48 protein-coding genes and 2 tRNA genes (2 of these 50 only partly in view) are annotated in these 56,386 nt (G+C 73.6%); 28 read left to right on the top strand and 22 right to left on the bottom strand.

Annotated features, from left to right (window positions below; translation table 11 throughout):
- From ABEB07_RS03280 to ABEB07_RS03265, 4 genes are all read right to left on the bottom strand, one after another.
- Positions 1-799, bottom strand: the 5' portion of a protein-coding gene (locus tag ABEB07_RS03280; RefSeq protein ID WP_345666923.1) for a cation diffusion facilitator family transporter. It extends 197 nt beyond the left edge of the window; 799 of the gene's 996 nt are visible here — the first part of the coding sequence; the start codon lies at positions 797-799; its stop codon lies beyond the left edge, outside the window.
- A gap of 5 nt (positions 800-804) precedes the next feature.
- Positions 805-1,677 carry an acyl-CoA thioesterase II gene (tesB, locus tag ABEB07_RS03275; protein WP_345666922.1) on the bottom strand — a complete coding sequence of 291 codons (873 nt, stop codon included), beginning with the start codon at positions 1,675-1,677 and terminating at the stop codon, positions 805-807.
- A gap of 4 nt (positions 1,678-1,681) precedes the next feature.
- Positions 1,682-2,839 (bottom strand): acyl-CoA dehydrogenase family protein, encoded by a 1,158-nt coding sequence (locus ABEB07_RS03270; RefSeq protein ID WP_164583919.1) that lies wholly within the window; start codon positions 2,837-2,839, stop codon positions 1,682-1,684.
- Positions 2,840-3,211: 372 nt separating this feature from the next.
- The gene (locus tag ABEB07_RS03265) at positions 3,212-3,820 is read right to left on the bottom strand and encodes an SACE_7040 family transcriptional regulator (protein ID WP_345666921.1); all 609 of its coding nucleotides are present in this window, start codon (positions 3,818-3,820) and stop codon (positions 3,212-3,214) included.
- 108 nt (positions 3,821-3,928) lie between these two features.
- On the opposite strand from ABEB07_RS03265, the gene ABEB07_RS03260 reads away from it, so the two are divergent.
- The 5 genes from ABEB07_RS03260 to ABEB07_RS03240 all read left to right on the top strand — a co-directional run bounded on the left by ABEB07_RS03260 (position 3,929) and on the right by ABEB07_RS03240 (position 10,780).
- A complete protein-coding gene (locus ABEB07_RS03260) occupies positions 3,929-5,545 on the top strand; it encodes a carboxyl transferase domain-containing protein (RefSeq protein WP_345666920.1) in 1,617 nt (538 codons plus the stop codon).
- A 16-nt stretch (positions 5,546-5,561) separates the two neighbouring features.
- Positions 5,562-7,511, top strand: coding sequence for an acetyl/propionyl/methylcrotonyl-CoA carboxylase subunit alpha (locus ABEB07_RS03255; protein ID WP_345666936.1), 1,950 nt, complete (start codon positions 5,562-5,564; stop codon positions 7,509-7,511).
- Positions 7,508-8,449, top strand: a complete 942-nt coding sequence (locus tag ABEB07_RS03250) for a hydroxymethylglutaryl-CoA lyase (protein ID WP_176149067.1) — start codon at positions 7,508-7,510, stop codon at positions 8,447-8,449. The genes ABEB07_RS03255 and ABEB07_RS03250 overlap by 4 nt, the downstream gene beginning before the upstream one ends.
- Positions 8,449-9,609, top strand: a complete 1,161-nt coding sequence (locus ABEB07_RS03245) for an acyl-CoA dehydrogenase family protein (protein WP_176149068.1) — start codon at positions 8,449-8,451, stop codon at positions 9,607-9,609. Before ABEB07_RS03250 ends, ABEB07_RS03245 begins: the two co-directional genes overlap by 1 nt.
- 121 nt (positions 9,610-9,730) lie before the next feature.
- A complete protein-coding gene (locus ABEB07_RS03240; RefSeq protein WP_345666918.1) occupies positions 9,731-10,780 on the top strand; it encodes an ABC transporter substrate-binding protein in 1,050 nt (349 codons plus the stop codon).
- A gap of 122 nt (positions 10,781-10,902) precedes the next feature.
- On the opposite strand, the gene ABEB07_RS03235 is transcribed toward ABEB07_RS03240, so the two are convergent.
- Positions 10,903-12,498, bottom strand: coding sequence for a beta-N-acetylhexosaminidase (locus ABEB07_RS03235; RefSeq protein WP_345666935.1), 1,596 nt, complete (start codon positions 12,496-12,498; stop codon positions 10,903-10,905).
- Positions 12,499-12,843: 345 nt separating this feature from the next.
- Positions 12,844-14,415, bottom strand: coding sequence for a purple acid phosphatase family protein (locus ABEB07_RS03230; RefSeq protein ID WP_345666934.1), 1,572 nt, complete (start codon positions 14,413-14,415; stop codon positions 12,844-12,846).
- Positions 14,416-14,580: 165 nt separating this feature from the next.
- Here ABEB07_RS03230 and ABEB07_RS03225 point away from each other — a divergent pair, with 165 nt between their 5' ends.
- Both ABEB07_RS03225 and glmS read left to right on the top strand, forming a co-directional pair.
- Positions 14,581-14,838 (top strand): hypothetical protein, encoded by a 258-nt coding sequence (locus tag ABEB07_RS03225; RefSeq protein WP_190178386.1) that lies wholly within the window; start codon positions 14,581-14,583, stop codon positions 14,836-14,838.
- Between the two features lie 43 nt (positions 14,839-14,881).
- Positions 14,882-16,699, top strand: a complete 1,818-nt coding sequence (glmS, locus tag ABEB07_RS03220; protein ID WP_164583505.1) for a glutamine--fructose-6-phosphate transaminase (isomerizing) — start codon at positions 14,882-14,884, stop codon at positions 16,697-16,699.
- A gap of 71 nt (positions 16,700-16,770) precedes the next feature.
- On the opposite strand, the gene ABEB07_RS03215 is transcribed toward glmS, so the two are convergent.
- Entirely contained in the window at positions 16,771-17,298 is a 528-nt protein-coding gene (locus ABEB07_RS03215) for a universal stress protein (protein WP_164583504.1), read from the bottom strand.
- Positions 17,299-17,818: 520 nt separating this feature from the next.
- Here ABEB07_RS03215 and ABEB07_RS03210 point away from each other — a divergent pair.
- The 4 genes from ABEB07_RS03210 (at position 17,819) to ABEB07_RS03195 (ending at position 20,714) form a co-directional block, all read left to right on the top strand.
- Positions 17,819-18,178 carry a hypothetical protein gene (locus ABEB07_RS03210; protein WP_425588943.1) on the top strand — a complete coding sequence of 120 codons (360 nt, stop codon included), beginning with the start codon at positions 17,819-17,821 and terminating at the stop codon, positions 18,176-18,178.
- A 379-nt stretch (positions 18,179-18,557) separates the two neighbouring features.
- Complete coding sequence (locus ABEB07_RS03205) at positions 18,558-19,805, top strand: helix-turn-helix domain-containing protein (RefSeq protein ID WP_176149071.1); 1,248 nt, start codon at positions 18,558-18,560, stop codon at positions 19,803-19,805.
- 115 nt (positions 19,806-19,920) lie between these two features.
- Positions 19,921-20,529, top strand: a complete 609-nt coding sequence (gene orn / locus ABEB07_RS03200) for an oligoribonuclease (RefSeq protein ID WP_176149072.1) — start codon at positions 19,921-19,923, stop codon at positions 20,527-20,529.
- 112 nt (positions 20,530-20,641) lie between these two features.
- Positions 20,642-20,714 (top strand) — tRNA-His (locus ABEB07_RS03195).
- A gap of 89 nt (positions 20,715-20,803) precedes the next feature.
- Here the strand turns inward: ABEB07_RS03195 and ABEB07_RS03190 are convergent.
- A complete protein-coding gene (locus ABEB07_RS03190; protein WP_345666914.1) occupies positions 20,804-21,394 on the bottom strand; it encodes a flavodoxin family protein in 591 nt (196 codons plus the stop codon).
- A 146-nt stretch (positions 21,395-21,540) separates the two neighbouring features.
- Here ABEB07_RS03190 and ABEB07_RS03185 point away from each other — a divergent pair, with 146 nt between their 5' ends.
- Positions 21,541-22,050, top strand: coding sequence for a GNAT family N-acetyltransferase (locus tag ABEB07_RS03185; RefSeq protein ID WP_345666913.1), 510 nt, complete (start codon positions 21,541-21,543; stop codon positions 22,048-22,050).
- A 13-nt stretch (positions 22,051-22,063) separates the two neighbouring features.
- Here ABEB07_RS03185 and ABEB07_RS03180 read toward each other — a convergent pair whose 3' ends face one another.
- The 5 genes from ABEB07_RS03180 to ABEB07_RS03160 all read right to left on the bottom strand — a co-directional run bounded on the left by ABEB07_RS03180 (position 22,064) and on the right by ABEB07_RS03160 (position 28,720).
- Positions 22,064-23,116 carry a LacI family DNA-binding transcriptional regulator gene (locus tag ABEB07_RS03180; protein ID WP_345666912.1) on the bottom strand — a complete coding sequence of 351 codons (1,053 nt, stop codon included), beginning with the start codon at positions 23,114-23,116 and terminating at the stop codon, positions 22,064-22,066.
- A gap of 184 nt (positions 23,117-23,300) precedes the next feature.
- Positions 23,301-24,776 (bottom strand): GH1 family beta-glucosidase, encoded by a 1,476-nt coding sequence (locus tag ABEB07_RS03175; RefSeq protein WP_164586102.1) that lies wholly within the window; start codon positions 24,774-24,776, stop codon positions 23,301-23,303.
- Between the two features lie 122 nt (positions 24,777-24,898).
- The gene (locus ABEB07_RS03170; RefSeq protein ID WP_176149077.1) at positions 24,899-25,819 is read right to left on the bottom strand and encodes a carbohydrate ABC transporter permease; all 921 of its coding nucleotides are present in this window, start codon (positions 25,817-25,819) and stop codon (positions 24,899-24,901) included.
- Positions 25,820-25,833: 14 nt separating this feature from the next.
- Positions 25,834-26,826, bottom strand: coding sequence for a carbohydrate ABC transporter permease (locus ABEB07_RS03165; RefSeq protein WP_176149078.1), 993 nt, complete (start codon positions 26,824-26,826; stop codon positions 25,834-25,836).
- 571 nt (positions 26,827-27,397) lie between these two features.
- Positions 27,398-28,720, bottom strand: coding sequence for an ABC transporter substrate-binding protein (locus tag ABEB07_RS03160; protein ID WP_176149079.1), 1,323 nt, complete (start codon positions 28,718-28,720; stop codon positions 27,398-27,400).
- Positions 28,721-29,334: 614 nt separating this feature from the next.
- Here ABEB07_RS03160 and ABEB07_RS03155 point away from each other — a divergent pair.
- Both ABEB07_RS03155 and ABEB07_RS03150 read left to right on the top strand, forming a co-directional pair.
- Complete coding sequence (locus tag ABEB07_RS03155; RefSeq protein ID WP_345666930.1) at positions 29,335-30,357, top strand: LacI family DNA-binding transcriptional regulator; 1,023 nt, start codon at positions 29,335-29,337, stop codon at positions 30,355-30,357.
- Positions 30,358-30,591: 234 nt separating this feature from the next.
- Positions 30,592-32,019, top strand: a complete 1,428-nt coding sequence (locus ABEB07_RS03150) for a GH1 family beta-glucosidase (protein WP_176149080.1) — start codon at positions 30,592-30,594, stop codon at positions 32,017-32,019.
- 107 nt (positions 32,020-32,126) lie between these two features.
- Here the strand turns inward: ABEB07_RS03150 and ABEB07_RS03145 are convergent, their stop codons facing one another.
- The 3 genes from ABEB07_RS03145 to ABEB07_RS03135 form a co-directional block, all read right to left on the bottom strand.
- Positions 32,127-33,593, bottom strand: coding sequence for a glycoside hydrolase family 18 protein (locus ABEB07_RS03145; RefSeq protein ID WP_345666911.1), 1,467 nt, complete (start codon positions 33,591-33,593; stop codon positions 32,127-32,129).
- 170 nt (positions 33,594-33,763) lie between these two features.
- Positions 33,764-35,143, bottom strand: coding sequence for a sensor histidine kinase (locus tag ABEB07_RS03140; RefSeq protein ID WP_345666910.1), 1,380 nt, complete (start codon positions 35,141-35,143; stop codon positions 33,764-33,766).
- Entirely contained in the window at positions 35,140-35,844 is a 705-nt protein-coding gene (locus ABEB07_RS03135; RefSeq protein WP_203635123.1) for a response regulator transcription factor, read from the bottom strand. The genes ABEB07_RS03140 and ABEB07_RS03135 overlap by 4 nt, the downstream gene beginning before the upstream one ends.
- A gap of 187 nt (positions 35,845-36,031) precedes the next feature.
- Here ABEB07_RS03135 and ABEB07_RS03130 point away from each other — a divergent pair, with 187 nt between their 5' ends.
- The 3 genes from ABEB07_RS03130 to ABEB07_RS03120 all read left to right on the top strand — a co-directional run bounded on the left by ABEB07_RS03130 (position 36,032) and on the right by ABEB07_RS03120 (position 38,833).
- The gene (locus ABEB07_RS03130; protein ID WP_345666909.1) at positions 36,032-36,571 is read left to right on the top strand and encodes a hypothetical protein; all 540 of its coding nucleotides are present in this window, start codon (positions 36,032-36,034) and stop codon (positions 36,569-36,571) included.
- Positions 36,572-36,677: 106 nt separating this feature from the next.
- The gene (locus ABEB07_RS03125; protein WP_345666908.1) at positions 36,678-38,228 is read left to right on the top strand and encodes an MFS transporter; all 1,551 of its coding nucleotides are present in this window, start codon (positions 36,678-36,680) and stop codon (positions 38,226-38,228) included.
- Positions 38,225-38,833 (top strand): acyl-CoA-like ligand-binding transcription factor, encoded by a 609-nt coding sequence (locus ABEB07_RS03120; RefSeq protein ID WP_176149086.1) that lies wholly within the window; start codon positions 38,225-38,227, stop codon positions 38,831-38,833. Before ABEB07_RS03125 ends, ABEB07_RS03120 begins: the two co-directional genes overlap by 4 nt.
- Positions 38,834-38,892: 59 nt before the next feature.
- Here ABEB07_RS03120 and ABEB07_RS03115 read toward each other — a convergent pair whose 3' ends face one another.
- Positions 38,893-39,762: a spermidine synthase gene (locus ABEB07_RS03115; protein WP_176149087.1), complete on the bottom strand. Its 870-nt coding sequence runs from the start codon at positions 39,760-39,762 to the stop codon at positions 38,893-38,895.
- Between the two features lie 170 nt (positions 39,763-39,932).
- Positions 39,933-40,340, bottom strand: coding sequence for a hypothetical protein (locus ABEB07_RS03110; RefSeq protein WP_176149088.1), 408 nt, complete (start codon positions 40,338-40,340; stop codon positions 39,933-39,935).
- Positions 40,341-40,634: 294 nt separating this feature from the next.
- Between ABEB07_RS03110 and ABEB07_RS03105 the strand changes: the two genes are divergently transcribed.
- Positions 40,635-42,197, top strand: coding sequence for a hypothetical protein (locus tag ABEB07_RS03105; protein WP_345666907.1), 1,563 nt, complete (start codon positions 40,635-40,637; stop codon positions 42,195-42,197).
- A gap of 282 nt (positions 42,198-42,479) precedes the next feature.
- Here ABEB07_RS03105 and ABEB07_RS03100 read toward each other — a convergent pair whose 3' ends face one another.
- Positions 42,480-43,076 (bottom strand): histidine phosphatase family protein, encoded by a 597-nt coding sequence (locus ABEB07_RS03100; protein ID WP_345666906.1) that lies wholly within the window; start codon positions 43,074-43,076, stop codon positions 42,480-42,482.
- 215 nt (positions 43,077-43,291) lie between these two features.
- Here ABEB07_RS03100 and ABEB07_RS03095 point away from each other — a divergent pair, with 215 nt between their 5' ends.
- From ABEB07_RS03095 to ABEB07_RS03055, 9 genes are all read left to right on the top strand, one after another.
- Positions 43,292-44,317: a phosphatase PAP2 family protein gene (locus ABEB07_RS03095; protein ID WP_345666905.1), complete on the top strand. Its 1,026-nt coding sequence runs from the start codon at positions 43,292-43,294 to the stop codon at positions 44,315-44,317.
- Entirely contained in the window at positions 44,235-45,476 is a 1,242-nt protein-coding gene (locus tag ABEB07_RS03090; RefSeq protein WP_425588942.1) for a hypothetical protein, read from the top strand. Before ABEB07_RS03095 ends, ABEB07_RS03090 begins: the two co-directional genes overlap by 83 nt.
- A complete protein-coding gene (locus ABEB07_RS03085; RefSeq protein WP_345666902.1) occupies positions 45,467-47,062 on the top strand; it encodes a hypothetical protein in 1,596 nt (531 codons plus the stop codon). Before ABEB07_RS03090 ends, ABEB07_RS03085 begins: the two co-directional genes overlap by 10 nt.
- Positions 47,059-48,426: an AAA family ATPase gene (locus ABEB07_RS03080; RefSeq protein ID WP_345666901.1), complete on the top strand. Its 1,368-nt coding sequence runs from the start codon at positions 47,059-47,061 to the stop codon at positions 48,424-48,426. Before ABEB07_RS03085 ends, ABEB07_RS03080 begins: the two co-directional genes overlap by 4 nt.
- A complete protein-coding gene (locus tag ABEB07_RS03075; protein WP_345666900.1) occupies positions 48,423-48,569 on the top strand; it encodes a hypothetical protein in 147 nt (48 codons plus the stop codon). The genes ABEB07_RS03080 and ABEB07_RS03075 overlap by 4 nt, the downstream gene beginning before the upstream one ends.
- Entirely contained in the window at positions 48,566-48,712 is a 147-nt protein-coding gene (locus tag ABEB07_RS03070) for a hypothetical protein (protein WP_345666900.1), read from the top strand. Before ABEB07_RS03075 ends, ABEB07_RS03070 begins: the two co-directional genes overlap by 4 nt.
- Before the next feature lie 205 nt (positions 48,713-48,917).
- Positions 48,918-49,292 carry a hypothetical protein gene (locus tag ABEB07_RS03065; protein WP_176149095.1) on the top strand — a complete coding sequence of 125 codons (375 nt, stop codon included), beginning with the start codon at positions 48,918-48,920 and terminating at the stop codon, positions 49,290-49,292.
- A 207-nt stretch (positions 49,293-49,499) separates the two neighbouring features.
- Positions 49,500-50,144, top strand: a complete 645-nt coding sequence (locus ABEB07_RS03060) for a bifunctional DNA primase/polymerase (RefSeq protein WP_345666899.1) — start codon at positions 49,500-49,502, stop codon at positions 50,142-50,144.
- Positions 50,135-50,208: transfer RNA gene (locus tag ABEB07_RS03055), tRNA-Lys, on the top strand. The genes ABEB07_RS03060 and ABEB07_RS03055 overlap by 10 nt, the downstream gene beginning before the upstream one ends.
- A gap of 80 nt (positions 50,209-50,288) precedes the next feature.
- Here the strand turns inward: ABEB07_RS03055 and ABEB07_RS03050 are convergent.
- Positions 50,289-51,692, bottom strand: a complete 1,404-nt coding sequence (locus ABEB07_RS03050; protein ID WP_345666898.1) for a M6 family metalloprotease domain-containing protein — start codon at positions 51,690-51,692, stop codon at positions 50,289-50,291.
- 476 nt (positions 51,693-52,168) lie between these two features.
- On the opposite strand from ABEB07_RS03050, the gene ABEB07_RS03045 reads away from it, so the two are divergent.
- Positions 52,169-54,112 (top strand): putative bifunctional diguanylate cyclase/phosphodiesterase, encoded by a 1,944-nt coding sequence (locus tag ABEB07_RS03045; RefSeq protein WP_425588941.1) that lies wholly within the window; start codon positions 52,169-52,171, stop codon positions 54,110-54,112.
- Positions 54,113-54,139: 27 nt separating this feature from the next.
- Here ABEB07_RS03045 and ABEB07_RS03040 read toward each other — a convergent pair whose 3' ends face one another.
- Complete coding sequence (locus tag ABEB07_RS03040; RefSeq protein ID WP_164583964.1) at positions 54,140-55,225, bottom strand: LLM class flavin-dependent oxidoreductase; 1,086 nt, start codon at positions 55,223-55,225, stop codon at positions 54,140-54,142.
- A 129-nt stretch (positions 55,226-55,354) separates the two neighbouring features.
- A protein-coding gene (locus ABEB07_RS03035) for a glutathione-independent formaldehyde dehydrogenase (protein ID WP_176149099.1) crosses the window boundary here: on the bottom strand, positions 55,355-56,386 show its 3' portion. It continues 123 nt past the right edge of the window; 1,032 of the gene's 1,155 nt are visible here — the last part of the coding sequence; the start codon falls outside the window, past its right edge; its stop codon occupies positions 55,355-55,357.

The following is a 56,386-nucleotide window of genomic DNA, read 5'->3' as shown; positions in this document are numbered from 1 at the left end:
CCAGCGTGGTCAGCTCCAGTACGGCCTCGATGTGCTCCACGTCCACCAGCAGGGCGCGGATGCGTTCGCGGGCGGCGCGCGGCAGCGGGCGGCCGATGAGCAGTTCGGCGTTGGAGCGGCCCAGCACCCAGGCGACGTAGAGCAGGAGCGCGCCGATGCACAGGGAGGCGACGCCGTCGTAGACGCCGGAGCCGGTGAGCCGGCCGCCGAGCAGGCCGCCGGCCGCCAGCAGCAGCCCGACCAGGGCGGCGGAGTCCTCCATCACGACGGCCTTGACGGCGGTGTCGGGGGTGCGCCGGAAGTAGCGCCGGAAGGGCACCCTCAGCCGGGCGGCCGCGCCGCGCGCCTGGCGCAGTCCGGTGCGCAGCGAGAAGCCCTCCAGCAGGAAGGCGACGGCGAGGACGAGGAAGGAGACGAGCGGGTCGCCCAGGTCCTCGCCGCGGACGAGGGTGCGCACGCCGTCGTAGAGGGAGAAGACGGCGCCGCCGACGAAGGTGGCGACGGCGGCGAGCAGCGCCCAGATGTAGCGTTCGGGGCCGTAGCCGAGGGGATGGTCCTCGTCGGCGGGTTTCCCGCTGCGTTTGAGCGCGGTGAGCAGCAGCACCTCGGTGACGGTGTCGGCGACCGAGTGCGCGGCCTCCGACAGCATCGCGCTGGAGCCGCTGATCAGGCCCGCGACGGCCTTGGCCACCGCGATGCCGAGGTTGGCGAGGGCGGCGACGATCACCGTGAAGGTCGATGCGCCGCCGCCGGTGTCCGCCGGCGCCGGGCGGGTGTCCTGTCCGGGTGGGTGGGCCATGCCCCTCAGTGTTCCCGGGGGACGCGGACCACGCCTTCCTGGATCACTGAGATGGCCAGCCGGCCGTCCTGCGTGTGGATACGGGCCTGCCCCAGGCCCCGGCCGCCGTGCGCCGAGGGCGACTCCTGGTCGTACAGGAGCCATTCGTCGGCGCGGAAGGGCCGGTGGAACCACATGGCGTGGTCCAGGGAGGCCCCGACGACGTCCCCGACGGCCCAGCCGCCGCGCCCGTGGGCGAGGAGCACCGAGTCGAGCAGGGTCATGTCGGAGACGTAGGTGGCCAGGACGACGTGCAGGAGCGGGTCGTCGTCCAGTTTGCCGTTGGTGCGGAACCACACCTGGGAGTGCGGCTCGCGCGGCTCGCCGAACCTCCCGTACGGCGGCTCGTCGACGTAGCGCAGGTCGACGGCCTCGCGGGTCTCCAGGAAGCGTTCCACCACCTCGGGCGGGAGGTGGCCGTAGGAGCGCAGCCGTGCGGCGGAGGTGGGCAGGGTCTCCGGGTCCGGGGCGGGCGGCATCGGCGCCTGGTGGTCCAGGCCCTCCTCGTACGTCTGGAAGGACGCGGAGAGGTGGAAGATCGGCTGCCCGTGCTGGACGGCGACCACCCGCCGGGTGGTGAAGGAGCGGCCGTCGCGGATGCGGTCCACGGTGTAGACGATGGGCGCGCCGGGGTCGCCGGGCCGCAGGAAGTAGGCGTGCAGCGAGTGGGCGTGCCGGTCGTCGGGGACCGTGCGCCCGGCGGCGACCAGGGCCTGGGCCGCGACCTGGCCGCCGAACACGCGGGGCACGACGGCGGAGCGGGAGCGCCCGCGGAAGATGTCCCGCTCGATCCGCTCCAGGTCGAGCAGATCGAGCAGGGACTCCAGTGCCGTGCTCACGTGCCTACAGGCCCATGTCCTTGGCGATGATCGACTTCATGATCTCGCTGGTGCCGCCGTAGATCCGGTTGACGCGGTTGTCGGCGTACAGGCGGGCGATCGGGTACTCGTTCATGTACCCGTAGCCGCCGTGCAGCTGGAGGCAGCGGTCGATGACGCGGTGGGCGACCTCGGTGCAGAACAGCTTGGCGGAGGCGGCCTCGGCGGGGGTCAGCTCGCCGGCGTCCAGCGCCTCGGTGGCGCGGTCGGCGACGGCCTCGGCGGCGTCCACTTCGGCCTGGCAGGCGGCCAGCTCGAACTTGGTGTTCTGGAAGTGCGCGACCGGCTTGCCGAAGACGGTGCGGTCCTGGACGTACTGCTTGGCGAACCGGACGGCGGCCTTGGCCTGGGCGTAGGCGCCGAAGGCGATGCCCCAGCGCTCGGAGGCCAGGTTGTGGCCGAGGTAGGAGAAGCCCTTGTTCTCCTCGCCGAGCAGGTCCTCGACCGGGACCTTGACGTCCACGAAGGCCAGTTCGGCGGTGTCGGAGGTGCGCAGGCCCAGCTTGTCCAGCTTGCGGCCGACGGAGTAGCCCTCGGACTTGGTGTCCACGGCGAACAGCGAGATGCCGAAGCGGCGGTCCTCGGCGGTCGGGGCGGAGGTGCGGGCGCAGACGATGACCTTGTCGGCGTGGACGCCGCCGGTGATGAAGGTCTTGGCGCCGTTGAGGACGTAGTGCGTGCCGTCCGCGGAGAGCTTGGCGGTGGTCTTCATGCCCGCGAGGTCGGAGCCGGTGCCCGGCTCGGTCATCGCGATGGCCCACATCTCCTCGCCGGTGACGAACTTCGGCAGGTACCGCTTCTTCTGCTCGTCGGTGGCCAGCATCTTGATGTAGGGCAGGGCGAGCAGCACGTGCACGCCGGAGCCGCCGAACTGGACGCCCGCGCGGGCGGTCTCCTCGTACAGGACGGCCTCGAACTTGTGGCTGTCCATGCCGGCGCCGCCGAACTCCTCGGGGACGTTGATCCCGAAGATGCCCAGCTCGCCCAGCTTGTAGTAGAAGTCGCGCGGGGCCTGGCCGGCGGCGAACCACTCGTCGTACACCGGTACGACCTCGGCCTCGATGAAGGCGCGAAGGGTCTCCCGGAACGCCTCGTGATCCTCGTTGAACACCGTACGGCGCACGCCGCCACCTCCACATGCCTCGGCTGTCTAAGCGCTTGCTCACACAAACGTACCGGCGAGTACGAAGGCAGTAAAGACCAGAACCCGTAACCCTCGTCACGCAACGAGAAACCCCAGAGGGCAGGGGCGAGGACAGGGGGCAGGGCAGGGGCAGGGGCGAGGGCGAAGCCCAGCCCCTGCAAGGGGCGCGGGGAACTGCGCGCCCAGCCACGACGCACCCGCACCCGCCCACGAAGCGACACCCGCCCACCCGAAAGGCGCCCCAGGCGCAGGGCGAAGCCCAGCCCAGGGGCGCGGGGAACTGCGCGCCCGGCCACAACGCACCCGCACCCGCCGAACGAACCGCACCCACCCCCACAGAAGGCGCCCCCCTCAGCCCGCCGCAGGCGACTCCGCCGAGGCGAACGCCCCCCGAGCCATCCGATGCAGCAACTCCGCCGTCGCCCCCCGCCCGGGCAGCACCCCCCGCCGCCCCAGATGCGGAGTGGAGTTCAGCAACCCGAACACCGAGTGCACGGCGGACCGCGCCGCAGGCTCACTCAGCGCCGGATGCACCTCTCGCACCACCTCCACCCACAGCTCCACGTACTGCCGCTGCAACTGCCGCACCAGCTTGCGGTCGCTGTCCCGGAGGCGGTCCAGCTCACGGTCGTGCAAGGTGATGAGGGGCCGGTCGTCGAGCGCGAAGTCGATGTGTCCCTCGATGAACGAGTCGAGGACCGCCCCGGGCCCGGCTCCCGCGTCCGCCTCCGCCAGGCGCCGCTTCGCTCCGGTGAGCAGCCGGCCGCTGATGCCGACCAGCAGCTCCGCGAGCATCGCGTCCTTGCCGGGGAAGTGCCGGTACAGACCGGGTCCGCTGATGCCCACCGCGGCGCCTATCTCGTCGACGCCGACACCGTGGAACCCGCGTTCGGCGAACAGGCGTGCGGCCTCCTTGAGGATCTGCTCGCGGCGGGTGAGGGCGTCGGTTCGCATGGCCATGAGAACAATTCTAGACAGCGACGTTAGCGCTCGTTAACCTGAGGGCGATGGGTTAACGCTCATTAACCAGTGGACCACGTCGACCACACGGGTGAGGGGACCACAGCGATGCACGAGGCACCGGAGCTGACGAGCGCGGGCGACCCCGCGTCGGAGGCCTGGCGGGCCAACGAACAGGCGCACCGGGCGCTCGCCGACGAGCTGCGCGGCAAGCTCGCCGCGGCCCGGCTCGGCGGCGGCGAGAAGGCCCGCGCGCGGCACACCGCGCGCGGCAAGCTGCTGCCCCGCGACCGGGTGGACGCGCTGCTCGATCCGGGCTCGCCGTTCCTGGAGCTGGCGCCGCTGGCCGCCGACGGGATGTACGACGGGCAGGCCCCGGCCGCCGGGGTGATCGCGGGCATCGGCCGGGTCAGCGGCCGCGAGTGCGTGATCGTCGCCAACGACGCCACCGTCAAGGGCGGCACGTACTACCCGATGACGGTCAAGAAGCACCTGCGGGCGCAGGAGGTGGCGCTGGAGAACCGGCTGCCGTGCCTGTACCTGGTGGACTCCGGCGGCGCGTTCCTGCCGATGCAGGACGAGGTGTTCCCCGACCGCGAGCACTTCGGGCGGATCTTCTACAACCAGGCGCGGATGTCCGGCGCCGGCATCCCGCAGATCGCCGCGGTCCTCGGCTCCTGCACGGCGGGCGGCGCGTACGTCCCGGCGATGAGCGACGAGGCGGTGATCGTCCGCAACCAGGGCACGATCTTCCTGGGCGGCCCGCCGCTGGTGAAGGCGGCCACCGGCGAGGTCGTCACGGCGGAGGAACTGGGCGGCGGCGAGGTGCACTCCCGGATCTCCGGCGTCACCGACCACCTCGCCGAGGACGACGCGCACGCGCTGCGCATCGTCCGGAACATCGTCGCCACGCTGCCCGCGCGCGGCCCGCTGCCCTGGGAGGTCACCGCGCCGGCCGAGCCGAAGGCGGACCCGTTCGGGCTGTACGGCGCGGTGCCGGTGGACTCGCGCACCCCCTACGACGTGCGGGAGATCATCGCGCGCGTGGTGGACGGCTCGCGGTTCGCGGAGTTCAAGGCCGAGTTCGGGCAGACCCTGGTCACCGGCTTCGCCCGGATCCACGGCCACCCGGTGGGCATCGTCGGCAACAACGGCATCCTGTTCGCCGAGTCGGCCCAGAAGGGCGCGCACTTCATCGAGCTGTGCGACCAGCGCGGCATCCCGCTGCTGTTCCTCCAGAACATCTCCGGCTTCATGGTGGGCCGGGACTACGAGGCGGGCGGCATCGCCAAGCACGGCGCGAAGATGGTCACCGCCGTCGCCTGCACCCGGGTGCCCAAGCTGACGGTCGTCGTCGGCGGCTCCTACGGCGCGGGCAACTACTCCATGTGCGGCAGGGCGTACTCGCCCCGCTTCCTGTGGATGTGGCCGAACGCCAAGATCTCCGTGATGGGCGGCGAGCAGGCCGCCTCGGTGCTCGCCACCGTCAAGCGCGACCAGATCGAGGCGCGCGGCGAGGAGTGGCCGGCCGACGACGAGGAGTCGTTCAAGGCGCCGATCCGCGCCCAGTACGAGCACCAGGGCAGCGCCTACTACGCCACCGCGCGGCTGTGGGACGACGGCGTGATCGACCCGCTGGAGACCCGCCAGGTGGTGGGCCTGGCCCTGACCGCGTGCGCCAACGCTCCGCTGGGCGATCCCCAGTTCGGCGTCTTCCGGATGTGAGGGGGATCCCATGACGATGTTCGAGACAGTTCTGGTGGCCAACCGCGGCGAGATCGCCGTCCGGGTCATCCGCACCCTGCGCGCCCTCGGGGTGCGCTCGGTGGCCGTCTTCTCCGACGCCGACGCCGACGCCCGGCATGTGCGCGAGGCCGACACGGCGGTGCGGATCGGTCCGCCGCCGGCCGCCGAGAGCTATCTGTCGGTGGAGCGGCTGCTGGCGGCCGCCCGCCTGACCGGCGCCCAGGCCGTACACCCGGGGTACGGGTTCCTGGCGGAGAACGCCGGCTTCGCGCGCGCCTGCGAGGAGGCCGGGCTCGTCTTCATCGGCCCGCCGGCCGACGCGATCGCGCTGATGGGCGACAAGATCCGGGCGAAGGAGTCGGTGCGGGCGGCCGGGGTGCCGGTCGTGCCGGGCTCCAGCGGCTCCGGGCTGAGCGACGCGCAGCTCGCCGGGGCGGCCCGCGAGATCGGCATGCCGGTGCTGCTGAAGCCGTCGGCGGGCGGCGGCGGCAAGGGCATGCGCCTGGTGCGCGAGGCGGACCTGCTGGCCGAGGAGATCGCCGCCGCCCGCCGCGAGGCCCGCGCCTCCTTCGGCGACGACACCCTCCTGGTCGAGCGCTGGGTGGACACCCCGCGGCACATCGAGATCCAGGTCCTGGCCGACGGCCACGGCAACGTCGTCCATCTGGGCGAGCGCGAGTGCTCCCTCCAGCGCCGCCACCAGAAGATCATCGAGGAGGCGCCCAGCGTCCTGCTGGACGAGGCGACGCGCGCCGCGATGGGCGAGGCGGCGGTCCAGGCGGCCCGCTCCTGCGGCTACCGGGGCGCGGGCACGGTGGAGTTCATCGTCCCCGGCGCGGACCCCTCGGCGTACTACTTCATGGAGATGAACACCCGCCTCCAGGTGGAGCACCCGGTCACCGAGCTGGTGACCGGCCTGGACCTGGTGGAGTGGCAGCTGCGGGTGGCGGCCGGCGAGCGGCTGTCCTTCGCGCAGGAGGACGTCGCGCTCACCGGGCACGCGGTGGAGGCCCGGCTGTGCGCGGAGATCCCCGCGCGCGGCTTCCTGCCCTCCGGCGGCACGGTGCTGCGCCTGCGCGAGCCGCAGGGCGACGGCGTGCGCACCGACTCGGGGCTGTGCGAGGGCACCGAGGTCGGCAGCCTGTACGACCCGATGCTGGCCAAGGTGATCGCCTACGGCCCCGACCGGGCCACCGCGCTCAGGAAGCTGCGCGCGGCCCTGGCGCGGACGGTCACCCTGGGCGTGCAGACCAACGCCGCGTTCCTGCGCGCGCTGCTGGCCCACCCCGCGGTGGTGGCGGGCGAGCTGGACACCGGTCTGGTGGAGCGGGTGGTGGACGAGCTGATCTCCGCCGACGTCCCCGAGGAGGTGTACGAGGCGGCGGCCGCCGTACGCCTGGACGCGCTGCGGCCCAAGGCCGACGGGGCCGGCTGGACGGACCCGTTCTCCGTGCCGAGCGGCTGGCGGCTGGGCGGCGAGCCGAAGCCGGCCGCCTTCCACCTGCGGGTCGGCGATCCGGTCCGGTACGTCCCGCGCGGCGTCCACACGGTCGCCGACGACACCGTCTCGGTCACCCTGGACGGGGTGCGGCACACCTTCCACCGCGCCGCCGACTGGCTGGGCCGGGACGGCGACGCCTGGCAGGTGCGCGACCACGACCCGGTCGCCGCCTCCCTCACCCGCGCCGCCCACGCGGGCGCCGACTCGCTCACCGCCCCGATGCCCGGCACGGTGACGGTGGTGAAGGTCGCCGTCGGCGACGAGGTGACGGCGGGCCAGAGCCTGCTGGTGGTCGAGGCGATGAAGATGGAGCACGTCATCTGCGCCCCGCACGCCGGCACGGTCGCCGAGCTGGACGTCTCGCCGGGCACGACGGTCGCCATGGACCAGGTCCTCGCGGTCATCGCGCCGCTCGACGACGAGGAAGGGACGGTGTCCCGATGAGCGCCGACGCGCTGCCCATGGTGGTGCCCGCCCCGGACCTGCCCGCGCGGGTCAGGATCCACGAGGTGGGGCCGCGCGACGGGCTCCAGAACGAGCGGGCGAGCGTGCCGACCGAGGTGAAGGCGGAGTTCATCCGCCGGCTGGCCGACGCGGGCCTGACGACGATCGAGGCGACCAGCTTCGTGCACCCCGCGTGGGTGCCCCAGCTGGCCGACGCCGAGCAGCTGTTCCCGATGGTGCGCGACCTGCCGGTGGACCTGCCGGTGCTGGTGCCCAACGCACGCGGCCTCGATCGGGCGCTGTCGCTCGGCGCGTCCCGGCTCGCCGTCTTCGCCAGCGCCACCGAGTCCTTCGCCAAGGCCAACCTGAACCGGACGGTGGACGAGGCGCTGGCCGTGTTCGCGCCGGTGGTGGCGCGCGCCAAGGAGGCCGGGGCGCATGTGCGCGGCTATCTGTCGATGTGCTTCGGCGACCCGTGGGAAGGCGCCGTCTCCGTGCACCAGGTGGTGCGGGTGTGCCGGGCGCTGCTGGACATGGGCTGCGACGAGCTGAGCCTCGGCGACACGATCGGCGTGGCCACCCCGGGCCACGTCCTGGAACTGCTCTCCGCGCTGAACGAGCAGCGGGTGCCGACCGCCGCGCTCGGCGTGCACTTCCACGACACCTACGGCCAGGCGCTCGCCAACACCCTGGCCGCGCTCCAGCACGGCGTCACCACCGTGGACGCCTCCGCGGGCGGCCTCGGCGGCTGCCCGTACGCCAAGTCCGCCACCGGCAACCTCGCCACCGAGGACCTGGTGTGGATGCTGCGGGGCCTCGGCATCGACACCGGGGTCGACCTCGGCCGCCTCACCGCCACGAGCGAGTGGATGGCCGACCGGCTCGGCCGGCCCAGCCCCTCCCGCACCCTGCGTGCCCTCTCCCACAAGGAGCAGTGATGAACCACCGCCTCACCCCCGAGCTGGAGGAACTCCGCCGCACGGTGGAGGAGTTCGCCCACGACGTCGTCGCGCCGAAGATCGGCGACTTCTACGAGCGGCACGAGTTCCCGTACGAGATCGTGCGGGAGATGGGCCGGATGGGCCTGTTCGGGCTGCCGTTCCCGGAGGAGTACGGCGGCATGGGCGGCGACTACCTGGCGCTCGGCATCGCCCTGGAGGAGCTGGCCCGGGTGGACTCGTCCGTGGCCATCACGCTGGAGGCGGGCGTCTCGCTGGGCGCCATGCCCCTCCATCTGTTCGGCACCGAGGAGCAGAAGCGGCAGTGGCTGCCGAAGCTGTGCTCGGGCGAGGTGCTGGGCGCGTTCGGTCTGACCGAGCCGGACGGCGGCTCGGACGCGGGCGCCACCCGCACCACGGCCCGTCTCGACCCGGAGACCGACGAGTGGGTGATCAACGGCACCAAGTGCTTCATCACCAACTCCGGCACGGACATCACCGGTCTGGTGACGGTCACGGCGGTCACCGACCGCAAGCCCGACGGCCGGCCCGTCATCTCGGCCGTCATCGTCCCCTCCGGCACCCCCGGCTTCACGGTGGCGCCCGCCTACTCCAAGGTCGGCTGGAACGCCTCGGACACCCGTGAGCTGTCCTTCCAGGACGTGCGGGTGCCGGCCGCGAACCTGCTGGGCGAACAGGGCCGCGGCTACGCGCAGTTCCTGCGGATCCTGGACGAGGGGCGGATCGCGATCGCGGCGCTGGCGACCGGGCTGGCGCAGGGCTGTGTGGACGAGTCGGTGAAGTACGCCAAGGAGCGGCACGCCTTCGGCCGGCCGATCGGCGCCAACCAGGCCATCCAGTTCAAGATCGCCGACATGGAGATGAAGGCGCACACCTCCCGGCTGGCCTGGCGGGACGCGGCCTACCGGCTGGTGTCGGGCGAGCCGTTCAAGAAGGAGGCGGCGCTCGCGAAGCTGTACTCGTCGACGATCGCGGTGGACAACGCCCGCGACGCCACGCAGGTCCACGGCGGCTACGGCTTCATGAACGAGTACCCGGTGGCGCGGATGTGGCGCGACTCGAAGATCCTGGAGATCGGCGAGGGCACCAGCGAGGTGCAACGGATGCTGATCGCCCGCGAGTTGGGTCTGGTCGGCTGAGCTACCGCCGGTCGCGGCCGGACGGGCGGGGTGCCCCGGACCTGGACAGAGGATGAGGTTAGGCTAACCTACCCTCGAACCTCACCGGCGTCACCCCGCCCCGTTCGAAAGCAGCACGCCCATGTCCAAGCCCCGCATCTCCCGCCTCTCCCGCCGCGGCGTCCTCGCCGCCGGGGGCGTCATCGGCCTCGGCGCCGCGCTCGCCGCCTGCGGCGACGACAAGAAGGACGGCGGGGCGGACAGCGGCAAGGGGACGGCGGCGAAGTCCGGTCCGTGGTCCTTCAAGGACGATCGCGGGCAGACCGCGAAGGCCGGCAAGGTCCCCTCGGACATCGTCGCCTTCGTCGGCGTGGGCGCCGCGCTCCACGACTACGGCGTCCAGGTCAAGGGCGTCTTCGGCCCCACCACGACCAAGGACGGCAAGGCCGACGTCCAGGCCGGCGACATGGACGTCACCAAGGTGACGGTCCTCGGCAACGAGTGGGGCCAGTTCAACATCGAGAAGTACGCGGCCCTCGCCCCCGACCTGCTCGTCTCCACGATGTTCGACGACGCGGGCACCCTCTGGTACGTCCCGGAGGAGTCGAAGAAGAAGATCCTCGCCGTGGGCGCCCCCACGGTCGGCGTCTCCGTCTACGACCGCCAGCTCACCCAGCCGCTGGAGCGCATGCGCGCGCTGGCGAAGTCGCTCGGCGCCGACGTGGACACCGACAAGGTCAAGCAGGCCAAGAAGCGCTTCGAGGACGCCGCCGCCCGGCTGCGCGCCGCCGCCAAGGCCAAGCCCGGCATCAAGGTGCTCGTCGGCTCCGCCAGCCAGGACCTGTTCTACGTCTCCGGCTCCAACCTCTCCATCGACCTGGAGTACTTCAAGGCGCTCGGCGTGCACATCGTCGAGCCGCCGGAGCAGGCCAAGGCCAAGGGCGGCGGCTGGTACGAGTCGCTGAGCTGGGAGAACGTCGACAAGTACGCGGCCGACATCATCATGATGGACAACCGCACCTCGGCCATCCAGCCCGCCGCCATCACCCAGGCCACCTGGAAGAAGCTGCCCGCGGTCAAGGCCGGGCAGGTCATCGCCCGCAACCCGGAGCCGATCCTGTCCTACGACAAGTGCGCCCCGCTGCTCGAAGACCTCGCCAAGGCCATCGAGACGGCGAAGAAGGTCTCCTGACCCCGGTTCCGGACCCCGGTCACCTGACCACGGGCCAAGGCCCGGTAGCGGACCCCGGTTCCGCCGGGAACGGGCGGGCGCCCCGGAGACGGTCCTCCGGAGCGCCCGCCCTCCCGTTTCGCTCAGCTGCTCGGCCAGGGCACCTGGGGCGAGCGGTAGTAGCCGATGCCCAGCGCGTCCCAGCGCGGCGCCTGCGCGGCGAGCCGGACCTTGTAGGCGTCCCAGTCGTGCGTGGCCGCCGGCGACCAGCCCAGTTCGGCCGCGCCGGGCAGCCGCGGGAAGGCCATGGTGTCCAGCTGGGCGGAGGTGGACAGCGTCTCCGACCACATCGGCGCCTCCACGCCCCGCACCGCGGCGGCGGGCGCGCCCGGCAGATAGGTCGCCGGGTCCCAGTCGTAGGAGCGCCGCACCTCGACGTAGCCGGCCCAGGACAGGCCCAGCGGGGTGTCCTTGGTGTACTTCATGTCGAGGTAGACCCGGTCGGCCGGTGAGAGGATCAGCCCGGTGCCGTTGCGCGCGGCCTGCGCGACCTGCTCCTTCTCGGCGGCGCTGGTGGAGTCCAGCCCCCAGTACTGGGCGAGGGCGCCCTCGGCGGGGGTGGCGCCGGTCAGCTGGTGCCAGCCGATGACCGTCTTGCCGTACTTGGCGACCAGCGGCTGCACCCGGTTCATGACCGTCGTGTAGTCCTCGTGGCTGGTGGAGTGCGCCTCGTCGCCGCCGATGTGCAGATAGCGGCCGGGGGTGAGCGCGGCCAGCTCGCGCAGCACGTCGTCGGCGAACTTGTAGGTGATCTCCTTGCCCGCGCACAGCGAGCTGAAGCCGACGCTGGTGCCGGTGTAGAGCGGGGGCGCGACGCCGTCGCAGTTGAGGTCGGCGTAGGAGGCCAGGGCCGCGTTGGTGTGGCCCGGCATGTCGATCTCGGGGACGACCTCCAGATAGCGGGAGGCGGCGTAGCGCACGATCTCCCGGTAGTCGGCCTTGGTGTAGTGGCCGCCGGCGCCGCCGCCGACCTCGGTGGAGCCGCCGTAGGAGGCCAGCCGCGGCCAGGAGTCGATCGCGATGCGCCAGCCCTGGTCGTCGCTCAGGTGCAGGTGCAGCTCGTTGACCTTGTACAGGGCGAGTTCGTCGATGTAGCGCTTGACCTGGGCGACGGTGAAGAAGTGCCGGGAGACGTCGAGCATGGCGCCCCGGTAGGCGTAGCGCGGGCTGTCGGTGACGGTGCCGCCGGCGATCCGCCAGGGGCCGGGCTGGACGGTCTTCTTCTCCACGGCGGCGGGCAGCAGCTGACGCAGGGTCTGCACGCCGTGGAAGAGGCCGGCCGGCTCGCGGGCGGTGACGGTCACTCCGGCGGGGCCGCTGTCGAGCCGGTAGCCCTCGGCGCCGAACGCGCCCTTGGTCAGGCGCAGTCGGATGCCGGCGCCGGCGTGCGTGGTCAGCGGCAGCCGGTAGCCGGTCGAGGGGCGCAGGACGTCGGCGAGGTACTGGCCGACCGCGCGCACCCGGGGCGAGTCGTCGACGCGGATGCGGGCGCCGGCGGTGAGCCGGTACGGCGCCCCGCCGGCCCGGACCGAGGCCGGAGCGGGGATCACCTGGTCCAGCGGGGTCACGGCCGCGCGGGTGTGCGCCGCGGTCGCCAGCGCGGCGGTGTCCCGTACGGCGCTCTCCGGCGCGGCCGGACCGGCGCCCACGGCGCAGGCGCCGGCCGCGGAGACGAGCAGCAGCGCGCCGAGGGCGCGGGCCGGCCGGAGACCGGCGGACGGCGCGCGCGGTGGGCGCGGTGGGCAGGGGGGGAGGGGTTCGCGGTGCGTGCGGGGAGTCGTTCTGTGGTGCCTTCTCACATGCGCTCCCTTTACGTTCGGACGGGGACCGGGGGCCTGGTGCACGGCCCGAGGCTATTGACCACTGTCCCGCAGGAACGGTCGAACAGCCCCTCCCCCGGCGAAATCATCCGGAAGGGCGGCAGGGGAACTGCATGGGAGCGGTGACGACGGAAGGGCGGCACGGCGAAGGGCGGTCCTCGGTGACGGGCGAGGACCGCCCTCTTGGCCTCGTGGCGGCGGGCGTTACTTCGCCCGGCGGGCCACCGTGAAGTGGTCGACCTGCTCGCCGGTCTCGGCGATGCCGCGCACCGTCAGCGTGGCGTAGCGGCCTCGCGAGGCGGGGGCGACGTCCACGCGCAGGAAGGAGTAGTCGAGGTAGCGCACCCGCGACCAGGTGACCGTCTCGTTCTTCTTGCCGTCCTTGGTGTTGACGAAGGATGCGACCGACTCGACCTCGTGCTCGTTGCCCTCGTAGGAGTCGGGGGCGGTGAAGGCGTACAGGCTGCGGCCCGCGGCGCCGGCGGTGACGTAGACCACGCCCTCGGTCTCGGGGTAGGCGGTGCCGCCGATCGGGAGCTTCTTGGTGACCGCGCCGGCCTTGATGACGTCGGTGCGCTCGTACTGGTGGTTGTGGCCGTTGATGACCAGGTCCACCGAGTACTTCTCGAACAGCGGCACCCACTCCTGGCGCACGCCCCCCTCCGAGGCGTGCGCGGTGGAGGTGCAGTAGGCGCAGTGGTGGAAGAAGATCACGACGAAGTCGACGTCCCGGGAGGCGCGGAACCTCTTCAGCTGGGCTTCCAGCCACGTGGTCTGGGTGCCGCCGGAGATGCCGAGGTTGGCCGGGATCTCGAAGGAGATGTCGTTGGCGTCCAGCGAGATGACGGCGGTGTTGCCGTAGACGAAGGAGTAGACGCCCGGCAGGTTCTCGGGGTCGGGGCCGTTGTCGGGCAGGGTCCAGCGGGCGTCCTCGCCGCCGTAGCCGTTGGGCGAGTACCAGGCCTCCATGTCGTGGTTGCCGTAGGAGGGCATCCACGGGATCTGCTTGGCGACCGACTCGGTCTGGGCGAGGAACTGGTCCCAGGTGCGCGAGTCGAAGCCGGTGTCGGCGGTCTTGCCCGCGCCGGACGGGTCGGCGTAGGCGATGTCGCCGGCGTGCAGGTGGAAGGCCGGGTTCTGGCCGAGCAGCAGGCTGTTGTTGGCCAGGCCGTGGTAGCCGACGCCCTCGTCGCCGAAGGCGGTGAAGGTGAACGGCGCCTTGTGGTCGGGGGCGGTGGTGAAGGTGCCCAGGGTGCCGGCCAGGTGCGCCTGGGCCGGGTCGAAGCCCTGGTGGCCGACGCCGTAGTAGTAGGTGCGGCCCGGGCGCAGGTGGGTGAGCCTGGCGTGCAGGTAGTACTGCGTGTGGTCGCCGCTGGCGCCGACGCCGGCCGGGGTGTAGAGGGTGCGGACCTCGGCCTCGATCTTGCGGGACAGGTCCCAGGGGTGGGCGCCGACGCGGATGAACGGCTTCTTGACGGCGACCGGGACCTGCCAGGAGACGGTGACCTCGGTGCGCGGGTCGTTGCCGAAGGCGAGGTGGCGGCCGAACGGGGCGACGTAGGCGCCGTCGACGCTCTGCGTCGAGGAGGAGGGGGCGGTGCGCTGGGTCGGGACGGCGGCCTGGGCCGAGGTGCCCGTCACGAACGCGCCACCGGCGACGGCGCCGAGGGTGACCGCGCCGCCTCTCATGATCGTGCGGCGCGAGAACTTGGAGCGCAGGTATTCGTGCTGCTCGGCCATGCTCATGCGCTCGGCCAGCTGCTCGGGAACGCCCATGCGAGGTATGTCCATGGCGTCTGAAAATGGTGCACCGGCGCGACGGGACGCGGGCCGCCGGGTGGACAGCGCGCGAACAGGAGTTCACAACACCACCAACAGGGACCTGCCCGATATCGGGCAAGATTCTTGCGAAAGTATCTTCGGTACCCCAGGATCTACCGGGTGCACGACGAACTTGTGGATCATCTGACGCGCTCCACGCCCCTGAGCCGGGGCGAGGCGCTGCGGGTGGTTCAGGACGTGCTCGCCTACTTCGACGAGACGACCGAGGAGTTCGTCCGTCGCCGGCACCGCGAACTCCAGGCGCAGGGCCTGGTGAACGCGGAGATCTTCGAACGGATCGGCGCGGATCTGAAGTACCGCGCGGTGGCGCCGCCGGAGCTGTCCCTGAGGCAGCTGCGCCGCATCGTCTACGGCTGATCCGGCCGGGTCCCCTCTTTCCCTACCTGAGGAATACGTCTTTATGTGCGGAATCGTCGGATACATCGGCAAGCGTGACGTCGCGCCGCTCCTCCTGGAGGGCCTCCAGCGCCTGGAGTACCGCGGCTACGACTCCGCGGGCATCGTCGTCACCTCGCCGAAGACGCCCGGTCTGAAGATGGTCAAGGCCAAGGGCCGGGTCCGCGACCTGGAGGCCAAGGTCCCGGCGCGCTTCAAGGGCACCACCGGCATCGCCCACACCCGCTGGGCCACCCACGGCGCCCCCTCCGACGTGAACGCCCACCCGCACATGTCGGGCGACAACAAGGTCGCCGTCGTGCACAACGGCATCATCGACAACGCCGCCGACCTGCGCCGCAAGCTGGAGGCGGACGGCGTCGAGTTCCTCTCCGAGACCGACACCGAGGTCCTGGTCCACCTCATCGCCCGCTCCGAGGCCGCGACGCTGGAGGAGAAGGTCCGCGCCGCCGTCCGCCTGGTCGAGGGCACCTACGGCATCGCCGTCATGCACGCCGACTTCGCCGACCGCATCGTGGTGGCCCGCAACGGCTCGCCGGTCGTCCTCGGCATCGGCGAGAAGGAGATGTTCGTCGCCTCCGACGTCGCCGCGCTGGTCGCCCACACCCGGCAGATAGTCACCCTGGACGACGGCGAGATGGCCACCCTCAAGGCCGACGACTTCCGCACGTACACCACCGAGGGCACCCGTACGACGGCCGAGCCGACCACCGTGGAGTGGGAGGCCGAGTCGTACGACATGGGCGGCCACGACACGTACATGCACAAGGAGATCCACGAGCAGGCCGAGGCCGTCGACCGGGTGCTGCGCGGCCGGATCGACGACCGGTTCGCCACCGTGCACCTGGGCGGCATCAACCTCGACGCCCGCGAGGCGCGCGCGGTGCGCCGGGTGAAGATCCTCGGCTGCGGCACCTCGTACCACGCGGGCATGATCGGCGCCCAGATGATCGAGGAGCTGGCCCGGATCCCCGCCGACGCCGAGCCGGCCTCCGAGTTCCGCTACCGCAACGCGGTCGTGGACCCCGACACCCTCTACATCGCGGTCTCCCAGTCCGGTGAGACCTACGACGTGCTGGCCGCCGTCCAGGAGCTCAAGCGCAAGGGCGCGCGGGTGCTGGGCGTGGTCAACGTCGTCGGCTCCGCGATCGCCCGCGAGGCGGACGGCGGCATCTACGTGCACGCCGGGCCCGAGGTGTGCGTGGTGTCCACCAAGTGCTTCACCAACACCTGCGTCGCCTTCGCGCTGCTCGCCCTGCACCTCGGCCGCATCCGCGACCTGTCGGTGCGCGACGGCAAGCGGATCATCGAGGGCCTGCGCCGGCTGCCCGAGCAGATCACCGAGATCATGAAGCAGGAGGAGGAGATCAAGCGGCTGGCCGAGGGCTACGCGGACGCCCGCTCGATGCTCTTCATCGGCCGGGTGCGCGGCTACCCGGTGGCCCGCGAGGCCTCCCTGAAGCTCAAGGAGATCTCCTACATCCACGCCGAGGCCTACCCGGCCTCCGAGCTGAAGCACGGCCCGCTGGCCCTGATCGAGCCCGCGCTGCCGACGGTCGCGATCGTGCCGGACGACGACCTGCTGGAGAAGAACCGGGCGGCCCTGGAGGAGATCAAGGCCCGCAGCGGCAAGATCCTCGCCGTCGCCCACCGGGAGCAGGAGAAGGCCGACCAGACGATCGTCGTCCCGAAGAACGAGGACGAGCTGGACCCGATCCTGATGGGCATCCCGCTCCAACTCCTCTCCTACCACGCGGCCCTGACGCTGGGTCGCGACATCGACAAGCCGCGCAACCTGGCCAAGTCGGTGACGGTGGAGTAGCACTCCCCGAAGGGGTGCCCTCGCGCGGCGGGGGCGCCCCTTTCCCGTTCGGCGGAAGGACCGCGCGCGGCCTACGGGATGACGACGACCGGACGCTGCGCGCGCTTGGCGAGCCGCCCGGCCACCGAGCCGAAGATCCGGCCCACGATGCCGTGCGTGGTGCCGACGACGATGGCGTCCGCCGCGTACTCCTTGCCGACCTCTTCCAGCTCGTGGCAGATGTCGCCGCCGCGCTCGACCAGGATCCAGGGCACCTCGGCGAGGTACTCCGCGCACGCCAGCTCCAGACCGAGGACCTCGGTGCGGTGGTCGGGCACGTCGACGAAGACCGGTGGCTCGCAGCCGGCCCACACGGTGGTGGGCAGCCGGTTGGCCACATGAACGATGATCAGACCGGAGCGGGTGCGGTGCGCCATCCCGATCGCGTAGGCGAGGGCGCGCTCGCTGGAGTCGGATCCGTCGAAGCCGACGACGACGCCGTGCTTGAACGCCGGATCGCAGGGGTGGCGTGACTCTGGCACCGCCAGGGGATCGGCCGCCGTGGGGTCGGCGACCGGCCGCTTGCGGTCCGCGGGTTCGAAGAATTCGTGACCGGCCATGGCTGTCTCGGCGAGGTGATCCTTAGTCGGGGACGACAGTCTGCGGCGAAGCTGTGTCCGGGAATCGTCTTCCCGTCCCCATACCCCCAAGGGTACGGCGCCAAGCCTTTCTAGCCCAGATCCCGCGCACTCTCCGTGGTGGTTCGGCGCGGTTCACCGGAGCATGCACGACGCGCGCCCGTAACGCAATGGTTGCTGCCCCGTACAGGCGGTTTGCGCGGTATGAACCGGCCATGGCCGAAGCGCGGATGTCACCACTGGGACCAGGGGGACTGGAGAGGCGCATGTGGGGGAACACGAACGGCCCGGCGGGGCTCGGCGAGACCCGTACGGGCCCGGCGCAGCACCGGCGCGGGGCCGGGGCGCGTGTGGTGCGCGGGCGGCGGAAGGGGTGCGGGAGGCCGCACGGAACCGCGCGCGGGACGGCCGTACGGGTCCCCGTCGGCTCCGGACAGTGACCGGTCGGCCGGACGGCCGTTGAACGTGCGTCGCCGCAGGGAGCACACCGAAGGAGCGCGCCGTGTCCGGACCCCGTACCGTCCCAGGAGCGGCGCCCGGGCCCGAGGACGGCGCGGAGGACGGCGCGGGCGACGGCGTGGCCGACGGCGTGGGCGACGTGCTGCGGTGGGCCGCCTTCAGCTGCGTCCTCGTGCCCGTGGTGCGGCTCTGGTGCGGCGCCTCGCCGGCCGGCGCCGCCGGGACCGCGCTGGGCCTGGCGGCCGTGACCGTGGCCTGCCGGGCGCTGCTGCGCCAGTCGGAGCGGGGCGCGGCCCGGCTGCGCGCCGAGGAACGCGTCGCGCACCGCGGCCGGCGCCGGCGCACCGGTACGGGGGCCCACCGGGGCCACCGGCACCTCGCCGGAGCTCCACCGGTCGACTGACCGGTTTCCGCACCCCGGCCCGTATCTTTTCAGCCAACTTCTGGACGTGGCGCATCCCCGGTCCGAAGTACCCCCCAACCCCCGTTCGACCTGCACGGAAAGGGCCTCGGGGGGTCCGCGCACCCTACGTGGATTGGCCACCGCGACGAGGCGCACTTCCCTGCACGCCGCGCTAGTGCGACGCTTCGTGATCGAATGCTTCACGCCAAGTTGCCATGTCGACAATGTGCCGGGTGGTGAACTGGCCACTGGCGCACGGCAGGACACAGTAGATTCGATCTTGACTGTCTTTACGGCGGGGGACTCGTGCAGGACCGAGGGGAAACGTGCAGGAGCGACACAACCGAGGAGCCGCGACCACCGAGGGGGGCTTAGCAGTATGAGCCACGACTCCACTGCCGCGCCGGACGCCGCGGCCCGGAAGCTTTCCGGGCGACGCCGCAAGGAGATCGTCGCGGTGCTGCTGTTCAGCGGCGGCCCCATCTTCGAGAGTTCCATACCGCTTTCGGTGTTCGGGATCGACCGCCAGGACGCCGGAGTGCCGCGCTACCGCCTGCTCGTGGCGGCCGGCGAGGACGGCCCGCTGCGGACCACAGGGGGCCTGGAACTCACCGCGCCACACGGCCTGGAGGCGATCTCGCGGGCGGGCACGGTCGTCGTGCCGGCCTGGCGTTCGATCACCTCGCCGCCGCCCGCGGAGGCGCTCGACGCGCTGCGCCGGGCGCACGAGGAGGGGGCCCGCATCGTGGGCCTGTGCACCGGGGCGTTCGTGCTCGCCGCGGCCGGCCTGCTGGACGGCCGCCCGGCGACCACCCACTGGATGTACGCGCCGACGCTGGCCAAACGCTATCCGTCGGTGCACGTCGATCCGCGGGAGCTGTTCGTCGACGACGGCGACGTGCTGACGTCGGCGGGCACCGCGGCCGGGATCGACCTGTGCCTGCACATCGTGCGCTCGGACCACGGCAACGAGGCGGCCGGCGCGCTGGCCCGCCGCCTGGTGGTCCCGCCGCGCCGCAGCGGCGGCCAGGAGCGCTACCTCGACAGGTCTTTACCCGAGGAGATCGGCGCCGACCCGCTCGCCGAGGTCGTCGCCTGGGCGCTGGAGCACCTCCACGAGCAGTTCGACGTGGAGACGCTGGCGGCACGCGCCTACATGAGCCGGCGGACGTTCGACCGCCGCTTCCGCTCGCTCACCGGCAGCGCGCCGCTCCAGTGGCTGATCACCCAGCGGGTGCTCCAGGCGCAGCGGCTGCTGGAGACGTCGGACTACTCGGTGGACGAGGTCGCGGGCCGCTGCGGCTTCCGCTCCCCCGTGGCGCTGCGCGGCCACTTCCGGCGGCAGCTGGGCTCGTCCCCGGCCGCCTACCGGGCGGCCTACCGGGCGCGCCGGCCGCAGGGCGAGCGGCCGGGCGAGGCCGAGGAGCCGATGGGGCCGGGCCTGCCCGGACCGAACGGCGCCGGTCTGCCCGCCGGCCACGGGCCGGCCGGACCGGTCGGGGTGCCGCAGCCGGCGGGGCCCGTGCCGGCGTCGGCGCTGCACTCCGACGGCCCGCTGCCGCACCAGGCCCGTCGCGCCCCGGCGGCCCTGTCGGCGAGTCTGCCCGGGCAGCGGTCGGGCGGCTGAACGAAGCGAAGGGGTGGGCGGGCGTCCTCGGACGCCCGCCCACCCCTTCGGCGTTCCCGGGCCGGGTGCCGCACGGCGGGGCCGGGCCGGGGCCGCTCGCCGTAAGGTTGCACACATGAACGATCGCATGGTGTGGATCGACTGCGAGATGACCGGCCTCTCGCTGTCCGACGACGCTCTCATCGAGGTGGCCGCCCTCGTCACCGACTCCGAGTTGAACGTGCTCGGCGAGGGAGTCGACATCGTCATCCGCCCGCCGGACGCCGCGCTGGAGACGATGCCCGAGGTGGTGCGCCAGATGCACACCGCCTCCGGCCTGCTCGCCGAGCTGCCCGGCGGCACGACCCTGAAGGACGCCGAGGAGCAGGTCCTCGCCTACGTCCGCGAGCACGTGAAGGAGCCCGGCAAGGCGCCCCTGTGCGGGAACTCGGTCGGCACCGACCGCGGCTTCCTGCTGCGCGACATGACGGAGCTGGAGGGCTACCTCCACTACCGCATCGTCGACGTCTCCTCGATCAAGGAGCTGGCCCGGCGCTGGTACCCGAGGGCGTACTTCAACAGTCCGGAGAAGAACGGCAACCACCGGGCGCTGGCCGACATCCGCGAGTCCATCGCCGAGCTGCGGTACTACCGCGAGGCGGTCTTCGTCCCGCCGCCCGGCCCGGACTCCGACACGGCCAAGGCGATCGCCGCCAAGCACGTCCTGCCTGCTCAGCAGGGCTGAGAGGGTCCCGTGGAGGGGCGCCGCGAAACTGGTGCGCGAGCACCCCTTCGGACCCTGTACACTTTTTCTCGGCCGGTCGGGGAAACGACCAAGTGAACCGCTTCCGGTCATGGTGGGTGTAGCTCAGCTGGTAGAGCACCTGGTTGTGGTCCAGGATGCCGCGGGTTCGAGTCCCGTCACTCACCCTGTCTGGCAGAGGGCCGGTCCGTGGAAAACGGACCGGCCCTCTGTCGTGTCCGCCCGGCGTTCCGGGCGCCGGGCGGAGCCGCCGCGGCTACGCCTCCTCCTCGTACGGGAAACGGGCGAGGGGGGCTTCTGTCGCGAAGAAGGTCTTGGCGCGGGTCAGGGCGGCCGTGTCGGCGCGGATCTGACCGGGGCTGGAGGCGGTGCCCAGGAGGACGCCGCCGAAGCGCATGCGCAGGTAGGCCGCCGTGTGGTGGAGGGTGAGGGTGAGCGGGGCGGCGACCTCCGGCTCGCTGTGGGCCATCGCCGTCACGCCCCACAGCGTGCCGCCGGCCATCGCCGCCCGGAAGCCGGGGTCGGGGGTGCGCAGCCACCGGGACCAGTGGTCCAGGTAGCGCTTGGCGTAGGAGGACAGGGAGTACCAGTACAGCGGCGAGACGATCACTATGTCGGTGGCCGCGAGCGTCGCCTCCCGCAGCAGGGTCTCGTCGGCCGACTCCGCGCGCGGCGCGTCCGCGGCGTGCCGCTCGTCGGTGAAGTCGGGCAGGTGCAGCCGCGTCAGGTCCAGCCAGCGCTGTCCGGCGCCGGCGGGCAGCTGCTCCGCCGCGGTGCGGGCGAGCAGTTCCGTGTTGCCGTCCGCGCGGGCGCCGGCGAGGAGGAAGAGGAACGATCGGGTCGTCATGGGACTGCTCCAGGCTCGGTCGGGGTGACCGCGCGGGCTCCCGCACTCCGCCCCGCGGTCGGGTTCCGCACGTGCAACCGCCGTTCGTCTGCTGGAATTCCGTACGGGTCCCAGCAGGTGGGAGCCGTTCCGTGTCAAGGAGTCGCATGCGTGCCGAGGTCGTTCGCACCGCTCGTCTGGAGCTGGTGCCGCTGGAGACGGGGCACGCCGGGGAGATGGCCGGGGTGCTGGCCGATCCGGCGTTGCACGCGTTCATCGGGGGCGCGCCGCTCGGGGCGGCCGAGCTGCGGGAGCGGTACGAGCGGTGGGTGGGCGGGTCGCCGGATCCGGGGGTGCTGTGGTGCAACTGGGTGCTGCGGGTGCGCGAGGGGCGTCCCCGGCTGGTGGGGACCGTGCAGGCCACGGTGACCGGAGGCGGCGCGGTCGCCGAGGTCGCCTGGGTGATCGGCGTCGCCTGGCAGGGGCGCGGGTTCGCGGCGGAGGCGGCGCGCGGGCTGGTCGCGCTGCTGGAGCGGCGGGGTGTCACCACCGTCCTCGCGCACATCCACCCGGAGCACCGGGCCTCCGCCGCCGTCGCCCGCGCCGCCGGACTCGCGCCGACCGGTGAGACGGCGGACGGGGAGGCGGTGTGGCGGCGGACGGCGCCCGGCCGGTGAGCGCGCGCCGCGGCTAGGAGGAGGCGCGCACCACCAGTTCGGCCGGCAGCACCGCGTGGTGCGGTACGCGGCCGGGGCCGCCCGGCAGGCGGCGGTCGGCGATCTCCGTCAGGAGCAGGTCGATCATGGCCCGGCCCATCTCCTCGATGGGCTGGCGGACGCTGGTCAGCGGCGGGTCCATGTGCCGGGCGATGGCCGAGTCGTCGTAGCCGACCAGCGCCACGTCCTCGGGCGTCCGGCGGCCCCGCTCGCGCAGCACCTGGCGGGCGCCGGCCGCGGTGACGTCCGAGCCGGCGAACACCGCGTCCACGTCGGGGGCGTTCTCCAGCAGCCGCGCCATCGCGCGCCGCCCGCCCTCCTCGGTGAAGTCGCCCTGTTCGACGAGGGTTTCGTCCGCCGCGATGCCCGCCTCGCGCAGGGCGTCGCGGTAGCCGTCCACGCGCCGCTGGGCGCCGTAGACGTCCAGGTGGCCGGTGATGTGGGCGATCCGGCGCCGGCCGCCGGTCAGCAGGTGTTCCACCGCCGAGCGCGCGCCGCCGTAGTTGTCGGAGTCCACCGAGGGCAGTGTCTCGGCCGCCGAGCGCGGGCCGCTGATCACGGCCGGGATCTCCAGCTGGGCCACCAGGTCGGGCAGCGGGTCGTCGGCGTGCACGGACACCAGCAGCACCCCGTCCACCCGGTGCGCGGCCAGGTACTGGGCGAGCCGGCGCCGTTCGCGGTCGCCGCCCGCGAAGGTCAGCAGCAACTGCATCTCGGTGTCGGCCAGTTCGGCGCCCACACCGCGCAGCATGTCGGAGAAGTACGGCTCGGCGAAGAACCGCGTCTCCGGTTCGGGCACGACGAGCGCGATGGCGTCGGTGCGGTTGGCGGCCAGGGCGCGGGCCGCGGTGTTGGGGACGTAGCCGAGTTCGGCGACCGCCGCCTCCACGGCGGCGCGGGTGGCGTCGCTGACCCGGGGCGAGCCGTTGATCACCCGGGAGACCGTGCCGCGGCCCACACCGGCCCGGGCGGCGACCTCCTCCAGGGTGGGCCGCCGACCGCCACGGTTCCGCCCGCCGTTGACCATTGTCGCGCCTTCCGTTCGCCGCCCTCAGGCCAGGAATGTAACAGCCTGCGGCCACTCGTCCCCCTCCCCGTCGCCGTCGCCGCCCGGCGGGGGCGCGCCCCGCTGGGGGCACGCGCCCCCGGCGGGTCCTCGGCGGGGCCTCGGGGTGTCCTCGGCGGGCCTCAGCCGGGGACTCGGCGGGGGCTCACCGCCCCGGCGGCAGCGCGTTGGCGCGGATCACGTCGGCGTACCAGTGGGCGCTGGCCTTGGGGATGCGGCGCTGGGTGGCGTAGTCGACGTAGACGGCGCCGAACCGCTTCGAATAGCCGTAGGACCACTCGAAGTTGTCCAGCAGGGACCACAGGAAGTAGCCGCGCACGTCCGCCCCGTCGGCGACGGCCCGCCGCACCGCGTCCAGGTGGGCGTGCAGGTAGGCGATGCGCTGCGGGTCGTTCACCACGCCCTCGGGCGAGACGTAGTCGTCGAAGGCGGCGCCGTTCTCGGTGACCATCAGCGGCTGCCGCGGGTGCGAGGCGGCCAGGCCGGTCAGCAGGGTGTGCAGGCCGCTCGCGTCGATGGCCCAGTTCATCGCGGTCAGGTCGTCGTTGGCGAGGTGGAAGGCGACGTGCTCGGAGCCGGTCCACGGGGAGTGGTCGCTCGCGCCGTGCCCGTCGTTCTTGGTGGCGCCGGCGCCGTCCGCCGGGTGCGAGACGACGGTCGGCGCGTAGTAGTTGACGCCGAGCAGGTCGATGGGGCGGGAGATCTCGGCGAGGTCGCCCTCGCGCACCAGCTGTCCCCAGTCGACCAGGTGCGCGGTGTCGGCGAGCAGGTCCTCGGGGTAGGCGCCGTCCAGGACGGGGCCGGTGAAGATCCGGTTGCCGACGGCGTCGATGCGGCGGGCGGCCTCGGCGTCCTCGGCGCTGCCGGTGAGCGGGCGCACCTGGTGCAGGTTGAGGGTGAGGGAGGTCTGCGCGGAGGAGGGCAGCGCCGCGCGCAGCACGCCGATCGCCTTGCCGTGGGCGAGGTTGAGGTGGTGCGCGGCGCGCAGGGTGGCCGCCGGGTCGGTACGGCCCGGGGCGTGCACGCCGGAGCCGTAGCCGAGGAAGGCGCTGCACCAGGGCTCGTTGAGGGTGGTCCACACGCCGACCCGGTCGCCGAGGGCGCGGGCGACCAGCTCGGCGTAGTCGGCGAAGCGGTCCGCGGTGTCGCGCTGCGGCCAGCCGCCGGCGTCCTCCAGCTCCTGGGGCAGGTCCCAGTGGTAGAGGGTGGCGACGGGGGTGATGCCCGCTTCCAGGAGCTCGTCGGTGAGCCGGCGGTAGAAGTCCAGGCCGCGTTCGACGGCGGGGCCGCGGCCGGTGGGCTGGACGCGGGACCAGGAGACGGAGAAGCGGTACGCCGTGAGGCCGAGGTCCTTCATCAGCGCCACGTCGTCGCGGTAGCGGTGGTAGTGGTCGGCGGCGATGTCGCCGGTGTCGCCGTTGCGGACCTTGCCGGGGGTGTGGCTGAAGGTGTCCCAGATGGAGGGGGTGCGGCCGTCCTCGGCAGCGGCGCCCTCGACCTGGTAGGCGGCGGTGGCGGCGCCCCAGACGAAGCCCGTCGGGAAGGAGCCGGAGGACGACGCGGGCGTGGCGGAGGCGCCCGGGGCCGACTGGGCAGTGGTCTCGGGTCGTACGGCGGTCATGGTGAGAACGCTCCCAAAGTGGCGTGGAGGAAGGACGAGGGGAGGAAGCAGGAAGGGGGGAGGAAAGCGGGGCGGCGGAGGGCGGCCGTGCCGTGGCCGGCCGCCCCGCCGCGCGGCGGCCGTCAGCCCTTGACCGCGCCCGCCATGATGCCTCCGACGATCTGCTTGCCGAAGACGACGAAGACCAGCAGCAGCGGCAGCGTGCTGATCAGCGCTCCCGCCATGACGATGCTCTGGTCGGGGGTGTAGGAGGCGCTGAGCTGGCCGAGCGCCACCTGAAGGGTCGGGTTCTCCTGGTTCAGGGCGAGGAAGGGCCAGAAGAAGTCGTTCCACGCCTGCACGAAGGTGAGCATGCCGAGCACCATCATCGCGGGCCGGGCCGCGGGCAGCACCACGTTCCACACGATGCGGATGTTGCTCGCCCCGTCGACCTTGGCCGCCTCGATCAGCTCGTAGGGCAGGGCCTCCAGCAGGTACTGCCGCATGAAGAAGACGCCGAACGCGCCGACCAGGGTCGGGAAGATCACCGACTCCAGCTTCCCGCCCCAGCCGATGTCGGACATCATCATGAACAGCGGGACGACGCTGAGCTGCGGCGGGATGGTCAGGGTGGCGATCACGGCGGTCATCAGGGCGCCCCGGCCGCGGAAGCGCATCTTGGCGAAGGCGTAGCCGGCCAGGGTGCAGAAGAACAGTGTGGCGGCGGTGATGCAGCCGGCCACGATGACGCTGTTGACGATCGCCTTGCCCAGGTTGGCCTGTTCCCAGGCCGCCTGGAGGTTGTGCCACAGCTTGCCGCCCGGCAGCAGCGGCGGCGGGTTGTCCAGGACGCGCTGCTGGTCGTTGGAGGCGGCCACCAGCGTCCAGTACAGCGGGAAGACCGAGCCCAGGCCGACGACGATCAGCGCGACGTAGGTGAGCGGTCCGCCCTTGAGCTGCTGGCCGGCGCCGATCCGGAAGCGGCCGCCGCGCTTGCCCGGGGCGGCGGGGAGCGGCGCCGGCACGATCTCCGGCGCGGTGTTGGTGGGACTGGTCGTGGTCATCGATATCGCTCCCGTCAGGCCGCGCTCTTGCGCACGAACCGGCCGACGATCCAGTTGATCAGGGCGATGAGCAGCAGCAGGACGAGCATCGCCCAGGCCACGGCGGCGGCCGGGCCCAGGTGCTGGAGCTTCCAGCCGTAGTTGTAGAGGTAGATGCTGAGCGTCTCGTACTGGTGCTCGCTGCCGCCGACGGAGCCGAGGGTGCCGCCCTGGAGCAGCAGCGGCTCGCCGAACAGCTGCATGGAGCCGATCGTCGAGATGACGATGGTGAACAGGATCGTCGGGCGCAGCGAGGGGATGGTCACCTTGCGGAACTGCTGCCAGCGCGAGGCCCCGTCGATGGAGGCGGCCTCGTACAGGTCGGTCGGCACGGCCTGCATGGCGGCCAGGTAGATCAGGGCGTTGTAGCCGGTCCAGCGCCAGATCACGATGATCGAGATGGCGATCTTGGAGGTCCACTCCCCGTTGCCCCAGTCGGTGTGGCCGGCTCCGAAGAAGTGCAGCACCCAGTTGAGGAAGCCGCCGTCGGCGCGGAAGACCAGGGCGAAGACCAGGGCCGCGGTGGCCACCGAGGTGGCGTACGGGGTGAGGATGACGGTCCGCCAGAACGTGCTGGCGCGCAGCCGGTAGTTGAGCAGGTGGGCCAGGCCGAGCGCGACGAGCAGCTGCGGGACGGTGGAGATGACGCCGATGACGAAGGTGTTGGCGACGGCCGTCCAGAACTCCGAGTCCTGGAGGATCCGGGTGAAGTTGTCGAAGCCGACCCACTCGGACTGGTCGAGGCTCGTCATCTCCACCCGGTGCAGCGCGATCCAGCCGGTGTAGAGGAGGGGGTAGAGCCCGAAGGCGCCGAAGACGAGGAAGAAGGGGGCGACGTAGGCGTACGGCGACACCTTGTCGTCGAAGCGCCACAGCCGCGAGCGCCATGTGCCGCGCCCGTTCGGCGCGGCGCCGGAGCCGCCGGGAGGCGGGGTGTAGGCGCCCCGTGCGGGGGTTGTCGTTGCCACGGAGGGAGTCCTTCCCTGGAGGTCTGAGCCGGGTGCGGGGCGGAGGCGGGGTGGGGTGCGGGGCGGGGGCGGGGGTGGGGGTGGGGTGGAGGCAGGGTACGGAGCGGGGTGAGGTGGGCGGCCCCGCGGCCGCCGGGCCGGGGCGCGTCACGACCGTACGGCCGGTCCCGCGACCACCGGACCGGAGCCCACCGCGACAGACCAACGGCCCTACGACCACCGAGCCAGGGTGCGTTGCGGCACCCGACCTTGCGACCACCGGGCCGGGAGCCCCCGCCAGGACAGCACCGCGACCACCGGGCCGGACTCCCCAGCCACGGAGGCGCCGCGACCGTCCGGCCAGACTCCCCCGCGACCACCCGGCCGGGAGCCTCCGCCACGGAGGCACCGCAGCCGCCGCCGTACCGGGTACGTGCCCCGGCCGGGCGGCCGACCTCGCGGGGTCAGGCGGGGACGGGTCCGCGGCGCCGGCCGCCACACGGCTCCGCGCCCGCCGCGGCGGCCGTCGTACGGCCGCGCGCGCGGGCGCGGTGCGGGCGGCCGGCGGGGCCGCCCGCACCCCGGGCGGTCGTCAGCCGATCGCCTTGTCGATGGTGTCCGTCGCGTCCTTCCAGGCCTTGTCGGGGCTGGTGCCGCGCTGCTCCATGTTGTTGATCTGCGTGGAGATCGTGTCCTTGATGACGCCGTCCTTCGCGCCGAGCACCGCCTCGGGGATGGACTTGGCCTCGTCGGCGTAGATCTGGCCGATGGGCGCGTCGCTGAAGTACGGGAGCTTGGCGGTCTTCACGCTCGCCAGGTCGTAGGCGCCCTTGTTGGACGGGAAGACGCCGACGGCCTTGAACACGGCGGCCTGCTGCTCGGGCGCGGTCAGCCACTTGACCAGCTCGGTGGCCTCCTTGACGTGCTTGCCGCTCTTGGGCACGGCCAGGAAGGAGCCGCCCCAGTTGGCCGCGGTGGTGCCGGGCGCGCGGGCGATGTCCCACTTGCCCTTGAAGTCGTCGCCGGAGTAGGTCTGGATCTGCGCGGCCATCCAGGCCGGGCACACCATGGAGGCGACCTGGCCCTTGCGCAGCGCCGCCTTCCACGGGTCCTGGAACTGGGCCAGGCCCCCGCTCAGCTTCTTGGACGCGGCCTCGGCGGCCAGGTCCCAGCCCTGCTTGACGGAGGCGCTGTCCTTGTAGACCGGCTTGCCGTCGGCGTCGTAGTACTGCTGGGCGGAGGAGCTGACGACCGCGTTGTACATGGCGCTCGCGGAGTCCATGAAGAAGGTGCCGGCGGGCGCGCTCTTCTTGTACTGCTCACCGAGCTTGATGTAGTCCTCCCAGCCGCCGGCGACGGCCGTGGCGACGGCCTCGCGGTCGGTGGGCAGGTGCGCCTTCTGGAACAGGTCCTTGCGGTAGCACAGCGACATCGGGCCGATGTCGGTGCCGGCGCCGATGACCGTGCCGTCGCTCGCCGTGGCCTGCTTCTCCTTCCAGGAGACCCAGTCGGCCACGTTGATGGTCTTGCTCAGGTCGGTGAACTTGGCCGCCTGGGTGTCGACGACCTCCTTGATGCGGCCGACCTCGATGCCCGTGACGTCGCCCAGGCCGCTGCCGGAGTTCAGCTGCTGGAGGAGCTTGGGGTAGTAGTCCTGCTCGTTGGCGGTGGTCTCTTCCTTGACCGTGATGTTCGGGTGCAGCTTGTGGTACTGGTCGAACAGACCGGCTTCCTTGTAACCGAACTGGCCGAAGTCGGCCACTTTGAGGGTGATGTTCCCGTTGGAGTCCGAGGCGTCCGAGTCGCCGTCGTCGCTGCTGCAGCCGGTCAGCAGCAGGGCGGAGGCCGTCAGGACCGTCGTGGTCACGGCCGCTGCTCTGCGGCCACGACCGCCGCCGGTACGGGTGATGCGCATTCCACTACTCCTTGTTCCAGTGGGGAACGAGACCTCAGGAATCAGACCGCCGGGGTTCGACGGCGCGGACCTGCCCTCTCGGATCGAGCAGCGGCCGGCCCACCGCACACGTCGTGCGATGAAAAGGTGCTGGTCAACGGTGTGTCATGCGAGCCAGAGGGAAGGACCTTGGGTGGTTCGGTCCACACGGGAGAAGACTCCCCCGTTTCCGTGGGACCGCTCCCACGCGGCATGTCCGGAAGACTCGTGCTTGCCGGGCCAGGTGTCAAGAGTTGAAAACGGCGTTGTTGCGCAAGCGTGTTCAGCGCGTCACGTGAACGTGTCTGGAACGGCGGCGACATCGGCCCGTCATCCGCCGGACCCGTACGCGATTCACGCAGGTCACGGAGCAACCGGCGGTCCGGGCCGCCGAACCGTGGGCGACGCCGGGGCGGTGGCCTGTTTTTTCTGGGCCAGAATGAGGCGACCCCCGACCGACCGCCGGAAGGTGAACGATGAACTCCGCCGAGCACCGGCCCGAGGCCACCGGCACACCGACCCCGGCCTCGTCCGCGAACGCCCCGAGTCCGCTCCACACCGCGGAGGTCCGGCACTCGGCCGGGGCGCGCCGGCCCATGACGGCCGCGGAGGTGCGGCGGCCGACGCTGAACGCCGTGGCCGCGCGGGCCGGGGTCGGCCGCGGCACCGTCTCACGGGTGATCAACGGCTCCCCCAAGGTGAGCGAACGGTCCCGGGCCGCCGTCGAGCAGGCCATCGCCGAACTCGGCTACGTCCCCAACCGCGCCGCCCGTTCCCTGGTCACCCGCCGCACCGACTCGGTCGCCCTGGTCGTCCCGGACGCCGAGACCCGCCTGTTCTCCGAGCCGTACTTCTCGGGGATCATCCAGGGCGTCTCGGCCGGACTCGCGGGCGCCGGGATGCAGTTGCTGCTGGTGATGGCGCGGGACGCGCAGGAGTACGCGCGGCTCGCCTCGTATCTGTCGGCGCAACGGGTGGACGGCGTGCTGATGATGGAGGTGCACCGCGACGACACGCTGCCCGACCGGCTGGAGGAGTTGGCGGTGCCGACCGTGCTGGCCGGCCGGCGCAGCCACCGCGAACCGCTGGGCCACGTCCGCGCGGACAACAGCGGCGGCGCCCGGATCGCCGTACGGCACCTGCTGGCCGCCGGGCGGCGGGCCATCGGCACCATCACCGGGCCGCTGGACATGGACGTGGCGCAGGACCGGCTCGACGGCTACCGGGAGGCGCTGCGGGACGCCGGGGTCGCCGTCGCCGACGATCTGATCGCGAGCGGCGACTTCACCGAGGAGGGCGGGCGCGCGGCCATGCGGGAACTGCTGGAGCGGCGCCCCGACCTCGACGCCGTGTTCGCCGCGTCCGACGTGATGGCCTCCGGCGCGGTGCTCGAACTGCGCGCCGCGGGGCGGCGGGTGCCGCACGACGTGGCCCTGGTCGGCTTCGACGACTCGATCGTGGCCCGGCACATCGATCCCCCGCTGACCAGCGTGCGCCAGCCGCTGGAGGAGATGGGCCGCACCATGGCGAGCCTGCTACTGGACGAGATCGCGCAGCGCGGCACCGGCCACCGCGAGGTGGTCCTGCCGACGGAACTGGTGGTCCGCGAGTCGGCCTGAGGCCCGCGAGCCGGCCTGCCATCCGGGGCGGGGCAGCCCGCCCCGGGTGGTCGCCGGTACGACGGCCCCGCCCCGGGCGGTCGCCGGTACGGCGGGCCCGCCTCGCGGGACCTCGGGCGCGCGGCGACCGGCCACGCCCCGTCCGGCTCCGCCCGTATACGGGCGCGTGTTCCCCTTTTGGCGTGGGAGCGCTCCCATGCATAATGGGCGGACCCGACTCGTGGGAGCGATTCCATGCCCGAACCGTTGACCGTGTCCTTCCCGCCCGCCTTCCTCTGGGGCGCCGCGACCTCCGCCTACCAGATCGAGGGCGCGGTGCGGGAGGACGGCCGCACCCCTTCCATCTGGGACACCTTCAGCCATACGCCGGGCAGGACCGCCGGCGGCGACACCGGTGACATCGCGGTCGACCACTACCACCGCTACCGCGACGACGTGGCGCTGATGGCCGAGCTGGGCCTGACGGCCTACCGCTTCTCGGTGTCCTGGCCGCGGGTGCAGCCCACCGGCCGGGGCCCCGCCGTGCAGGTCGGCCTGGACTTCTACCGCCGGCTCGTGGACGAACTGCTCGCGCACGGCATCAAGCCCGCCGTCACCCTCTACCACTGGGACCTGCCCCAGGAACTGGAGGACGCGGGCGGCTGGCCGGAGCGGGAAACCGCGCTGCGCTTCGCGGAGTACGCGCACCTCGTGGGCGAGGCGCTCGGCGACCGGGTCGAGCAGTGGATCACCCTCAACGAACCCTGGTGCAGCGCCTTCCTCGGCTACGGCTCCGGCGTCCACGCCCCCGGCCGCACCGAGCCCCTGGCCGCGCTGCGCGCCGCCCACCACCTGAACCTGGCGCACGGACTGGGCGTCCAGGCGCTGCGCTCGGTGCTGCCGCCGCGCGGCTCGGTCGCCGTCAGCCTCAACTCCCAGGTGATCCGGCCGCTCTCGCAGCACCCGGCGGACCTGGCGGCGGCGGTGCGGATCGACGACCTCGCCAACGGCGTCTTCCACGGTCCCCTGCTGCACGGCGCCTACCCGGCCACGCTGCTGGAGGCGACCTCGTCCCTCACCGACTGGTCCTTCGTGCGCGACGGCGACCTGCGCGACATCCGCCGGCCGCTGGACGCGCTCGGCCTCAACTACTACACGCCCGCCGTGGTCTCCTCCGTCGAGACCGCGCCGGAGGGGCCGCGCTCGGACACCCACGGGGCGAGCGCCGCCTCGCCGTGGCCGGCCGCCGACGACATCGTTTTCCACCAGGTCCCGGGCGAGCGCACCGACATGGGCTGGACGGTCGACCCGGACGGCCTGCACCAGCTGATCATGCGCTACACCCGGGAGGCGCCCGGCGTGCCGCTGTACGTCACGGAGAACGGCGCCGCCTACGAGGACAAGGTGGACGACGACGGCCGGGTGCGCGACCCGGAGCGCGTCGCCTATCTGCACGGCCACCTGGCGGCGGTGCGCCGGGCGATCGCGGACGGCGCGGACGTGCGCGGGTACTACCTGTGGTCCCTGCTGGACAACTTCGAGTGGGCCTACGGCTACGCCAAGCGGTTCGGCGCGGTCCACGTGGACTACGCGACGCTCGCCCGGACCCCCAAGTCCAGCGCCCTGTGGTACGGCAGGGCCGCCCGGTCCGGACAGCTGCCACCGGTGGACGACATCGTCTGAGCCGGGCGGGCCGGACGGGCCGGACGGGCCCCGGGCGGGACGCGGCGCACGGGAGCCGGAGGGGAGTGCCGCGCGCCCCACGGGACCGCCCGGCCCACGCGGTTACGTCAGTTGTAGGCGCCGAACGCCTTGGCGAAGGCGGAGGCGCCCTGGGCGATGGAGCTGCACGTGGCGTCCGCGGTGGGCTTGGCGCCGCCGGCGCACTGCTTGTCGCGGGTGGCGGACCACATGGAGAGCCAGCCGAGGCCCTTGGACTTGGCGAAGTTGACCAGCTGGGTGGCGTCGTCGACCTTGAAGACCTCCGAGGAGACGTCGTTGACGCCGATCATCGGGGTGACGGCGACCGTCTTCCAGGCGGCGCTGTCGGACAGCGCGAGCACGCTCTTGATCTGGGCCTGGGTGGCGGTGGCGGCCTGCTCGGCGTAGGCGCCCATGTCGCCGTTGTAGGAGGCGCCGTAGTCCATCGCCATGATGTTGACGGTGGAGATCTTCACGCCGTTGGTCTTGGCGTTGGCCAGCAGGCTGACGCCGTCCTGGGTCAGGCCCTCGGGCATGACCGGGAGGGTGAAGGAGACGTCCAGGCCCGGGTGCTGCTGCTGGAGCTTGGCTATGGCCTGGGCGCGGCGGGTGTTGGCCGCGGCGTTCGGCAGCGCGCCGCCCTCGACGTCGAAGTCGACCTTGGTCAGCTTGTACTGGTCGACGGCCTTCCCGTAGGCCGCCGCCAGCGCGTCCGCCGAGGAGCAGGTGGTGGCCAGTTCGGAGCCGGACGCGCCGCCGAAGGAGACCCGTACGTCGCCGCCCTTGGCGCGCAGCGCGCCGATCTGCGCGGCGACGCCGTCGCCGGCCAGGTCGGTGACGCCGCCCCACTTGGGCGTGCAGCCGCCGCCGTCGGTGACGAAGGCGAGGTTGTAGTTCTTCACCCCGGTCGCGTCGGCTGCGGCCAGCAGGTCGTAGGCCGGGTAGAGGGAGGTGTCGACGTAGGGGGCGAAGCCGGCGGTCGCGGTGGTGCCCGTGCCGGTGCCGGTGCTCTGCGAGGCGGTCGGGGTCGGCGTCGGGGTGGCGGGCGGTGTCGTGGTCCTGGTGGCGGAGGGGGTCGGGGTCGGGGTGGCCGGCTGCGTCGGGCGGCCGCTGGGCTCCGGGGTGGCGGCGCCGTCCGCGGAACAGGAGGCGCCGTCGATCCGGCAGCCGGTCGGGTCGCCGGCGCCGTCGACGACGAAACCGACGGTGACCGACTTGCCGGGGGCGAGTCCGGCGGTGTCCCACTTGGCCGGCTTCACGGTGACGTGCTGGGCGCTGACGGTGGACTCGCCGTTCCACAGGGACCCGAGCTTGGCGCCGGCGGGCAGGTCGAACTCCAGCGTCCAGTCCTTCTCCGCCTGGCCGCTGTCGTTGGTGACGACGTACTGCGCGGTGTAGCCGGTCGACCAGTCGCTGGTCCGCGTGTAGGCGGCGCCGACGCCGGCCGCCTGCGCGGTGGCGGTGAACACGAGTGCGCCGCCCCCGACCACGGCCGCGGCGACGAGTCCGCCGATCACCTTGTTCCTGCCACTGATCCTGCGCCGGTGCGTGCTCATCGTGCCTGCCTTCACTGTTCCGGGGGGTGCGGTGCGGGCAGCACGCTAGCGGCCCGGAATCGGGCAATCCGCCTGTTCGGGACCGCTGTTGAGCTTCTTAGGGCGCGCTTAAGGAAGGGATCGGGGGCGGTTAAAGATCGCGGCGGCCGGGCGGCCCGCGTCAGGCGCGGTCACTTCGCCGCCAGGCGTCCGCGCCGCCGCCGGACGCCGCCGCGGTGGCCGCCGCGGGCGGCGGGTCCGCGGCCGTCGAGCTGGAGCCAGACGCGGACCTCCGTGCCGCCGAGGACGGAGGAGCCGATCCGGACGTCGCCGCCGGTCGACTCCGCCAGCCGCCGCACGATGTCGAGGCCGAGCCCGGTGGAGCCGTCGCTGCCCGAGCCGCGGCCGCGCAGCATGGCCGCGTCCGGGTCGGGTATGCCGGGACCGGCGTCGGAGACGAGCACGATCACCGCGTCGTCGCCGTTGTGCACGTCGACGGCGAACGCCGTGCCCTCGGTGGTGTGCCGGAAGACGTTGCCGAGCAGGGCGTCCAGCGCGGCGGCGAGGTCCGCGCGGGCCACCGGCACCCGCACCGGCCGCTCCACCCCGGCCAGCCGCCATGTGCGGCCCTCGTCCTCGGCGAGCGCGGACCAGAACCCCATCCGCTCCCGCACCACCTCGGCCGCGTCGCAGCCGGCGCCCGGACCGACGGCGGCCGTCTGCGGCTTGGCCTCCCGGGCGGTGCGGATGATGGTGTCGACCTCGCGCTCCAGCTGGGCGACCGCGGCCCGGGTCTGGTCGGCGGCCGGCCCGTGGCCGAGCGAGGCCGCGTTGAGCCGCAGCACGGTCAGCGGGGTGCGCAGCCGGTGCGAGAGGTCGGCGGCCAGCTCCCGTTCGTTGGCGAGGAGCTGGACGACCTGGTCGGCCATGGAGTTGAACGCGACCGCCGCCAGGCGCAGTTCGGTCGGCCCCTCCTCGGGCACCCGCGCGCCGAGCTTGCCCTCGCCCAGTTCGTGCGCGCCCTCGACCAGCCGCCGGGCGGGCCGCACCATCCGCACCCCGAGCCGGTCGGCGACGGCGACGGACCCGACGGCGAGCGCCGCGCCGACTCCGGCGAGGACCGCCCAGGCGGTGCCGACGCCGTTGCTGACCTCGGCCTCGGGGACGTAGACCTCGACCACCGCGATGGCGCCGGAGCCGAGCGCGACCGGCTGGAGCAGGACGGAGCCGCCGGGTGTCGCGGTGGTGGAGGCGCGGCCCATCCGCCGCACGGCCGCGATGTCCGCCTCGGCGGCCCGGCGGCGGCCGATGTCGACGGCCGGCCTGCCGTCGGTCGCCGGTATGTGCACGGCCATCTCGGTGTCCGAGCCGGCCGAGGCCACGACCCGTTCGAGCTGGTCGTGGTCGGTGGTGATGGACAGCGCGGGCGCCACGGCGGCGGCCTGGCGTTCGGCGTGGGAGAAGGCGCGGTCGCGGGCCATCTCCTTGACGACCAGGCCGAGCGGGACGGCGAAGGCGATCACGACCATGGTGGTGACCGCCAGGCAGACCTTGACCAGGGCCCATCTCATCGCACGGGCTCCGCTCCGGGCGGTTCCAGCTTCACGCCGACGCCCCGCAGGGTGTGCAGATAGCGCGGCCGGGCGGCGGTCTCGCCCAGTTTGCGGCGCAGCCAGGACAGATGGACGTCGATGGTCTGGTCGTCGCCGTAGGACTGCTGCCACACCTCGGCCAGCAGTTCCCGGCGGGCCACGACGACGCCGGGCCGGCCGGCCAGGAAGGCCAGCAGGTCGAACTCGCGGCGGGTGAGGTCAAGGCGTACGCCGTCCAGTTCGGCCTGGCGGCGCAGCGGGTCGACGCTCAGGCCGCCGACCCGCAGGACGGCGGGGGGCGCGGTGTCGGCGGGGCCGGAGCGGGCGCGGCGCAGCACGGCGGCCATCCGCGCGAACAGGTGCTCGACCGAGAACGGTTTGGTCAGGTAGTCGTCGGCCCCGGCGTTGAGCAGCCGGACGACCTCCGCCTCGTCGTCGCGCGCGGTGGCGACGATGACGGGCACGTCGGTGATGCCGCGCAGCATCTTCAGCGCCTCCGAGCCGTCCAGGTCGGGCAGCCCGAGGTCCAGGATGACGACGTCGAAGCGGAGGTGGGCGACCTCGCGCAGCGCCTCCAGCGCCGTGCCGACGCTGCGCACGGTGTGCGAGGCGTCGGTCAACTGCCGGATGAGCGCCGAGCGTACGAACTGGTCGTCCTCGACCACGAGCACACTTGCCATGCGCCGCACCGTACGCCATGGACGCGGACGCGGTGCGGGCCTGTGGACAACTCCGGCCGGACCCCCGCCGCCTGTGGACAACGCCCCGTGGACAACGCCCTGTGGACGACCCGGTGCCGCGCCCCCGCCGCCGGCCCCGCGAGTGCGCGTGCGACCCCGCGGGGGCGCGTGCGGCAGTATGACGGCGATGCACAGAGGACTCGTACACGTACTGGCGTGGTCGCTCGCCACCGGCGCGGCGGCCACCCTGTCGTGGTGGGGCGTCCACACGGTGATGGCGGGCACGGCCTACGACCCGCCGCGCGCCCTGCCCGTCACGGCGGCCGAGGCGACGGCGAAGGCGCCGTCGCCGCCGGCTTCGGCCGCCCGCGGCCCGTCCGCCGCGCCGAGCGCGCCGGCCACCGGGGCCGGCCCGGCCACGCCGTCCCGGACACCGGCCGCCCCGCGCCCCTCGGCCTCCGCGTCCGGCGCGCGCCCCGCCCCCTCCCCCACCGCGACCGCCGCCGGCCGGGTCAAGAGCTACGACACCGACGGCGGCCGGGTGGTCTTCGACCTCGGTCCGGCCGCCGCGACGCTGGTGTCGGCGACCCCGGGCACGGGCTGGTCGATGCAGGTGTGGAAGACGGCGGCGTGGATCCGGGTGGAGTTCACCTCGGGCGCCGACCGGGTGTCGGTCATCTGCACCTGGCACGACGGCCCGCCACGGGTCGAGGTGGGCACCTACTAGGGACAGCCACCGTGAACAGGCAATCCGGCAGACAACTTTATATTGACAGTCGACTCTCATTTGGCGGTAGCCTCTCACCAAGTTGCCCGCCTCATGGGAGGTCCGCATGTCCGCGCACTCTCTGTCCCGGTCGCCGCGCCGCTGGCTCGCGCTGGCCGCCCTCACCCTCAGCGTCCTGATCGTCGGACTCGACGGAACCGTCATCAGCGTCGCCCTGCCCACCATCGCCGGTGAACTGCACGCCGACAGCGGCCAGTTGCAGTGGATCAGCGGCGGTTACCTGCTGGCCCTCTCGGTGGCCATGCTCCCGGTCGGCCTGCTCGGCGACCGGTACGGCCACCGCCGGCTGCTGCTGGCCGGCATCGCCCTGTTCGGCCTCGCCTCGCTCGCCGGCGCGTTCGCCGGCTCGCCCGGCGAGGTCGTCGCGGCCCGGACCGTCCTCGGTCTCGGCGCCGCCGCCATCACCCCGCTGACCATGGCGATCCTGCCGCGCGTCTTCGCCAAGGAAGAGCTGCCCCGGGCCATCGCCGTCTGGACGGCGGCCACCGCGCTCGGCATGCCGGTCGGCCCGCTGGTCGGCGGCTGGCTCCTCGACCACTTCTGGTGGGGCTCGGTGTTCCTGTTCAACGTCCCCGTCGCCGGACTCGCCCTGCTCGCGGGCCTGTGGCTGCTGCCGCGCGACCCGCGGACCGCGGACCGGGCCGTCCCCTTCGACACCCTCGGCACCGTCCTGGGCGGCCTCGGCATCACCGTGCTCGTCCACGGCACGATCCTGATCCCCGCCCACGGCTGGACCGCTCCGGCCGTCCTCGCCTCGCTCGGCGCCGCGGCCGTCCTGCTCACCGCGTTCGTCCTGCACGAGCGCCGCCACCTGCACCCCCTCGTCGACCTCGGCCTCTTCGCCGACCGGCGCTACCTGTGGGGCACGCTGACCGCCGTCTTCGTCAACTTCGCGGTGACGGGCATCCTGTTCGTCGTCCCGCAGTACCTCCAGGCCGTGCTCGGCAACGACTCCCTCGGCACCGGCATCCGCGTCCTGCCGCTGATCGGCGGCCTGATGGTGGCGGCCGCGATGAGCGAGGCGCTGGTACCGCGGCTCGGCGCGCGCGTCGTCGTCCCGCTCGGCCTGTTCCTGCTCGCGGCCGGCACGCTGCTCGGCGCGACCACGGGCGGCTCGGACGGCTACGGCCTCACCGCGCTGTGGCTGGCCCTGGCCGGACTCGGCTTCGGCCTCGCGGTCGTACCGGCGACCGGCCTGGCGATGGGGGCGCTGCCGGAGACGAACACCGGCTCGGGCACCAGTCTGCTGGAGACGGTGCAGCAGCTCGGCGGGGTCCTCGGCGTCGCCGGGCTCGGCAGCCTGCTCGGCGCCGGCTACCTCGCCCGCCTGCGCACCGACGGCCTGCCGGCGCCGGCGGCGCACACCGCGCGCGACTCCGTGACCGGCGCGGACGCGGTGGCGGCACGGCTGCACGACCCGGGCCTCGGCCTCTCGGCGCACACGGCGTTCGTGCACGGCATGGACCTGGTCCTCACCGCCTGCGGCGCCATCGCCCTGGTCACCGGGGTCCTCGCCGCGCTGTTCCTGCCCCGCCGTGCCGCCGCCGCCCCGACGGTGGCCGAGGGCGCGGCGCAGCGCGCAGAATCGGTTGCATGACGACGCACGAGACCTCCGCCGCCCCGCTCGGCCTGCGCGAACGCAAGAAGCGCAAGACCCGCGAACGCATCCGCCACGAGGCCTACCGGCTGTTCGCCGCACACGGTTACGAGGCGACCACGGTCGACCAGATCGCGGACGCGGCGGAGGTCTCGCCCAGCACCTTCTTCCGCTACTTCCCCAGCAAGGAGGACGTGGTCCTCCAGGACGAGTACGACCCCGCGCTGGCCGAGGCGCTGCGGGCCCGGCCCGCAGACGAGCCCTTCGTGGACGCCGTCATCGCCACCCTGAAGGGCCCGGTCGGCGCGATGCTGCAACGCGACCGCGAGGAACTCCTGCTGCGCACCCGCATCAGCTTCACCGACCCGGCGATGCGCGCCCGCCACGTCGCCGAGCAGCAGCGCAGCGAGAACGAGATCGCCGCCGTCCTCGCCGAACGCACCGGCCGGGACCCGGCCGACCTGGAGATCAAATGCGCGGCGGCGGCCGTCATCGCGGTCTTCACCACCCTCGTACGGCACTGGGTGGAGGGCGACGGCCGCGAGGACCTGGCGGAGCTGTACGAGCGCCATCTGCCGCTGCTGTCACGCGGCTTGGGCTTCTGAAGGACCTCTCGGCCGCCGGAGCCCGCGGAGTCGCCGGCTGCGCCGCGCGTCAGTGGAAGTCAGTGGAAGACGGAGGGCGGCGGGGCCGGGGAGGCGACGGCGGCGGCGTCCGTGACGGGGCGGGCGCCGCCGGTGAAGTCGCCGAGGGCGCGGCCGTGTTCGACGCGGGCCGGGTGCGGGTCGGAGGCGGAGCGCCGGGTCAGTTCGGCGACCGGCAGCGGCAGGTCGCGGGCGACGAGGACGGCGTTGCCGAAGCGCTTGCCGCGCAGCACGGCGGGGTCGGCGATCAGGGCGAGTTCGGCGAACCGGGCGGCCGCGGTGGCGATCTGGCCGCGCAGATGGGCCAGCGGCGGCCCGTCGGCGAGGTTGGCGGCGTAGAGGCCGTCCGGCTTCAGCGCCCTGCGGACCTCGTCAAGGAACTCCGCCGAGGTGAGGTGGGCGGGGGTGCGGGCGCCGCTGAACACGTCCGCTATGACGAGGTCGGCCCAGCCGTCGGGCACCTTGGCGAGTCCGGCGCGGGCGTCGGCGGAGCGTATCCGGATGCGCGCGTTCGCGTCCCACGGCAGCTCGCGGCGCACCAGTTGGACGAGGGCGGCGTCGCGTTCGACCACCTGCTGGGTGGAGCGGGGGCGGGTGGCGGCGACGTAGCGGGCGAGGGTGAGCGCGCCGCCGCCGAGGTGGACGGCGTGCACCGGCTTCCCGGGCGGCGCCGCCAGGTCGATGACGTGGCCGAGCCGGCGCTGGTACTCGAAGGAGAGGTACGCCGGGTCGTCCAGGTCGACGTGGGACTGCGGGGCGCCGTCGATCAGCAGGGTCCAGCCGCGGGGCCGCTCCCGGTCGGGCACGAGCTGGGCGAGCCCGCCGTCGATCCGCTCGCTCACGGCTTCGACGGCGCCACGCTCCCGGCGGGGACTCCTGGACCTTCCCATGGGGCCATTGTCGCAAGCCGCCACGACCGCACGCGCGGGCGGCCGCGGTGCACCGGGTGAGTGGCCGCGGTGGATCGGGCGAGTGGCCGCGGTGGACCGGGTGAGTGGCCGCGGTGGACCGGGCGGGCGGCCGCGGTGCACCGGGCGGCGGCCGCCCCGTCGGCGAGGGGTCAGCGGCAGCTGTCCGCCGCCGCGATCAGCCGGGCCGCCTCGCCGAGGGCGCGGCGCAGGACGGCGGGGTCCGTCGCCGGGTCGGCCTCCTCCGGCGGGAGCAGCCAGTCCGAGCCCTCCACCGGCGGCTCGGGCGCCAGCCGCAGGCCCCGCCCGTCGGTGCCGGTGCAGGTGCTGCCCGGCACGTCCCACGCCTCGGCCGTGCCCGCCGGCACCACGAAGCCCAGCGTGTCGCCGCCGTCGTCGTGCAGGACGGGTCCCACCGCCTCCCCCGTCCCGCGGCGCAGGATGTCGACCGCCTCAAGTCCCTGTCGCGCCGGCACCGTCACCAGGTCGCACCCAGTCTCGGCCGCCGGCGGCGGACACGGGTCGACGCTCCCACCGGTCTGCGTCCCGGCCTCCACCACGGATACCCCTCCTCGTGAGTCGACGGGCGGGGAGTCGGTCCGCTCGCGGTCCACTCCCGGTCCATGGGGTACAACGCCGCGGCACGTCAACGGCTACGGCCGAAGACAGCCTCAAAGGATGGCAGTTCATGGCAGATCACGGAGGGGATATCCGGTTTGTCGCCAAACACCGCGTGGCGGGCCGGACACAGCGGGTACGTTCGTGCTCGCCGGAAACAGGGTGGCACCGGGACGACCCGGACAACTCACCCCGCTTCCGGCATGGTTCGACGGTTCGCACGAGAGGGCCCGGCCATGGCGTCGTCAACGGTGACCTCGTCTCAGTTCCCCCGGCCACCGCGGCCGAATCTCGCCTTCCGGCGACTGCGCGGACCGCGCTCGCCGGCCGAGTTCGCCGCGATGGTGCGGCGGGCCGCCCGCGAGATCGGTGAGCGGGTCAGCTGTGACGCGCGCTACATCGGCCGGGTGGAGGCGGGCGAGATCCGCTGTCCCAACTACGCCTACGAACGGGTGTTCCTGCACATGTTCCCCGGCCGGACCCTCACCGACCTGGGGTTCGCGTCCCGCTCGTCCGTCCGCGGACGGACGGCGCGCGCCCCGGAGGACGACGCGCCCCCCGTGTGCGTCACGAGCCCGGAACGCGCCCCGTATGAAACACGGGGCGCGTGTCACCCGTATCAAGCCCACGACGCGCGAGAACCGCGGGAGGGCACGGCCCCGCCGCCCGGGCGGGATCGCGTCGACCCGCGGGCAACGCCCGACCCGCACGACCCGTACCCCCCGCAAGCCCCGCCCGACCCGTACCACCCGCACGAAGACCACGAGGAGAGCGACGTGCTGCGTCGCGCATTCATGACCCGCTCCGGCGCCACCGTGGCCGCCGTCTCGCTGGGTCCCCTGGGGCTCGCCCCCGACGCCTCCGCCGCCCCCGCGGCGGACCGGCCGCTCCGCCGCGCCGGCACGAGCGACGCGGGCGCCCTCGAAGAGGCCGTCCGCAGGATCCGGCTGCTCGACGACCGGCACGGGGCGGACGGCCTCTACCGGCGCGCGGCCGCTCCGCTGCGCGCCGCCTACGCGCTGCTGGACGCCGGCGCCACCCGGCAGGCCACCGCCGACCGGCTGCACTCGGGCGCCGGCGAACTGGCCATCTCGGTGGGCTGGCTGGCCCACGACTCGGGCCGCTTCGACGACGCCCGCTCGCACTACGCCGAGGCCCTGGCCACCGCGCGGATGACCGGGGACGCCGGTCTGGAGGCACACGCGTTCTGCAACACGGCGTTCCTCGCCCGCGACGCGGGCCGCCCGCGCGAGGCGGTGCGCGCCGCGCAGGCCGCCCAGCGGGCCGGCCGGGAGCTGGGCTCCGCGCGGCTGATGTCGCTGCTCGCGCTGCGCGAGGCGGGCGGCTGGGCCGGGCTCGCCGACCGCACCGCCTGCGCGCAGGCGCTCACCCGCGCGCAGGTCCTGTTCGGGCGCGGCCCCGCGGAGACCGACCCGGAGTGGATGACCTTCTACGGCGAGGCCGAGCTGGAGGGTCTTGAGGCGCAGTGCTGGTCCACGCTGGGCGACTGGCCGCGGGCGGCGCGGCACGCCCGGCGCGCGGCCGAGCTCCAGGACCCCCACTTCACCCGGAACATCGCGCTGTACACGGCCGAGCTGGCCGACGACCTCGCGCGCGGGGGCCACCCCGACGAGGCCGCGACGGCCGGGCTGAAGGTCCTGGACCTGCTGGACCAGGTCCAGTCCTCCCGCATCCAGACGATGCTGGCCGGGACGGCGCGCGTGCTGCTGCCGCACCGGCGGGCCGCCGGAGTGTCGGCGTTCCTGGAACGGCACGCCTCGACGCCGCGGACGGCCTGAGCACCCGGCCGGGAACGCCCGGCGCTCCGACCGGCCGCCCGGGACGACCGGCCCCAGGGCTGCCGCCCCGGACGGCGGGCCGTGGTGCCGGTGCCGACGAGTCTCCGGGCCGGTGCCGACAGGTCGCCAGGTCTCCGGGCCGGCGCCGGCGGATCCCGGGGCCGGTGCCGACGGATCCCCGGGCCAGTGGCGACGGACCCCCGGGCCGGTGCCCGGGACGGCGGGGCGCAGGGCCAGTACTGACGGCCCCCCCGGCCCCATACCGGCCCGCCCGCGCGGCGGTCAGGCCGCCAGGTGGCCGACTTCGTTCCAGTGGTGCACGGCCGGCTCGCCGTACGCCCAGCCCAGCACCGACAGAGACGTCGGGTTGAGGCGGAGGCGGGCCCCGAAGTCGATCGGCAGGCCGAGCCAGCGCGCGCCTATGGAGCGCAGGATGTGCCCGTGCGCGAAGACCAGCACATCGCGGTCCTCCGCGCGCGCCCAGGCCACCACCTCGTCGGCGCGGGCCGTCACCTCGGCCCGCGTCTCCCCGTTCGGGACGCCGTCGCGCCAGATGAGCCAGCCGGGCCGCTCGTCCTGGATCTGCGCCGGGGTCAGCCCCTCGTAGGCGCCGTAGTCCCACTCCATGAGCGCGTCCCAGGACGTGGCGCGGTCGCCGAAGCCGGCCAGCTCGCAGGTCTCCCGCGCGCGCACCAGCGGACTGGTGCGCACCTCGACGCCGGGCAGGCCGTCGTACGGCGCCCGGTGCAGCAGCTCGCCGAGCAGCTTGGCGCCGCGCCGCCCCTCCTCCAGGAGCGGTACGTCGGTCCTGCCGGTGTGCTTTCCGGACAGCGACCACTCGGTCTGTCCGTGCCGGACCAGCAGGATGCGCGGTGCCATGAGGAGCCTTTCCGGGAAAAAGTCAGATCTTCGGACGGAACACCTCCATCATCGCGCACGCTGGTCAGGGGCCGTCCACGGGCAACCCGGGCGGCGTTCCCCGCGTCTTCCTGGGCCGGGGGCGCTCCCCACCCGGGGGTGCGCGCACCGTAAAGTGGCACGACCGACCGGGGATCACCGGGCGCCGCAGCGACCAGAAGGGGGAGGGGCATCGGATGCCGCAGACCAAGGCACCGGCACCCGCACCACGCACCGAGGCCGCCCCGCGCACCCGGCTGCGCTGGTGGACCGAGCTTCCGCTGATCGTGCTGGTGTACGCCTGCTACTCGGGCGGGCGGCTGCTGGTCCGCGGTGACGTCTCCGGCGCCGTCGACCACGGTCTGGCGCTGCTGCGCTTCGAGCAGGCGCTGCACCTGAACGCCGAGCACCCGCTCAACCGCCTGTTCACCCGCGAGCCCTGGCTCGGCGTCCCGGCCGACTTCTGGTACGCGTCGCTGCACTACGTGGTGACGCCCGCGATCCTGGTGTGGCTGTTCCGCTCGTACGCGCGGATCTACCGCGCGGCCCGCACCTGGCTGATGACGTCGACGTTCATCGGACTGATCGGCTTCACCCTGCTGCCGACCTGCCCGCCCCGCCTGCTGTCGTCCGAGTACGGCTTCGTGGACACCATGGCCCACTACAGCTCCTACGGCTGGTGGGGCGGCGAGGCCAGCGCCCCGCGCGGCATGGGCGGCATGACCAACCAGTACGCGGCGATGCCGAGCCTGCACGTGGGCTGGGCGCTGTGGTGCGGGGTCATGCTGTGGCGGCACGGCCGCACCCGGTGGGCCAAGGCGGCCGGCGTCGCCTACCCGCTGCTGACCGCGATCGTGGTGATGGGCACCGCCAACCACTACCTGCTGGACGCGGTCGCCGGAGTGGCCGTGATGGGCGTCGGTCTGCTGCTCGCGCCGTTCGTGACGCGGGGCGCGGACCGGGCGCGTGCGCTGGTGACGGCCCGGGTCCCGGCCCTGGCCGGCTCCCCGGCGGGCGCGGACTCCGCGGCGGCCCCGGCGGGCTCGGGTTCCGCGATTGTCAGTGGCGGGTGCCAGACTTCGGCGGGTGAGCGAATTCCACGGCAGCGCGAATCACGGTTCGGGTCCGGAGCCGAACCGGGTGCCTCCCCCAAGGACGCGGGGGACGGCGCTCCCGGCTGGGGTGTCCCCAGCGAAGCCGAGAGTCTCGGGAAAGCTCGCTGAACTGCGCGGTCCTGGCGTGCCGGCCCGGGCGCTGGACGCCCGCGCGCTGGCGGCGCTGGCCGCGAACCCGGGTTGCCGGCGGCGCGCGCTGCTGGACGGCGCGGGGGTGGACAAGGCGGCGCTCGCGGGCGCGCTGGGCGCCCCGTCCGCGTTCGGCCAGTCCCAGTTCGCCCTGACCCGGGGCAACGCGTTCGAGGCGCGGGTCAAGGCGGACGGCGGCGCCGAACTGCTGCGGCTGGTCCACCAGCGGCTCGACCCGGCCGCCGAGCCGCCCGAGCGGGCCGGCTCCCCCGGTCTTCCCGGTCCCCCCGATCTGAGCGCCGCGGGCCCCGAGGGGCGCGCGGAGCGTACGGCGCTGGCGCTGCGCGAGGCGACGGCCGCGGGCTCCTGGACGCTGCTGGACCATCCGATGCTCGTGCTGGAGGTGGCCGGCTCGCCCGCCTTCCTGGAGCCGGACGCGGTGGTGGTGCACCCCGACGGCGGCTGGACGGTCGTGGAGATCAAGTCGTTCCCGATGCTGGACGGCTCCGCCGACGCGGCGAAGGTCGGCGCGGCCGCCCGGCAGGCCGCGGTGTACGTGCTGGCGCTGGAGCGCGCCGCCGCCCGGCTCGACCCGGCGCCGCGGGTGCGGCACCGGGTGCTGCTGGTGTGTCCGAAGGACTTCTCCAACCTGCCCACCGCCGCCGCCGTCGACGTGCGCAAGCAGCGCGCCGTGACCGCCCGCCAGCTGGCCCGGCTGACCCGCGTCCAGGACATCGCCGACGCGCTGCCCGACGGGACGTGCTTCTCCCCCGAGCTGCCCGCCGAGGAGCTGACCGCCGCCGTCGAGGCGGTGCCCGCGGCGTACGCGCCCGAGTGCCTGGCCGCCTGCGAGCTGGCCTTCCACTGCCGGGCGCGGTCCCGGGCGGCGGGCGCGGTGACCGCGCTGGGCCGCGCGGCGCGCGCGGAGCTGGGCGGTCTGTCGACGGTGGACGACGTGCTCGCGGCGGCCCGCGGCGAGGCCGGCGACCCGGACGACCCGGCGGTGGCGGCCCTGCGCCGGGCGGCGCGGCTGCGGGCCGAGGCCCTGGCCGGGCACCGGCCGGCCGGCGGCCCCGGCGACCGGGAAGCCCTGGACGAAGCCCTGGACGACGGGCGGCAGGGGGCGGTATGTCGCTGATCGCCACCCTCGCCCGGCTGGAGGCCGTGCACAGCGGGCGGGCGCAGCCCGGCGCGACCGTGCGGCACCGGCACCTGTCCGACCGGCCGCTGGTGTTCGTGCCGCTCACCACCGCCGGTGAGGCGGGCGCCCCGCTCGGCGCGCTGGTCGGCGCCGACCGGCGGGCGCCGCGCCTGCTGGCCGTGCCGCAGCCGCGCGACCGCGACCTCCGGTTCGCGTTCCTCGCCGAGCTGGCCGACGTCATGCTGCCCTACGTCGACTCCTTCGCCGGGGCGGTGGAGGCCGCCGAGCGCACCGACACCGACCCGGAGACCGGCAAGCGGGTCAAGGTCGAGGTGGAGCTGTGCGCGGACGCGCCCCAGCTGATCGTGCCGAGCCGTGCGGGCATCGAGTTCGTACGGCTGCTGGGCCGCTCCATGCGGTTCCGGCGCACCGCCGAGCAGGACCCGGAGGCCCCGCATCCGGCGCCGCCGAGGGTGCCGCTGCTGGGGCGGTGGCTGACCCACTTCGGGGAGCGGGCGCGGGTGCCCGGCTCCTCGCTGCTGCTGGCCCTGAGCGACGTCCTGGCCCAGCACTGGACCACCGGCCAGTCCGGTCTTGAGGACCAGCACCTGGGGGCGCTGCTGGCGTGGATCGCCCCGCCCGGGGGCGCCTCCGGCGCGGAGGCCGCGCTGCGGGCCGAGCTGGAGCGGGACGCGGCCGGCCAGCTGCGCTGCCCGCCGGCCGGTCCGGCGACCGACCCCGCCTTCGACAACAAGCTGCTCGCGCCCGCCATCGAGCGCTACGACCGCGCCCGCCAGGCCCTGGCCGCCGCCGAGGACGGCCTGACGGCCGACGACCGGCTCGGCGCGCTCACCGCGGCCGAGCGCGATGTCCTCGCGCTGGTCGAGACGTGCGCGCTGCCCACCTGGGAGAAGGTGTGGGACGGCCTCGACCTGCTGCGGACGCTGCCCGAGGGCGCGCACGTGGCGGAGCGCTGGACGCGGGACCGCTGGTCGTTCACCGGGCACCGCGACCGGATCCTCGCCGGGGAGCCGCCGCAGCCGCGCCGCGACGACGCGGTCACCGCGGCCGGCAAGCTGGCCGCGCGCGAGCGCGAGCAGGCCCGGCTGGACGCGCAGGAAGCGCTGGACGACCCGCTGGTCATGGCGGGGCGGCGGCTGGCCGGGGAGGCGTTCGCGGGCGAGGTCGTCGACGTCGTCATGGCCTACGGCGAGGGCAAGCGGCCCAGCCCGCGCCCGCTGGTGACCGTGCGCACGGAGGACCGGCCGCACCTGGCCGAGCGCGCCAAGGTGTACCGCTCGCTGGGCGGCCGGCCGCAGTCGGCGCAGTGCGTCGCCGAGGAGGACGAGGGGACGCTGCTCGTGCTGCGGATCCTCGACAAGATGGGCCGCGGCAAGGAGCCGGAGGCCGGTTCGGTGCCCGAGAAGGGCGACCTGGTGTGCTTCACGCTCTTCGAGCACGAGCAGCGCGGCGGCGCGAAGCTGCCCGACCCCGAGCAGACCCCCTGGACGCACGGCGGCCCGCCCGGCGAGGAGAGCGTGCCGGAGGCCCCCGACCCGGTGACCGAGGAGGACGTCCTGTGACCGCCCCCGCCCGACCGACCGAGGCCGGCCCGCGGCCGGCCCCCGACCCCGGTGCGGCCGCCGCCCGGGCCACCGCGGCGATCCTGCGCGACACCCTGCACGGCACGGACCGCGGGGTGGTGGTGGACTCGCCGCCCGGCGCCGGGAAGTCGACGCTGGTGGTGCGGGCCGCGCTGGAGCTGGCCGCAGCCGGACGGCCGCTGATGGTGGTCGCGCAGACCAACGCGCAGGTGGACGACCTCGTCCTGCGGCTCGCGGAGAAGGGGCCCGGGCTGCCGGTGGGCCGGCTGCACAGCAGCGACGCCGACCCCTACGACAAGGCGCTGGACGGCCTGGCGAACGTGCGCAAGTCCGCCAAGGCGGCCGACCTCGCCGGGCTGGACGTGGTGGTGTCCACCGCCGCGAAGTGGGCGCACGTGAAGGTCGACGAGCCGTGGCGGCACGCGATCGTGGACGAGGCGTACCAGATGCGCTCGGACGCGCTGCTGGCCGTGGCCGGGCTGTTCGAGCGGGCGCTGTTCGTGGGCGACCCCGGCCAGCTGGACCCGTTCACGATCGTCGGCGGGGAGCAGTGGGCGGGGCTGAGCTACGACCCGTCGGCGTCCGCGGTGACGACGCTGCTCGCGCACAATCCGGAGCTGCCCCAGCACCGGCTGCCGGTGTCCTGGCGGCTGCCGGCGTCGGCGGCGCCGCTGGTGTCGGACGCGTTCTACCCGTACACGCCGTTCCGCAGCGGCACGACGGCCGGCGACCGGCGGCTCGCCTTCGCGGTGCCCTCGGACGGCTCGGGGCCCGACCGGGTGATCGACGAGGCCGCCGCGTCCGGGTGGGGCCTGCTGGAGCTGCCCGCGCGGCACACCCCGCGCACGGACCCGGAGGCGGTGCGGGCCCTCGCGGCGGTGGTACGGCGGCTGCTGGAGCGGGGCGGCGCGGCGACTTCGGAGCGGTCGGCCGACCCGGCGCCGCTGACCGCCGACCGGATCGCCGTCGGCACGGCGCACCGGGACCAGGCGGCGGCGGTGCGGGCGGAGCTCGCGCGGCTGGGCGTCACGGACGTCACCGTGGACACCGCGAACCGGCTCCAGGGGCGGGAGTTCGACGTGACGGTCGTCCTGCACCCGCTCTCCGGCCGTCCCGACGCCACCGCGTTCCACCTGGAGACCGGCAGGCTGTGCGTCCTCGCCTCCCGCCACCGGCACGCCTGCATCGTCGTCTGCCGCGCCGGAGTGACCGAACTCCTGGACGACCACCCGTCCACGGAACCGGTCCAGCTGGGCGTGACGGTGAAGTTCCCGGACGGCTGGGAGGCCAACCACGCGGTACTGGCCCGCCTGCGCGAACACCGGGTGCCCTGGCGACCGTGAGCGTCCGGCTGACCGGCCCCCTTCGCCGGACGGAGTCCGGCACGCCGCCGGAGGCGGCCGATGGACACAGCCCGGACGGCTGGGAGGCGAACCACGCGGTACTGGCCCGCCTGCACGAACACCGGGTGCCCTGGCGACCGTGAGCGTCCGGTTGACCGGCCCCCTTCGCCGGACGGAGTCCGGCACGCCGCCGGAGGCGGCCGATGGACACAGCCCGGACGGCTGGGAGGCGAACCACGCGGTACTGGCCCGCCTGCACGAACACCGGGTGCCCTGGCGACCGTGAGCGTCCGGCTGACCGGCCCCCGGCCCAACGCCGCCCCCCTGACCGGCGGACCTCGCGAGCCCGGGAACATCCGGGGGCCGTCGCGCCTTGACCACCCCGGGGGTCGCCGCCGCTCGCCCCCAGGCCCCCTTGCGCTCACGCGAGACAATGGAGGGTGGCCCTTCCAGAAGGCGGCGCCATCCGAACCGTACGAGGAGGAGAAGACATGGCGGAGCCCACGCCGCGTCGCAACGAATCGCGGCTACGCCCCGCGCCCCTGCTCTTCGAGCCCGCAGCGGCCGCTGCCGACCCGGAGCACTTCTTCGACCTGGAGTCGATCGACGACCCCCGGGCGCTGCTGGAACGGGCGACCGAGCTGACGCTCGCGTTCCGGGCGGCGACCGACCGCGCGGTGGAGTTCCAGGCCGTCGCCGCGGCGCAGCTCGCCGACCCGCGCCGGTTCGACCGGCTGAGCGCGGCGGACATCGCCGAGCGGGCGGAGTGGACCGAGGACTACGCCAAGAAGATGATCGAGTTCGGCTGGGACCTGCTGCGCGGCACTGGGGAGAGCGTGCACGCCAACCCGTCCGACCCGCTGTGACGCCCCCGCGTCCCGCCGCCTGATCCGGCCGCCCCGCGCCCACCCCCACCGCGTCCGCCCGTACTGCGGCTCCGCGCCCGTGGAACATGCCCCGCGCAAGCGACCTGGCATATGACAGGCGGGCAAGATACTCCCTTCCTCCGGCGTCTGTCCCGATTTCCCGCGACCCTGGGGAACCGGCCGGGCACGGTCGGTAGATGTATCGGCATGAGCCGCACCCGCAACGAAGCGCACCCCGGTCAGTTCGACCTCGCCGCCGACCGCCACGGCGACCCCTGTGGGGTCACCCCGGACGGCGCGGCCTGGCTCGCCTCCGCCGCCGCCCACCCGCGCAGCACGCTCGCGTTCTGGCGGGAGCGGCCCGACGCGCCGGTCGTGCTGCCCTGCGGCACCGCGTTCGACGTGGTCAACGCGCCCGCGATGTTCGGCCGCCGGATGCTGGACCGCCTGTGGGAGGAGGGCCCCGGCGCCGGGCCGGTCGCCGTGCACCGGGACCGCATGCTGCTGTTCACCGCGCCGGGCACCGCCCACCGGCTGCCCTCGCTGCTGGAGTGGGAGGAGTGGGGCTCGCGCGGCCGCACGGACGGCGCGGGCCGCGCCGGGGGCGTGCCGCCGCTGCTGTGCCACGGCAACGGCGACGCGGTGACCGTCCCCGCGCCCGTCCCCGGCACCGGTCTCGGCCGCCGCGCGTCCCGCTGGCTGGTCGCCCCGGACACCCGCTGTCCGTGGCTGCCGGGCCCCGAGATCCTGCTGTGGGCGGCCGTGCGGGCGGCCCGGGACGCCGTGCGGATTTCGATTTTTCCTCCGGCCGATCAGGATGCTAGTGTCTACGACGTCAGCAGGCGCCGCTAGCTCAGTTGGTTAGAGCAGCTGACTCTTAATCAGCGGGTCCGGGGTTCGAGTCCCTGGCGGCGCACGTTGGAGACGGAGGGCCGGTTCACGGAAACGTGAACCGGCCCTCCGTCGTATCCGACTCGCCGTCTCGACACCGCCGGCTCAGGCGGGTGTGACCTTGACCGTGTACGCGCCCGAGGCCGTGCGGTCCTCCACCTCCACGCGGACGCCGTCGCCCGGCACCGTGAAGCTCTCGCCCACCTCGATGGGCGCGTCGGCCAGCGGCGGGTAGACCGAGTTCTCCCAGCAGGCCTCGGTGCGCGGATGGGCGTCGATCACCTGGACGGACCCGCCGCCCGACTCGGTCGTGCCGCGCACCCGGTAGACCAGCACTCCTTCCCGGCAGCCGGTCGCGTCGTTGCCGGTCGAGGTGCGCGCCTCGATGGCCAGCGCGGTGTCGCTCCCGGTCCGCACCACGGCCAGTTTCGTCCCGCCGCCCAGCCCGAACAGCGACCGCCCGCCGGCCCCCGCCCCGCTCCGGTCACCCCCGACGCCGTCCGCGCCGATCCCGTCCACACCGCCCCCACCTCCGCCGCTCGCACCGCCCGCGCCGCCCGTGGCACCCGCACCGGTCGGGCCGGCCTCCAGCGGCTCCAGGGTCAGCCGGGTCGGCCCGAAGCCCGTCACGCACGCCACCTGGCGCGGGTCCAACCAGCCGAGCCGCCACTTGTGCCAGCCGAACAGGTCCGGGGAGAGCGCGAACTGGCTGCCCATCAGGTCCCAGTCGCCCACGTAGGTGTCCCAGTCGCCCTTGTCGTCCGAGGGGCGGTGGTACAGGTCCGGCAGGTCGAAGACATGCCCGGTCTCGTGGGCGAGCACCAGCCGGTCCGGCGGGTGCCGTTCGAACACGGTCACCACCCGCCGCAGGTCCCGGCCGTCGGCCCGCAGCGGGGTGTCCAGGTTGACGACCTTCGTGGCGTCCGGGTCGACGCCCGGCGCGTCCGGGTCGGCCACCAGGTAGACGACGTCGTAGCGGGAGAAGTCGACCTGCGGGTCGGCGGCGGCGACCGCGTCGCGCAGATAGGCGGTGCGGTCGGCGGCGTTCCAGTCGCGGTGCATGGCGTACGCCGTGGACGGGCGCGGCATCCGGATCCAGTGCCGCAGCGGGTGCGGGCGCAGCGTGAACCTGCCGTAGGACGCGCGGGCGAAGAACTGGCTGGTGCCCGGGAAGTGGTCGGCGGCGAGTTCGTCGGGGGTGGTGAGCGGGGCCGAGTCGGGGAAGGACAGGAAGACCATCACGGCGTCGAGCGGCCGGGTCGGCCGGACGTAGGAGGCGTTCCAGGTGTCCACCCCTTCGGAGTGGTGCGCGGCGGTGCGGTGCAGCGCGCAGGGCGCGGTCGAGAACGGCTCGGCGACCGAGGGACCACTGAGGATGGAGGTGGCGGCGAGCGCGGAGAGCGTGGTGAACACGGCGGCGGTGCTGCGCAGTCGGGGCCGCGCGCCGGCCCGGTCCAGCGCCTTGAGGGCGTCACGGCTGAGCGCCTTCAGGGGGAGCTGACGCGGCACGGAGACCTCCGGGTGCGGTTCGCGGGGACACCGAACCCAGCCTGTGGGAGTTTGTAGCGGTACGCCCTGTTTGTCTGCACCGGAAGGGTGAGGGGACCACCTTCGGGAGGTACGGAGCCGTGCCGCGGGGCCGGGAGGAGCGACACCCCCGGGCCGTTCACGGAACGTCACAAGTGATCGGTGGCCCGAAGAACCTGTCCAGGTGCGGACAGAAACGATCCGTCAGGAGTGCGCGTGATCCGAAGAGACCGGCGAACCGCTGGCAGCGGCCCGGTGCCAACCTCTATGATCGGCACACTTTCCTGGCACTTTCCTGCGCGGACACGGGCCCGGCGGCCGTTCGTCACCCGGCCGACCACCCGACGAGACCGATACGAGAACCGAGTGCACTGCGGGAGCGAGCGGTGAGCGGAACGTCCGAGGGGCCGACGCCCGCGGTGGACCTCATCCAGCCGAAAGTCACACAGAGTGATGTCATGACGCCGTCAGGTGGCGAACCGGCCGCTGCCGTCGCTGTCGCGGGGGGCCGTGCGGCGCCAGTCCCCCCGCCCGGCCCCGAGGGCGTTCCCGAACCCGTCCCCGAGGCCGCCCCCGGCCCCGGCGTCACCCGGACGGCGGAGTCCGCCGGATCTCCCTTCCGCTCGGTCTTCGACGCCGCGCCCCTCGCGATGGCCGTCGTCGACCGCGAGGGCCTGGTGGTCAGCGCCAACGACACCTTCGGCGAGCTGCTCGGCCTGGAACCCGGCGAGCTGGCCGGGCAGGCGGCCGCCGAGCTGGTGGACCTGGCCTCCGACGCGCGCACCTGGCAGGCGTACCGCGCGGTGCTGCGCGGCCGGCGGGCCCGGCTGCGCTGTGTGCGCCACCTCAAGCACCCCGACGGCCACTCCCGGTGGGTCCAGGTCACCCTGGCGCCGCTGCCGGCCGGGGACACGCCGGCGGGCGCGCCGGACGGCACGCCCGGGACCGGGTCCGGCGCCGCCGCCTGCCCGCCGGGCGTCCTGCTGTCCCTCGCCGACATCAGCGTGCGCCGCGAACTCCAGTCCCGGCTGCGGCACTTGCGGATGCACGACCCGGTGACGCGGCTGCCCAACCGCACGCTGTTCTTCGAACGCCTGTCGGCCGCGCTGGAGACGGAGCCGTACGAGCGCGGCGGCACCGGCCGGATCGGCCTGTGCTACCTCGACCTGGACGGCTTCAAGGCGGTCAACGACACCCTCGGGCACCGGATCGGCGACCGGCTGCTGGCGGCCGTGGCCCGGCGGCTGACGGCCTGCGCGGACGAGGCCGGCTACGGCAGGGCGAGCGCCCCGCTGGTGGCCCGGCTCGGCGGCGACGAGTTCGCGCTGCTGGTGGAGGACTCGACCGGCACCGAGCAGCTGGCCGATCTGGCCGAGTCGGTGCTGACGGCGCTTCAGGAGCCGTTCGACGTCTCCGGCCGGCGGCTGTCGGTGTCGGCGTCCATCGGCGTGGTCGAACGGCAGGCGGCCGGGACCTCGGCCACCGCGCTGATGCAGGCGGCCGACACCACGCTGTACTGGGCGAAGGCGGACGGCAGGGCCCGCTGGACCCTGTTCGACCCGGAGCGCAACGCGACCCGCATGACCCGTCAGGCCCTGGTCTCGACGCTGCGCGCGGCCGTGGAGCGGGGCGAGTTCACGCTGGAGTACCAGCCGCTGGTCGCGATGGCGGACGGGCGGCTGCGCGGGGTGGAGGCGCTGGTGCGCTGGCGGCACCCGCAGTTCGGGGTGCTGACGCCGAACCGGTTCATCACCCTGGCGGAGGAGGACGGCTCCATCGTGCCGCTGGGCCGCTGGATCCTGGCCACCGCCTGCCGGCAGGCCCGCCGCTGGCAGCTGGAGCACCCGGACGAGCCGCCGATCTTCGTCAGCGTCAACGTCGCGGTCCGCCAGGTGTGGGACTCCGACCTCGTGGCGGACGTCGCCGAGGTGCTGGCGGAGACCGGGCTCGCGCCGCGGCTGCTCCAGCTGGAGCTGACCGAGTCGGCGGTGATGGGCTCGGCCGGGCGGCCGCTGGAGGCGCTGCGGGCGCTCAGCGACATGGGGGTGCACATCGCCATCGACGACTTCGGCACCGGCTACTCGAACCTCGCCTACCTCAGCCGGCTGCCGGTGTCGGCGCTGAAGCTGGACGGGTCGTTCGTCCGGGGATTCCAGCCCGGGCAGCGGGCGGGCGAGGCGGAGCCGCCGAGCCCCGCCGACGAGGTGATCGTGGAGGCGATGATCCAGCTCGCGCACCGGCTGGGACTGACCGTCACCGCCGAGTGCGTGGAGACCTCCGACCAGGCCAGCAGGCTGCGGCGGATCGGCTGCGACACCGGGCAGGGCTGGCTGTACTCCCGCCCGGTGTCCCCGGACCGCATCTCCGAACTCCTCGACGGCCACGCCTGCGGCCGCCGCTGAGGCGTCCCCGGGACGCGGCGAAGAACCCTAGTCGCCGGTGAGTCCGTAGGCGTCGGCGATGAGCTCGTAGGAGCGCAGGCGGGCCTCGCCGCTGTGCGCGTTGGCGGTGAGCATCAGCTCGTCGGCGCCGGTGCGCTTGTGGAGGTCGTCCAGGCCGGTGCGGACCTCGTCGGGGGTGCCGTGGACGACGTTGGCGTTCCAGGAGCGGACGAACTCCTCCTCCATCGGGCTGAAGTCGTACGCCTCGGCCTCCTCCGGGGTGGGGACCAGGCCGGGGCGGCCGGTGCGCAGCCGGACCATGTTCAGCGCGGCGGCCAGGACCTGGCGGCGGGCCTCCTTCTCGTCGTCGGCGGCGAGGGCGGCGACGCCGATGAGGGCGTACGGCGCGTCGAGCACCGCGCTGGGGCGGAAGGACTCGCGGTAGAGGTCGAGGGCGGGGAGGGTGTTCTGCGCGGAGAAGTGGTGCGCGAAGGCGAACGGCAGACCGAGCATGCCGGCCAGCCTGGCGCTGAAGCCGGAGGAGCCGAGCAGCCAGAGCGGCGGGCGGTGCGGGGACTGGACGCCGCCCGGGGAGGTGGCCTGCACCGGGCCGGGGACGGCGTGGATCCGGCCGTAGGGGTGGCCGTCGGGGAAGTCGTCGTCCAGGAAGCGGGTCAGCTCGGCGAGCTGCTGGGGGAAGTCGTCGGCGCCCTCGTTGAGCCGGTCGGTGCGGCGCAGGGCGGCGGCGGTGGCGCCGTCGGTGCCGGGCGCCCGGCCCAGGCCGAGGTCGACGCGGCCGGGGGCCATGGCCTCCAGGGTGCCGAACTGCTCCGCGATGACCAGGGGGGCGTGGTTGGGCAGCATCACGCCGCCGGAGCCGAGCCGGATGCGGTCGGTGTGGGCGGCGAGGTGGGCGAGGATCACCGCCGGTGAGGAGGAGGCCACGCCGGGCATGGAGTGGTGCTCGGCCACCCAGTAGCGGTGGTAGCCGCGGGCCTCGGCGAGGCGGGCGAGGGTGACGCTGGTGCGCAGGGCGTCGGTGGCCGTGCGGCCCGCGCCCACGGTCACCAGATCCAGCACGGACAGGGGCACGGGCGCGCTGCCCTGTGTCGTGCCTCGGATCTCGTCTGCCACGGGGTGCCTCCTGCGGTTCGCCGGCTGGTTGTCCTGCCCGGCGTCAACAGGAGACTGTCTCCGTTTGTTCCTCTCCTGCCCGTCCCGCCCGCTCGAACGGCTCGAACGACTCGAACGGCTCGGACACCGTCACGCCGCCAGGGCGTGGCCCGGGTGGAGCACCACCTTGGTGTAGCCCTCGACGCGCTTGTCGAACTTCTCGTAGGCCAGCGGGGCCTGGTCCAGCGGGAGTTCGTGGGAGACCACGAAGCTGGGCCGGGCGCGGCCGGAGACGATCAGGTCGCGCAGCTGGCGGTTGTACCGCTTCACGTTGCACTGCCCGGTCCCCATCTGCTGCCCCTTCTCGAACATCTTGCCGATGGAGACCAGCAGCTGGCCGTGCTTGGCGTGCTCGTCGGGGCCGCCCGGGTCGGCCGGGACGTACAGGCCCGGCACGCCGAGCAGTCCGGTCGGCCGTACCGTCTCGACCAGCGTGTTCAGGACGACGGCCGGCTCCTCGTGCCCCTCCTCGTGGTGGGACTGGGCCTGGTAGCCGACGGCGTCCACGCCCTTGTCGGTGCCCTCGCCGCCCGTGTGCTCCTTGATCTGGTCGGCCGGCTCGCCCTGGGTGAAGTCGATCGGGACGGCCCCGATCTCCTCCGCCTTGGCCAGCCGCTCGGGCACCCGGTCCACCACGAAGACCTGCGACGCCCCGCGCAGCAGCGCCGAGTACGCGGCCATCAGACCCACCGGCCCCGCGCCGAAGACCGCCACCGACTCGCCCGGCGACACCTGGGCCAGCTCGCAGCCGTGGTACCCGGTCGGGAAGATGTCGGCGAGCAGCACGAAGTCGGTCTCGTGCTCCTCCCCCGGCGGCAGCTTCAGGCAGTTGAAGTCGGCGAACGGCACCCGCAGCCGCTCCGCCTGGCCGCCGGTGTACGGGCCCATCGCCACGTATCCGTACGCCCCGCCGGCGAATCCGGGGTTCACCGTCAGGCAGAAGCCGGTCTTCCCGGCCAGACAGTTCTTGCAGAAGCCGCAGGCCACGTTGAACGGCATCACGACCCGGTCGCCCTCGGACAGCGAGACCACGCCGCTGCCCGCCTCCTCGACGATGCCCAGGTTCTCGTGGCCGAAGACGATGCCGGCCTCGGCGGCCGTACGGCCCTCGTACATGTGCAG

The organism is Streptomyces similanensis (assembly GCF_039543625.1).
Lineage (GTDB): Bacteria > Actinomycetota > Actinomycetes > Streptomycetales > Streptomycetaceae > Streptomyces > Streptomyces similanensis.
This window is presented reverse-complemented; position numbering and strand designations above follow the sequence as displayed.

Excerpts from the sequence above, each read along its gene's own strand:
- ABEB07_RS03215 (WP_164583504.1), bottom strand. The coding sequence starts at position 17,298 with ATGGCCGGTCACGAATTCTTCGAACCCGCGGACCGCAAGCGGCCGGTC.
- ABEB07_RS03250 (WP_176149067.1), top strand. The coding sequence starts at position 7,508 with ATGAGCGCCGACGCGCTGCCCATGGTGGTGCCCGCCCCGGACCTGCCC.
- ABEB07_RS03265 (WP_345666921.1), bottom strand. The coding sequence starts at position 3,820 with ATGGCCATGCGAACCGACGCCCTCACCCGCCGCGAGCAGATCCTCAAG.
- ABEB07_RS03260 (WP_345666920.1), top strand. The coding sequence starts at position 3,929 with ATGCACGAGGCACCGGAGCTGACGAGCGCGGGCGACCCCGCGTCGGAG.
- ABEB07_RS03155 (WP_345666930.1), top strand. The coding sequence starts at position 29,335 with ATGACGGCCGCGGAGGTGCGGCGGCCGACGCTGAACGCCGTGGCCGCG.
- ABEB07_RS03120 (WP_176149086.1), top strand. The coding sequence starts at position 38,225 with ATGACGACGCACGAGACCTCCGCCGCCCCGCTCGGCCTGCGCGAACGC.
- ABEB07_RS03145 (WP_345666911.1), bottom strand. The coding sequence starts at position 33,593 with ATGAGCACGCACCGGCGCAGGATCAGTGGCAGGAACAAGGTGATCGGC.
- ABEB07_RS03230 (WP_345666934.1), bottom strand. The coding sequence starts at position 14,415 with ATGGGCGTTCCCGAGCAGCTGGCCGAGCGCATGAGCATGGCCGAGCAG.
- ABEB07_RS03175 (WP_164586102.1), bottom strand. The coding sequence starts at position 24,776 with ATGACCGCCGTACGACCCGAGACCACTGCCCAGTCGGCCCCGGGCGCC.
- ABEB07_RS03135 (WP_203635123.1), bottom strand. The coding sequence starts at position 35,844 with ATGGCAAGTGTGCTCGTGGTCGAGGACGACCAGTTCGTACGCTCGGCG.
- ABEB07_RS03180 (WP_345666912.1), bottom strand. The coding sequence starts at position 23,116 with ATGGTCAACGGCGGGCGGAACCGTGGCGGTCGGCGGCCCACCCTGGAG.
- ABEB07_RS03245 (WP_176149068.1), top strand. The coding sequence starts at position 8,449 with ATGAACCACCGCCTCACCCCCGAGCTGGAGGAACTCCGCCGCACGGTG.
- ABEB07_RS03185 (WP_345666913.1), top strand. The coding sequence starts at position 21,541 with ATGCGTGCCGAGGTCGTTCGCACCGCTCGTCTGGAGCTGGTGCCGCTG.
- ABEB07_RS03160 (WP_176149079.1), bottom strand. The coding sequence starts at position 28,720 with ATGCGCATCACCCGTACCGGCGGCGGTCGTGGCCGCAGAGCAGCGGCC.
- ABEB07_RS03115 (WP_176149087.1), bottom strand. The coding sequence starts at position 39,762 with ATGGGAAGGTCCAGGAGTCCCCGCCGGGAGCGTGGCGCCGTCGAAGCC.
- ABEB07_RS03125 (WP_345666908.1), top strand. The coding sequence starts at position 36,678 with ATGTCCGCGCACTCTCTGTCCCGGTCGCCGCGCCGCTGGCTCGCGCTG.
- glmS (WP_164583505.1), top strand. The coding sequence starts at position 14,882 with ATGTGCGGAATCGTCGGATACATCGGCAAGCGTGACGTCGCGCCGCTC.
- ABEB07_RS03095 (WP_345666905.1), top strand. The coding sequence starts at position 43,292 with ATGCCGCAGACCAAGGCACCGGCACCCGCACCACGCACCGAGGCCGCC.
- ABEB07_RS03045 (WP_425588941.1), top strand. The coding sequence starts at position 52,169 with ATGACGCCGTCAGGTGGCGAACCGGCCGCTGCCGTCGCTGTCGCGGGG.
- ABEB07_RS03255 (WP_345666936.1), top strand. The coding sequence starts at position 5,562 with ATGTTCGAGACAGTTCTGGTGGCCAACCGCGGCGAGATCGCCGTCCGG.
- ABEB07_RS03130 (WP_345666909.1), top strand. The coding sequence starts at position 36,032 with ATGCACAGAGGACTCGTACACGTACTGGCGTGGTCGCTCGCCACCGGC.
- ABEB07_RS03170 (WP_176149077.1), bottom strand. The coding sequence starts at position 25,819 with ATGACCACGACCAGTCCCACCAACACCGCGCCGGAGATCGTGCCGGCG.
- ABEB07_RS03100 (WP_345666906.1), bottom strand. The coding sequence starts at position 43,076 with ATGGCACCGCGCATCCTGCTGGTCCGGCACGGACAGACCGAGTGGTCG.
- ABEB07_RS03085 (WP_345666902.1), top strand. The coding sequence starts at position 45,467 with ATGTCGCTGATCGCCACCCTCGCCCGGCTGGAGGCCGTGCACAGCGGG.
- ABEB07_RS03190 (WP_345666914.1), bottom strand. The coding sequence starts at position 21,394 with ATGACGACCCGATCGTTCCTCTTCCTCCTCGCCGGCGCCCGCGCGGAC.
- ABEB07_RS03150 (WP_176149080.1), top strand. The coding sequence starts at position 30,592 with ATGCCCGAACCGTTGACCGTGTCCTTCCCGCCCGCCTTCCTCTGGGGC.
- ABEB07_RS03140 (WP_345666910.1), bottom strand. The coding sequence starts at position 35,143 with ATGAGATGGGCCCTGGTCAAGGTCTGCCTGGCGGTCACCACCATGGTC.
- ABEB07_RS03205 (WP_176149071.1), top strand. The coding sequence starts at position 18,558 with ATGAGCCACGACTCCACTGCCGCGCCGGACGCCGCGGCCCGGAAGCTT.
- ABEB07_RS03060 (WP_345666899.1), top strand. The coding sequence starts at position 49,500 with ATGAGCCGCACCCGCAACGAAGCGCACCCCGGTCAGTTCGACCTCGCC.
- ABEB07_RS03240 (WP_345666918.1), top strand. The coding sequence starts at position 9,731 with ATGTCCAAGCCCCGCATCTCCCGCCTCTCCCGCCGCGGCGTCCTCGCC.
- ABEB07_RS03105 (WP_345666907.1), top strand. The coding sequence starts at position 40,635 with ATGGCGTCGTCAACGGTGACCTCGTCTCAGTTCCCCCGGCCACCGCGG.
- ABEB07_RS03065 (WP_176149095.1), top strand. The coding sequence starts at position 48,918 with ATGGCGGAGCCCACGCCGCGTCGCAACGAATCGCGGCTACGCCCCGCG.
- orn (WP_176149072.1), top strand. The coding sequence starts at position 19,921 with ATGAACGATCGCATGGTGTGGATCGACTGCGAGATGACCGGCCTCTCG.